The sequence below is a fragment of the Tateyamaria omphalii genome (assembly GCF_014651375.1).
Lineage (GTDB): Bacteria > Pseudomonadota > Alphaproteobacteria > Rhodobacterales > Rhodobacteraceae > Tateyamaria > Tateyamaria omphalii.
Genome location: NZ_BMWT01000007.1, coordinates 1 through 57,671, shown reverse-complemented (window position 1 = coordinate 57,671; position 57,671 = coordinate 1). Strand labels below are relative to the sequence as shown.

Sequence of the window (57,671 nt, the reverse complement as noted above, 5' to 3'; positions counted from 1 at the left end):
TGGATCTGGGTGCCAGGGATAGTGTCACGCAAAGACACCTCAAGAAGGTCAATCCCAACACTTTCACCGTTCAACGCCAGCATCTCCTCACCGACTTGCAAAAACAGCGGCGGCACACTTGCCGGCGCTGCAGCCTGCCCAGTTTCTCCGGCGGTCAACTCGACCTCAGCAAATTTCGAAAAGGTCGATGTGAGCATGAAGAACAGCAGCAGCAGAAAAATCACGTCGATCAGCGACGTCATCGACAACCGCCGCACGCGTCGTGTTCTAGCCATGGGCGGGTATCATGTTCGGGACCGGTTCGGATGCATCAGCGCGATTGGCAGGCGCAAGAGCTGTCAGAACGAAGGTGTCGGCCACCACCCGCTCCGCCTCCATCCGGGCCTCAAACCAGGACAGCAATATGGCGGTCGGCATGGCGACAACCAAGCCAACGGCTGTCGTCAAAAGTGCCACCCATATCCCGCCAGCCAGAATTGACGGGTCCACCTGTGCCCCGGCAGCCTGCAACGACTGGAAGGCCTCGATCATCCCCAGAACAGTACCAAACAACCCCAGCAGTGGGGCCAGTTGTGCCACGGAATCCAGGTATCGAAATCCCCGCTCCAACCGGGAAAAACGCTCTTCCGCCATGGCCAGCAAACGGTCCTTGTCCCGCCTTTCAAATGCCGCAGCCACAACAGGTGCCAGATAGCTCTTTGAGTGTTCAAGGGCGGTCCGCGCGCTTGTCCGATCGCCCGCGTCCCAAGCTGCCACAGCCGTGCGCAACGCGGCATGGTGACCCACATGCGCCACCGAAAACTGCCACAGTTTGTAAAGAACAACGGCAAGGGTGACGACCGACACCCCGATCAGCACCATGACCACGGGACCGCCCAGATCGAACACAGCCATCAATTGTTCAAAGATCGCATCCAACATCAGCCCAGCACCTCGATCTCGACCCGGCTCGACGGCAGCAGGCCTTTGGCGCAGTCCTGCTGCGCCAGACCGTCCGACGCGCAGGTATGCAAACCATTGAACAGCACCCGGCCCAAACCGTCACAGGTCAGGTCCGGCACCGCAAATTGACGGACACGCGGGCGGCCCACCGGCAAGGCTCCAAAGTCAAACAAGGTCAACCGGTCGACACTGCCAGCGGCATCAAACAGCACGGTCTCGTAAACAAGCTTTTCAATATCAACAGGATGGCCGTTGGTGACCATGAAGGTCAGGGTACAGGCCCCCTCCCCGTCTGACACCGTATTCAACTCGACAGCCACCTTTCCGGTCACATCGGTTTCCTGAGCCGCGCCAGCCATGGGCGCAACTATCAAGATCAATGCCAAAAGACGTGCAAACGTCGTCCCCATGTCATGCTCCTTGGTCGAGAGGAAGGGCTGACCTGGCAAGCGGCTGGGGACCCGGGTTACAGTCTTAAAACCACTAATATAGACGCGCTGCAATACCTGATTAAAACACTCGGCGAGCGGGGCGATTACAACCGGTCACGGCGCAGGATGTTCTATCACGCTCTCCACGGATGGAACGGCGGCCAACAGGTTCCGCGTGTAATCTTGCTGCGGTGACGCAAAAACGGCGTTGCGCGTCCCGTATTCAACGATATCACCCATATACATGACCGCCACGTCATCACACATCTGCTGCACAACGCCCAGATCATGGCTGATGAACAGATAGGTCAGATCAAGGTCCCGCTGCAGGTCTTTCAACAGGTCCAGGATCTGGGCCTGTATGATCACATCAAGGGCTGAAACCGCCTCATCACAGATGATCAGGCTGGGATTGGTCGACAGCGCCCGCGCGATGCTGATCCGTTGCCGCTGACCGCCCGAGAACTGATGCGGAAAAAGATGCATCTGTGCCGGTTCCAGCCCCACCTGTTCGAACAACTCCGCCACGCGCGCATCGCGCTGTGCCGCGGGCAGATTGCCTAGGTTGTCCATGGGTTCACGCACAATGGCACCCGCCCGCAGACGCGGGTTCAGCGACGAATAAGGGTCCTGAAAGATCACCTGCACATTTGCGCGCGCCTGCCGCAACGCCTCACCTTCGAGCGTCAGCATATCCGTTCTGTCCAGTGTCACATGCCCAGCCTGCGCCGCCACCAGCCGCGCCACCGCAAGGGCTGCCGTGGTTTTGCCCGACCCACTTTCCCCTACGATGGCCAGCGTCTTGCCCCGCTCCACATCAAAGCTGATGCCATTCACGGCGGTGAACATCTCGCGCTTGCCCCAGCGTTTCTTCACCGGGAACTGCACCGTGAGGTCACGGACACTCAAAAGCGGCTGATCGACCTGCGCCGCGACTTCGCTTTCATCGCGCGTCTCTGGCGTCAGGTGCGGCACGCTCGCGATCAGCGACTTCGTGTAGTCATGCTGCGGGCGATTGATCAGATCGGTCACGGTGCCATCCTCGACCTTTTCACCTTTGAGCATGACAACTACCCGGTCAGCCATTTCTGCAACCACACCCATGTCGTGGGTGATCAGGATCGTCGCAGTCTTGGTTTCCTTCGCCAGCTCGCGCATCAAGTCAAAGATTTCGGCCTGCACCGTCACGTCAAGTGCCGTGGTCGGCTCATCAGCGATCAGGATCTTGGGCCGACACGCCAGGGCCATGGCGATCATCACGCGCTGGCGCTGGCCGCCAGACATCTCGTGCGGATATGTGCCCGCACGGCCCTTGGCGTTGGGAATGCGCACGGCATCCAGCAGATCAACGGCATTGGCCCAGGCCTGCGCGGCACCTTGGTTCTGGTGATGGCGCAACACCTCTGCAATCTGTTCACCCACGGTATAGACGGGGTTGAGAGACGTCATGGGCTCCTGAAAGATCATGCCGATCTGGTTGCCCCGGATGCGACGCAGGGCAGCGTCCTCCATCTGCGTCATGTCCTGTCCTTCGAACATGATCCGACCGGCGGCGACACGACCAATGCGGGGGAGCAGTCCCATAACGGCAAGGGCAGTCATGGATTTGCCACTGCCGGACTCGCCGACGATGCTCAGCGTCTCACCGGGGTTCAGCCATAGCGATAGATCATCAACAACCGGCACCATCCCGCCCCGCGTGGCCAACTCGATACGCAGGTTTTCGACAGAAAGAAGCGGTGCGCTCATCGTTCCCTCAGCTTTGGGTTCAGGGCGTCGTTCAGGCCATCGCCCACAAGGCTGATCGCCAGAACGGTGATGAAGATGGCGATGCCCGGCACGGTAACGGTATAACTGGCGTCGAGGATGTACTGCCGGTTCGACCCGATGATCTGGCCCCAACTGGCCACGTTCGGGTCCGTCAGACCCAGAAAGCTCAAGCCCGCCTCGAACAGAATGGCCGAGCCAACCATGAGGGCCGCCTGCACGATGATAGGTGGCAGCGCGTTGGGCAGGATCACCCGGAACATCAACCCGCCATTGCGCACACCCCCGGCGCGGGCGGCAGTGACATATTCCAGCTCGCGGATACGCAGGAACTCGGCCCGTGTGATCCGCGCCACGGCAGGCCAGCTGACAAGGCCAATGGCAATGGTGATCATCAGCAGCGACGCGCCAAACAGGGCCACGATGACCATCGAAAACAAAAGCGTCGGCAGGACCTGAAAGAACTCGGTCAGGCGCATCAGCACCTCTTCGACCCAGCCACGATAGAACCCGGCAAGCGCACCAATGGTGATGCCGATGGTGACAGTGACAAAGGCCGCCGCCAGACCGACCGTCAGCGACACCCGCGCACCATGGATCAGCAATGACAGCAGGTCCCGGCCCAGATAGTCGGTGCCAAACAGATACCCTTCGGTCCCCGGCGGGGTGAACGGGGCCCAGACCATGTCAAACGGGTTGCCAGAGTACAGCACCGGCCCGAGGATCGCCACAGCAACAATGGCAAGCAGAATGACCAGCCCCGCCACCGCCGCATGATTGCGCCGAAACATCTCGAACGCTTCGGCAAAGGGCGACCGGGCCTTGAGGTGCGTTTGCTCGCTCATGCCTTCCCCCTGACCCGCGGATCAATCAGGCGCAGCACAAGGTCCGTCAGCAGGTTGCCAACAATCACCACAAGCGCGGAGAAAAACAGGATACCCAAAATCGTCGGCGTGTCCCGCGCGAGGATAGAGGTCAATGCAAGTTGCCCCAGCCCCGGCCATGAAAACACCGTTTCGACCAGCACAGCGCCCGAGATCACAGCAGAAAACTGCAAACCAGCCAGCGTCACAACGGGCGGCAGCGCATTCTTCAGCGCATGTTTCATGGTCACGTCACGCGGCGACAGCCCCTTGGCCTTGGCCGTGCGGACATAGTCGGACCCCAGTACCTCAAGCATCGAAGCCCGGCACAGCCGCGAATAAAGCGCGATGAAGATCGACCCAAGCGTCAGCATCGGCAGCACAAGATGGTGCGCAACTGACAAGGCTTGTGGAAGGAAGCCCTCAACCGTCACATCCCGCATCCCGGCGACCGGGAACAAAGGAATTTTCAGAGAAAAGGCGATCAGCAGCAGGATGCCGGTCCAAAACACGGGCGCGGCATAGCCGAACAGCGCAAAGAGCGTGACGATATGGCTGAGGATGCCGTTTGGGCGCTGCGCTGCGAACACCCCCAACAGGATACCCACCACAAGCGCAAAAATCTGCGCTGAAAAGACCAGAAGCAGCGTGGCAGGCAAACGCTCAAAGATCATCTCGGTCACGGGGCGGTTGTAGAAATACGATTGCCCCAGATCGAACTGGAACACCCGCCAGACATAATTGCCCAACTGCACGATGACGGGCTGATCCAACCCGTATTCAGCCCGGATTTGAGCCACCAGTTCGGCGCTGGCCCCGCCCATATCAGCGGCAATGGTGTCCACCACATCGCCCGGCGCCAGATTGATCATGGTGAAATTCAGCACCAGGACAGCCAGCAACAGCAGCAACCCGTAAAGGGTGCGTTGCGCCAGTACGACCAGAAATCCCATGCACCACCACCTCAATAAAAACCTGCCCCGGGGATCGGGGCAGGAAGGTCTTTCTCTGGACAGCTTACTCTTTCAAGAAAACAAGGTCATAGGGAGAGGAGGATGACCAAATGCCCAGAGGCGGGTTACCGACCTTTTTGTTGTAGATCGTGTGATACGGTAGCGTATTGGTCCAGTAGACCGGCAAGTCTTCGGCCAGGATCTCCTGGAACTCTTTGTAAAGGGCCGCGCGTTTGTCGGGGTCAATCTCCTGCCCCGCCTGCGCCATCAACTCATCGATCCGGTTGTTGGCGTATTGCTGCGTGTTGGACCAGATAACGCCTTCCTTGATGTTCTGACTGTCATAGGTGCGATGCACCCCGATCACCGGGTCACCCCAGTTGAACACAGTGTCCCAGGTCATATCGAAATCGTGGTTCGAGATTTTGTTTGCCCAGGTCGGGAAGTCGACGAAAGAGTTCACGGTGACATCAATACCAACCTTGGCCAGCGACGCTTTGGTGAACTCGGCCTGCGGCTTTGTTGTCGGGTTGCCGTGATCGATGGTCAGCGAAAAGCGGATGCCATCGGCGCCCTTTTCGTAACCTGCCTCGTCCAGCAGCGCGTTGGCCTTGTCGATGTCCAGATCATAGCCATTCACATCAGGGTAGTAGAGCGGCGAGCCGGGGTGGATACCCGTCTTCGACTCCTGGCTCAGCCCCAGCATGATGGCGTTCAGGATGAAATTCTTGTCGATGGCATAGGCAATCGCCTGACGCACCCGCTTGTCGGCCAGCGGCCCATCGGACCCGGTGTTGAACGCCAACCAGTTGATCGGACCAATGGCGGCATAGCCTTCGTCCGTGGCGACCAGATCATCATTCTCCGACATCCGCTTGATGTTGCGCACGGTGTTTTCGAACGTCGTCATATGCAGCTCGCCATTCTCCATGCCGATAGCGCGGGCCGACGCATCCTTGATGATGCGGTAGACGATGCGGTCCAGATAGGGACGCCCTTCGATAAAGAAGTCGTCGTTGCGCTCCAGGATCACCTGCTGGTCCGCTGTGAACTCCACGAACTTGAACGGGCCAGAGCCAACCACATCCTGCCCATTGCGCGGGTGCGATTTCGGGTCCTGACCGTCACCATAGATATGCTTGGGAATGATCGGCATCAGTTGCGACGACATGGCAAGCAGCAGTGCCGGGTGCGGTTGCGACAGCTTCAGGATCGCAGTGTGATCATCAGGCGTTTCGACCGTCTCAACCACGCCGAACATGGTCTTGAACGGGTGGTTCGCCTTGATGGTCTCGACCGAGAATGCGACGTCCTCGGACGTGATCGGGTCGCCATCATGGAAGGTGGCACCCTGCACAAGGTTCAGAGTCATCGACAGCCCGTCATCGGACCATGCCCAGCTTTCCGCCAGATAAGGCTGCGGCGTCCAATCCTCGTCATAGCGCAGCGGCGCCGCGAACAGTTGCGCCCCCGGCGCACCCGTCACGATGCCTGATTGCACAGCCGGGTTCAGGTGGCGCGGCGTTTGCGGAAGAGTTGTGATCAGGGTCCCGCCACGCACGGGGTCTTCGGCCTTGGCCGTCGTTCCCAGCAGGGCGGCAACCCCTGCAACAATGGCCAAGTGTCTCAACACGGCGATCTTCATCGGTTCTTCTCCCAGGGTCTCATTTTTTGTTGGGAGAAGGTTAGGCGGCAGCCTTCATTCGAAAAAATAGTTTTAATACGTCTGAAAGCGCTAAAAAATAGGGCTTATAACCAATGTCTACTCAGCACGCACAGCAAGATTTTCGAACACCCCGTCGGCGCGAAGTGCATGGCAACGCTCGATAAACCGCTGCACGGGATAGGGCAGCGTCACCCGTGATTGCGTGACCAGACCAAAGCGGCGCGCCGGGATCGGGTCAGTGATGGGCAAAACGGTGATGCCTCGGCTCTCAAGCGCTGCGCTTACAGGACGGGCATTCAGGATGGAAAAGCCAAATCCTGAGGCAATCAACGTACGGATCATCTCGACCGATGACGTGGCGTGAGCCACGCGCACCGTTAGCCCAGCTTCGGCAAACAGGTCCGAATAATAAGTGCCCGACCGCTGTAATTGCAGGTTGATCATCGGCTGATCCTGCAAATCGGCAAGGCTCACCGACTTGCGCGCAGCCAGCGGGTCCTGCGTGTTGACCATGGCATAATGCGGCAACTCGACCATCAGATCGAAGTCATGATGGGTTCCGATCACTTCATCATAGGTAAACGCGATATCGGCGGCACCGGTGTCCAGATACTCGGCCACATTGTCCATGTCGCCCTCAACCAGCTCGAACTGCACATTGGGAAACTCCGACTGGAACTGCTTGATCGCAGGCGGCAGGAATGTCGCCGCCGCCGTCGCGAAACAGGCCAGCCGGATCGTGCCCGTCACAGACCCGCCAAGCGCATAAAGCTCGGCTTCGAAATCCCTGTAGTTTGCCAGAAAGCGACTGATCAGTTTCAGCGTGTCGGCCCCTCCGGGGGTTTTCTGAATGCCCTTTGCCGGCACACGGGTGAAGATGCCAAAGCCCAGCTCCGCCTCAAGCGCATCAATGGCCGCCGTGATCGAACTTTGTGAAATGCTCAGCGCTTCGGCGGCGGCCGCAATTGACCCCAACCGCCCCGTCGCCTCGACATAGCGCATTTGCTTCAGCGTTAGGCTGCCCGCCATCATTCCCCCATTCAATGATGTTTATGCGGCGATTAAATCCAGTTTTTGGCAAAAAGAAAACCGCCTAGCCTTGCACGACAGACGTTTTCAGCCCCAGGCCTCCACACGTGATCAAAATCCTGTCCGCCCGCAAAATCCTGACGATGAACCCGCAAAAACCGCACGCGACTCATGTGGCCATACGCGATGGCCTCATCCTTGGCGCCGGATCACTGGAAGAGCTTGAAGGTTGGGGGAAGTATGAGCTCGACACCCAATTCGCCGACAAGGTGTTGATGCCCGGCCTCGTCGAAGGTCACTGCCATCTGCAGGAAGGTGCCCTGTGGTCCCACACCTATGTGGGCTTCTTCGATCGCATGTCGCCCGAGGGGGACATGCAGGCGGGATGCAAAAACCTCGACGCCGTCCTGTCCAAGCTGGCCGCGGCAGAGGCCAAGTTGAACGACCCCGATGCCCCCCTGCCCGGATGGTCCCTCGACCCGATCTATTTCGACAACCAGCGCGTGGACCGCGCGCAGCTCGATACGATCTCGACCACCCGCCCCATCGGGATCATGCACGCCTCGGGCCACATCATGAACGTCAATTCCAAAGCGTTGGAACTGGCAGGTCTCATGCGGCCCGGCATCAATCACGAAGGCGTACCGCTGGGCAATGACGGCCTGCCGACAGGCGAGTTGAAGGGCCCTGACGTCATGAGCCCTGTCTCCATCCATGTCGGCTTTGATCGAGACATGCTCTCTTGCGACGAACAAGGCATGTGGCGCTTTGGCAAGCTCTGCGTCCGCGCAGGTGTTACCACGGCCACCGATCTGGCCGCACGTTTGCCGGACGAGGCGGTGACGATGATGCGCCAGGTCACGGGCAACGGTGGCTACCCCGCCCGCATCGTGCCCCTGCGCTTTCACCACGGCGTCAGCCCCGAAGACTTGATCAAGCATGTAGAGGCCTTAGCCCCCCAAAGCACCGACATGCTGCGCCTGGGCCGGATCAAGATCGTGGTCGACGGTTCGATCCAGGGGTTCTCCGCCCGTCTGCGCGCACCCGGCTACTACAATGGCGCGCCCAACGGGCTTTGGTACATCGCACCGGAACAACTGGCCTACATCCTCGAAAACGCGCTTGCCAAGGGCATACAAGTGCATTGCCACACTAATGGGGACGAGGCGACGCAACTGGTCATCGACACCATGCGCAAGGCAATGCGCAAAACCCCATCGACCGACCACCGCTTTACCCTGCAACACTGCCAACTGGCCGACACAGCCCAGTTCCGTCAGATCAAGGAACTGGGCCTGTGCGTGAACCTCTTTGCCAACCACCACCACTACTGGGGCGATCAGCACTATGAACTGACTGTTGGTCCCGAACGCGCGGAACGGATGAACGCCGCAGGCACCGCCGCACGGTTGGGCGTCCCCTTCGGCATTCATTCCGATGCGCCTATCACGCCGCTTGGCCCCCTGTTCACCGGCTGGTGCGCCATGAACCGCAAGACCGCATCGGGCCGAACACTGGGCGACGCGGAAAAGATCACACTCGATCAGGCGCTTAACGCCATCACGCTCGGCGCCGCCTATACCCTCCATATGGATGGAGAGGTCGGATCGATCGAAGCGGGGAAGCGTGCAGATTTCGCCGTGCTCGAAGATGACCCGGAAGAGATGGGGACCGAACGGCTGAAAGACACACGGGTGTGGGGCACCGTCCTTGGCGGCAAACCCTTCGCAGCCGCCCATGTCTGACACCCTGCCCATGACGATCATCGCCGGCTATCTGGGGGCCGGCAAAACGACCCTGATCAACCAGATCCTGCGCAATGCGAACGGGCAGCGGCTGGCCGTACTGGTCAACGAATTCGGCGCGCTGCCCATCGATGCCGATCTGATCGAAGCACAGGACGACGACCTGATTGCCCTCGCTGGGGGCTGCGTCTGCTGCTCGTACGGCGATGATCTCATGCTGGCGCTCACCAAAATGCGCGAAATGGACCCCAAGCCCGACCACGTGATTCTGGAGGCATCGGGTGTGGCCTTGCCGGGCAAGATTGCAGCCTCGGTCAGTCTCTTTGGCAACGATATTCAGGTGCTGGGCATTGTCGTGCTCGCAGACGCCGAATGCCTGCCCGACCATCTCGCCGACACCTATCTGGCGGACACAGTTATCCGGCAGCTTGAGGCCGCTGATCTGGTCGTTCTGACAAAAACCGATCTTGCGACTGAGCCGCAAATGCAAAACAGCCGTGACGCCATCGACAGATACGCGCCAAAGGCAACACGGATCGACAACGGTACAGACGCCTTGCATCAGGTCCTTTCGGCAGACGCTTCGGCACACGACCTGATCCTGGGCAATGACGCCCCACATCATATCGCGATGACCACCCGCACAGTCGCCCCCACCGAACCCGTCAACGCCAATGAGCTCGCCCAGTCCCTCGCCGACAACGACGCGGTCGTGCGCGCCAAGGGGCACCTCATGGCAGCGCCAGACAACACGATGGTCACGTTACAACTGGTCGGCAAACGCTACGCACTGACACCGGCTGACGCATCGGCAACGCCCGGCATCGTGATCATAGAAAAAAACGCACACACCGCATCGCATCGGACCTGACACCCGTCACAAGGCGGCAATCTTCGCTTCGATCTGCGCCAGCAGCGACGTGTATTCCGGCGTGCCATCCGCCGCATAGTGGAAGTTCTTGAACAGGCCGGTGATCTCGGTGAACCAGCTGCGGATGGCTCCCTTGTCTTCCAGCGTCATCGTGGCATCCACGACCCGCTGCATCAGTCCGAAAACGCGCTGCTGCCGATCCAGCGGCGCACAACTGTCCACCGCGTCAAACGCATCCTGCTGAAGAAAGATCATGTCGACAAACAGCGCCTTCTGGAAGGTCACGTAGTCGCCAAGGGTCACACCCTCTTCACCCGTCACCATCATCATCTGGCTGATCTGCTCGCCCTGCTCCAGCAGGGCCTGCAGCGCCTTCACCCTGCCTGTCCAGCCCGGTTCGATATGGCGGTCATACCAGTCCGACATCTGATCCAGGTAACGCGACCACGACAAGAGCGGGTCCACCGCCGGATAGAAGCGTTTGTAGGCACGCTCGGACGACAGGCCGAGGAAACACTTCACCGTCGACAGCGTCGCTTGCGTCACCGGCTCGTCAAAGTTGCCGCCCGCCGGTGACACGGTGCCAATCATCGTCAGGCTGCCCGTCGCCCCATCGGCCGCCTCGATCACCCCGGCCCGCTCATAAAGCCCCTTGATCGAGCTTTCGAGGTAAGCGGGAAACCCCTCCTCCCCCGGGATCTCCTCCAGCCGCCCGCTCGTTTCGCGCATCGCCTGCGCCCAGCGGGACGTACTGTCGGCGATCAGCAGCACATCAAGACCCATCTGACGGTAATACTCACCCAAGGTGATCCCAGTGAAAATCGACGCCTCGCGCGCGGCCACAGGCATGGACGATGTGTTGCAGATGATGATTGTGCGGTCCATCAGGCTCCCGCCCGAGGTGGGGTCGATCATCTCGGGATACTCGGTGATGGTCTCGACCACTTCGCCCGCGCGTTCGCCACACGCCACGATGATCACCACATCGACCTGCGCATTGCGCGCAATCAGGTTCTGCAACACGGTTTTGCCTGCCCCAAAGGGGCCGGGAATACAGGCCGTGCCCCCCCGCGCGATGGGAAAGAACGTGTCGATCAGCCGCTGCGAGGTCAGGACCGGCGTATCGGGAAACTTGCGCTGCACGGCCCCGGATTTCAGCAGGTCCCCCGCCATGGGCCGCCGCACCGGCCAGCGCTGCGACAGCGGGATCACATGCTCCTGCCCGCCGTCCGAGGTCAGGCGCGCGACAGGATCATTGACGGTCACCGCCCCCTTCTGCACCCAGTTGACGGTATAGGTGCCCGTCCAGTTGAACGGCAGCATGATCTTGTGGGTAAAGCGCCCCTCGGGCACCGTCCCGATGGTCTGTCCGGCGGTCACGGTATCCCCCAGCTTCACCGATGGCGTGAACGACCACTTGGCCGCCCGATCCAGCGGGTCCACATCGGCCCCGCGCGGCAGGAAAATGCCATAAGCATTGGCCACTTGCTTCAAAGGTGCCTGCAACCCGTCATAGACCTGCCCCAACAATCCCGGCCCCAGCGCCACCGACAAAAGCTGCCCGCTTTGCACCACCGGATCGCCCACGGCCACGCCCTGCGTGCTTTCATAAACCTGCGCGTCAGCGGTGTTGCCCCGCACGCGCAATATCTCGGCCTTCAGCCGCTCCTGCCGACCGCCCGCAGCCAAACGACTGGGCAGGATGTAAACCATCTCGTTCTTGACCAAGGCCCCCGGCGTTCCATCAGGGTTGTCCATGGATTCGATCCGCACCAGCCCCTCCTGCACGGCAACGATGCGGGCCGTGGCCGTTTCGGTCTCGGGGTGTTGAACCTTTTTTGCGGCGGCGGTCATGCTGTGGCTCCTTCCGCTTGCAGGTGGGGGAAATTCTTCAGCGCATCTTCGGACAGCTCGGTAAAGCGCTGCGCGGCGGCCACACTGTCGGCCTTGGCCCAGCGGTCAAAGATGTTCCACTTCAGTACGTAGATCACGACCGCTTCGAAATCGAAGTGATGGCGGCCTGCATGACGCTGCAACTGACGAAAGGTGACATCCAGCAAGTGGCGTTGAAGCCCCAGCGGGTCGCCACGCTCCAGCAACTGCCCCGCCTGCCGCAACCATGGCAGTGACCGCTCAAGGCCAAAGGCCGGCTCACCCCAATTGGCCGCGATCTGAGACGTCCAGACGCCATAGCCCCAATCCGTTTCGGGGGGCTTTGCTCCGCCATGCCGCATGCGCAGCGCGGCCACGGCGGTACGTAACTCCATCCGTTCATCCACGATGCGACGCAACGTGCGATACGGCAAATCGGCCATCAGCTCCTTTGCCCGACCAACCAACGTGCCCAGGTCCGACCCCGGATCATAGGCCGACCAACTCAGCAAATGTTCAATCCGCGCAAGCGTCCGCGCATGTGTTTCGGTCAACGCCGATAGGCGCCTGTCGAGCCGCAAGCGTGACAACGGGGGCCGCTTGGCCACAAACAGCCGCTCTGAACTCGGCAAGCTGGACACCAGCGCGACATAGGCATCGGGATCAGACATGGTTACTTGATCACCCCCTCAAGTACGGCGCGGAAGCGGGGCTGCAAATGCTGCATGAGCAGTGCGGCGATGGCCTGATCTGACAGGTCCAGCGCCACACCTCCCGCACCCGCCTGCACCCGGATGCCCGCATGCAAATCACTCGCGGCATACAGCGTGACACCCTCTTTCAACTTGTCCTGCACCAGGCCCAGAACGAATTGAGTCAGCGCACCAGACTGGATGTCATTGGCATTGGCCGTGATTGCGTCTGTACCAACCACCTCGGCGGGCAGGATCACACTTGCCCCCTCGCCCACCGACGCCGCATGACGCGCACGGCCAACCAATTCCAACACCATCTGGCGCAACATCGTAGGGTCCGACATCTCGGTACTGACCATGCGCTGCACGTCCTGTTCGAACTGTGCCATCATGGTCGACTTCATCGTCAGCACCGCATCGCGCATCGCGGTGTTCAGGGCCTCTTCGCCCGCGCGGGTGTACCGATCTGCGGCCTTCTTGGCATCGACCTTGGTCTTTTCCGCCACGGTCTCAGCCTCGGTCACGATCCGCACGGCCTCGGCCTGCGCATCCGAGACCAACCGCTCGGCTTCCGCTGTGCCAGCCGCCACGCCATCATCACGCAACCGGGCAATCAGGGCATCAACCCCTCTGGCCGTCTCCTGTTCCACCGCCATCACGCAATCCCCGCGCTGATGACCAGGGCAAAGACAAAGGCAAAAACACCAAAGCCCTCGATGATAGCCGCCGGTGCAAGGGCCAGACCAAAGATCTGCGGCTTTTCTTTCGACGCATTGATTGCCGCGGCACAGGCCCGCCCCTGCCAGATGCCCGAATACAGCAGCGCAATGCCCGACAGCAGACCGACCCCGAACAGGCCGCCCGCATTCTCAAGCGTCACCTCGCGATTGAGCGTGAACATGATGACAATGCCATAGATCACAAAGGTTGACGGAAAGGCCGAGATGCCGACGAACCGGCCATAGCCGCCCTCGGTCTCCAGCATGGCACCGATACTCGCCTGCCCGGCAATCGAACATCCGATGGAACTGGCGACAGCACCAAGCGCCATGGGGGCAAAAATCCCCACCCAGCCCAATGCGATAACGAACTCAGTCATTCCTGAACCTCCTTGCGGGCAAAGGCCCGGAAGACGATGCCTTCCTCGGGCAGGCCCCATTTGTAAAACTCGATGAAATTAAGCCGCAGGCCGTGCACCACACCGCTCATCATCGCGAGCGCGAAGTTCAGCACGTGACCGATGACAAAGATCAGCAGCCCGCCCAACACGGCCAAGCCAGAGCCGGATGCCATCACATCCGCCGCCAGATCGTTGAAGGTGATCGCCAGCGAGGCCGAGGCGAGGCCAAGCGCGAACAGGCGCATATAGGACAGCACGTCGCCAAACATGCCCATCAAGCCAGCAGCGCCCTTGAGGCCATCAAACCCGCGCCACAGCCAGTCCTTGGGCTGCCGCAAAGGTCGGTCGCTGGCATAGAACATGACCAGAAGCAGACCCACGCCCATCAGCGCCGCGCCAACGTCGCGGGATGGCCCTTCCAGACCGCCGATCCACAGCACAACCCCGCCCACCAGCAGGGCTATCCAGCCCAGGTTGGCATATCGGCTACGTGTGGTCTTGGCCTGAAACGCCATCGCGTTGGCAAAGCAGATGTGCAGCACGCCGATCAGGATCGACAGCGTCATCATTGTGTCGAAGTCATTGAGATCAAGGAACGCAAGGCCGCCCAGCACACCCCGCTCCGGCGGCGCAAAGCCAAAATAGCTGCCCACGATCACGCCAAAACCCACCGCCGCCGCCGCCAGATACAGACCCATCCGCCGCCACGCCCGCATATGCGCGCTGACGCTCAATCGCCGCCAAAAGGTCAGAACAAGCAGGCCCACCACGATGCCATAGCCCGCATCCGCCACGATCATGGCAAAGAACAGGGCAAAGGACAGCATCAGCATCCGCGTCGGGTCCCACGCGCGGTAATGGGGCGGCTGATAGAACGTCGCCAGATCGACCCCGGCGCCCGCCTCATCGGGTTGCTCCAGCAAGGTGGGCGGTGTGTCCTCGGGTCCCGGCGCTTCGATCAGCACGGCCAATCCCAGATCGGCACAGGTCCCCTCGACCTCCAGCACCCGCGCCTCTGGCACCCAACCCTGCACCGCAAAAAGATCCGGATCACGCAAGGTCTGACTGTCGGCAAAGGCGCGTTCAGCCAGTGTTTCTACCTCTGACAGCTTGCCCCGCAGCAAGGTCAGATAGCGGGTCAACGCCATCCGCTCGCCCAGCAAGGTTTCAATCTCTATCTCGGCTGTTTCCAGGTCCGCCTCAAGCACACGGCCGGGTTTCGCCCCCAAATGCACCCGCGGTATGGGCAACAGGTCACTCGGTGGCTCGTCCGGGCTCAGAACCACAACAAAGAGATACCGCGCATCTTGACCGACAATCTCCCACGGCAGGTCCACCGATTGCAGCGCCGCGCGATGCTTGACCGGCAATTGCCAGAACCACAGGCGCTGACCGGCCAAGCTCTCAAGCGGCGGGAACTCGAAATCCCCCCATGGCTGCATATGCGCGAGCCGATTGGCCAGCGCATCACGACGGTCCCGCGCAGCGCGCAACCGATCCTTCAGCGCGAGCGCATCCGCGACAAAGCTCTGCACATCAAAATCAGGATCGCTGCGCACCTGCCGTCGCGGGCCTGGCACAACAGCCAGAAAGCGCAGCGCCTTAAAGGCTTCCTCTGCCTCCCGGCTGACCCGCTTTTCCACTTGGGCCTCAACGGGAACCAACGGCAGGATATGCATCACACCCATATCCTGAAGCCGGGTCAGGGCCGCGTCCTGCGCCTCCACAGGCCCTACAAGGCTCAGTTTCTTCAAGGGCGCAATGCTCATGCCACCCCCCGCTTGCGCTTGGCAATCTTCGACCGGGTCACGGCGCTGGTCTGCTCGTCACTCAGGTAGATGCGGATTTTCTTGATGTTGGCGCGGGCATTGGGGATCAGCACCTTGTCAAACAGGTTCAGCCGCTGGGTCACGGTCTGGACGGCCCGGTCCAGCACCTCGACGCGCTGGCGCGCCACCTGCACGCGCAACCGGGCGGTCAGCATATCATGCAACAGATGAGTCACATGATCGACCCAATGGGGCAGCACCATGGGCGAATATGGGCGCACCGTCACCTCGATCCGGTCGAGCACGGGCAGGCGCGTGCCCACCACGTTTTCCTCAGCCAGATGATAGTCGGTCAGCTCCACCAACCCGCTCAGATCAATGTCGCGATTGCTCAGCATCGGCACATCGCGCCCGACCTCCGCCGCCAGCCGGTCGACCTCCTCCTGCAAGGCCGCAACCTCGGCCACAGCCTTGGCCCGTTCCGCCATCAGTTGCTGACGCTTCAGGTCCAGCGACGGCAGGAACCGCTCATAGGACCGCAACTGCGCCGCCTCGCGGGCGAGTGAGGACTTATTCAGCTGCAAGCGCGCCATCAGCCACCTTGGGGAAAAATGTGTCGATCAGCGTTTGCTTCATCAGCAACTGTTCGGCGGTAAAGCACTCGGCCAACGTCTGCCAACACAGGTCCAGCGCCTCTTCCAGCGGCATGGACACGTTGATGTCCATGAAGCGGTCGCGGAACAGGTCGCCAAACTTCAGCACTTGGTGGTCATAGTCCGACAGCTCAAACGCCATCGCCTGTTTCTGGGCCGCATCGCGCGCCTCGGAATAGAAACGGATCATCGTGTTCATGATCTGGCTGTGGTCCTCGCGCGTGGTCTTACCCACCACGTTCTGTTTGAGGCGCGACAGGCTGCCGAACGGGTCAATCACGCCAGAATGCAGATAAAACTGCCCTTCGGTGATGTAGCCGGTGTTATCCGGAACCGGATGGGTCACGTCATTGCCGGGCATGGTCGTGACGGCCAGAATGGTGACGGACCCGCCCTTGGCATAGTCGCACGCCTTCTCGTACCGCCGCGCCAACTCGCTATAGAGGTCGCCCATATAGCCGCGCTGCGACGGCACCCGCTCCTGGCTGATGCCAACCTCTTTCATCGCGTCGGCATAGGCGGTCATGTCGGTCAGCAGAACCAGCACGCGCTTGCCCTCCTCCACCGCGAATTTCTCGGCCACGGCCAACGCCATGTCTGGCACCAGCAGGCGCTCCACCAGCGGATCAGACGCCTGATTGACGAACATGACGGTGCGCGAAAACACCCCCGCATCCTCGAACGACTGCCGGAAGGTGTGGAAGTCATCAAAGATCAGGCCCATGCCGCCAAAGACAACAATATCCGCGTCCGCCTGAATGCCGATACGGGCCAGAAACGGATTGTAGGGCTCACCCGACACCGAAAAGATCGGAATCTTCTGGCTTTCGACCAGCGTGTTGAACACGTCGATCATCGGCACGTCGGTGCGGATCATGCGCTTGGGCACGATCCGCTCTGCCGGGTTCACTGACGGCCCGCCAATGTCGTATCGCGGCTCACCGCTCAGGTCCGGCCCGCCATCCACCGGCGCCCCCGCCCCGTCAAAGACGCGGCCCAGGATGTTGCCGGAATAAGGGGCCTGCATCGGGTGACCCAGAAAGGTCGCCGTTGCCCCGGTCGAAATCCCCTTGGTCCCGGAAAAGACCTGCAACGAGACAATATCGCGCTCGATCCGAATGACCTGCGCCAGCGATGTCGCGCCATCCACGCTTTTGACCACCGCCAGATCGCCATAGCGCACCACGCTATCCGCCTCGGCCCTCTCCGGCACATGGACCTTGAGCGTATCGCCCACAATTTCCAGAACCTGCGAATAGCGGATCAGTTCACGCACCATGGCGCACCTCCTTTTCAACCGCCGCACCCTCATCCAGGGATGGGTCGTGGAATGTGATGCCTGTCGCAGCGGCTGAGATCAGCGTGCCGCGCTCACCTGCAACCATCGCATCCAGATCGGCGAGCCGCCCAATGGCCGCTGTCTTGCCGGTCTTACGGGCGAACTGGCAGGCTGCGGCGACCTTCGGTCCCATGGACCCGGCGGCAAAGCTGTGTTTCTCCAGCGCCTCAGGTGACGCCAGCTTGATCACGCGCTGATCGGGCGTGCCCCAGTCCAGAAACACCCCTTCGGTGTCCGTCGCGGCAATGAACAGGTCCGCGCCAATGTCGCGCGCCAAGAGTTCCGAGGCGAAATCCTTGTCGATCACCGCCTCGATGCCTTCCAGATCGCCATCTGCGCTGTAGGCGGTCGGAATACCGCCACCGCCCGCGCAGATCACCACGGTGCCCTGCTCGACCAGCCACTTGATCGGGCGCAGTTGAAAAATGCGCTGCGGCAGCGGCGAGGGGACAACGCGCCGCCACTTGTCGCCATCGGCCCGCATCTGCCAGCCCTTTTCAGTGGCAATCCGGTCCGCCTCGGGTTTGTCATAAACGGGGCCCACGAATTTCGTCGGATCGGCAAAGGCGGGATCGTCCCGGTCCACCTCGATCATGGTAAGCAAAGTCGCCAGCGGCTTTTCGAACGGCAGCCGGTTGCCCAGCTCCTGTTCGATCATGTAGCCGATCATGCCGTCCGTCTGCGCGCCCAGCACATCCAGCGGATAGGCTTCGTCCGGTTTGTACGCATGGCCCTGCAACGCCAGCAGCCCGACCTGCGGGCCGTTGCCATGGGTGATGATCAGCTCGTGATCCATGGCGATCGGCGCCAGTGCCTCCGCCGCAATCGCGGTGTTCGCCCGCTGGTTCTCCGCCGTCAGCGCTTGGCCGCGCCGCAACAGGGCATTGCCACCAAGGGCCGTGACAATCCGCATGATCAGCGCCCCAAGGTGGCCACGAGCACGGCCTTGATCGTGTGCATCCGGTTCTCGGCCTGCTCAAACTGAATGCCTGCCGGGCTTTCGAACACGTCTTCGGTCACCTCCATTTCCGAGATGCCGAATTTTTCGAAAATCTCCTGTCCCACCTTGGTCTCGGTGTTGTGGAAGGCGGGCAGGCAATGCATGAACCGCGTGCTGGATTTGCCGCTGGCAGCCATCAAATCGGCGTTGACCTGGTAAGGGGTCAACTGCTTGATGCGCTGCTCCCAGACATCGTCGGCCTCCCCCATCGACACCCAAACATCGGTATGGATGAAATCAACACCCTTCACCGCCTCGGCCGGGTCATCGGTGATGGTCAGGGTCGCACCATACTTGGCCGCAGCCGCCTCGGCTGGACCGCGGAACTCATCCGTCGGCCACAAGTCCTTGGGCGAAGCGATGCGCACATCCATGCCCATCAGGCAGCCCGCGATCATCAGCGAATGGCCCATGTTCGACCGGCCATCGCCCACATAGGCATAGCTGATGTCATGCAGCGGCTTCTCCGCATATTCCTGCATCGTCAGCAGATCGGCCAGCATCTGGGTCGGGTGAAACTCGTCGGTCAGCCCGTTGAAGACCGGCACACCCGCGTGCTCTGCCAAGGTCTCGACCAGATCCTGACCAAAGCCGCGATACTCGATCCCGTCATACATGCGGCCCAGCACACGGGCCGTGTCCTTCATGCTTTCCTTGTGCCCGATCTGCGACCCCGACGGACCAAGGTAGGTCACACCAGCCCCCTGATCCATCGCCGCGACTTCAAAGGCGCACATGGTCCGGGTCGAGGTTTTCTCGAAGATCAGGCAGATGTTCTTGCCCCGCAGGTGCTGCTGCTCGGTCCCCGAATACTTCGCGCGCTTCAGATCACGCGACAGGTCCAGCAAATAGCGCAGCTCGCGCTGATCGAAATCCAGCAGCTTCAGGAAGCTGCGCCCCTTGAGATTGAATGCCATGGGCCTCGTCCTTTCGATTGATCAGTAATCCACCGGGTCACGCCAGATCGGGCAGGTCATGCAATGCCCCCCGCCCCTGCCCCGGCCCAGCTCGGATCCGGCAATGGTGATGACCTCGACCCCCGCCTTACGCAGCAGCGTGTTGGTGTAGGTGTTGCGGTCGTAGGCCACGACGACACCGGGTTCGATGGCGACAACATTGTTGCCGTCATCCCATTGCTCACGCTCCTGGTTGAACGCGTCACCCCCGGTCTGCACGATGTTCAGGGCCTTGATGCCCAGACATTCAGCGGCCACATCGAACAGGTGCTTGTCCTCGTGATGAAAATCGATGCTGCCTTCACGGTTGCCGGGGCGCAGGCTGACGCATTTGATCTCGTTGCAGACCTCGACAAAGGCGGTCGCGGTCTCCCGGTCGCAATGGCTGAACACCGTGTCCAGATGCATGGCCGCCCGGCTGCGCGGCATCTGACAGGCCACCACCCGCTCTGCCGCCTCCTTGGCAAACAGCGCCTTGGCCACCTGCCCCACGGCCTGCGGCGTCGTGCGCTCACCCATGCCAATCAGGACAGTGCCCTTGCCCCACGGCATGACATCGCCGCCTTCAACCGTGGCTGGGCCGTAATCTGTGTCCGGATCACCCCACCAGATGTCGAAATCGCCCCCTTTGAAATCCGGGTGGAACTTGTAGATCGCCGTGACCAGAAGCGTCTCGGGCTTGCGCGCGGGCCAATACATCGGGTTGACGGTGACGCCACCATAGATCCAGCAACTGTTGTCACGGGTGAACTGCGTGTTGGGCAGCGGCGGAATGACAAAGCCCAACGTGCCCAAATAGCTGCCGAACATGCCCGATGGGGTAAATGGCAGGTCCTGCACCGCAATCCCGCCAATCAGGAACTTGGCAAGATCCTTGGCGGCCATCTCGTCCAGCCAGCTCCGCAGCTCGCCCAACATACCGACACCCACCTGGTTTTGGGTGATGCGCCGGTCCAACACCCACTTGCGCGCCTCCGTGTCCTTCAATGTGGTCGCAAGCAGGGCCTGAAACTCTAGCACCTCGACACCGCGCTCCTCCATCTTCATGCGGAAATCGGCGTGATCCCGGCGCGCCTTGTTGACCCACAAAACGTCATCGTACAGCAGTTCCGCCGCGTTGCCCGGGGTCAGCCGCGCATGGGCCAGACCCGGTTCGCAGACCATGACTTTGCGCAGCTTGCCGATCTCTGAATGCGCACCAAATCCAGACATCAAATTGATCCTTCCTGTGTGAAATCAGTTCTCTTCATCCAGCATTGCCAGACGTAAACAGGCACCCCCGCCATCAGCAGCAGGAAGCCGTAGAACACGACCTCCGCCCCCGATCCAAAGATCGCCCAGACGGAGTAGATGAAGCCCAAGGCCGCCAGCAGAATGACCTTGCTCATGTCCTCGGACGCGGACCCGACCGCCCCACGTGCACGCAGCGCCAGTTCCGCCAGCGCGCACAACAGGTAGGGAAACAACGTCGACAGAGTCGCCAACAGGACAATGAACTCGAATTGCTGGGCAAGGTTTTCGCTGAAGCTCATCAGGATCAGACCGCTCGCCAGCACGTTCGAGACAACCAGACCAAAGGCTGGCGTTCCCGTGGCACTCAGGCGGGCAAAGGCTTTGGGGAATACGCCATCTTGCGCTGCACCGAGCGGAATCTGCCCGGTCAGCAAGGTGAACCCGTTCAACGTGCCAAAGGTCGACACGCAGGCGCCCAACGCAATGAACATGGCCCCGCCCGCACCCCAGATCGCCCCGGCCACAAGGGCCAGCGGTGCGTTCGATCCCACCAATTCGGCGGATGGGATGACGCCCAAGGCCACGACGGTGACACCGATATAGACAAGGGCGGTCAGGGCCGTGCCCACGATGGTCGCCAGCGGAATGTTGCGTTCAGGGTTCGCCACATCACCCGCAGGCACGGTGGCCGATTCAAGACCAAGGAAGGCCCAAAGGGTCAGCGCCGCACAGGCGGATATGGCCGACAGCGCGCCGACCTCACTGGTGTTCACAGGCGTGAAATTCCCCGGATCAATATAGGTTACGCCCAACACGATCAGCGCCAGCAAAGGAAACAGCTTCATGCCGGTGGTCAGGATCTGGACGATACCCGCCTCTTTCACACCGCGGATGTTCAGCCATGTCAGCAACCAGATCGCCCCAAGCGCGGCTGCCATGCTGGCAAGCGGGCTCGCCCCGATTTCCGGCAACAGAAAACCAAGGTAACCGGCAAAGGCCACGGCAATGGCGGCATTGCCGGACCATAGCGCAATCCAGTAGCCCCAAGCCACGAGGAACCCGGCAAAGTCGCCAAACCCATCCCGTGCGTAAGCGTATGGCCCGCCCGTGCGCGGCGCGATGCGCGCCAGCCGCCCAAAGATCAGCGCCAGCACCAGCGCGCCCGCCGCCGTAACCAACCAGCCGGCCAACGAGATCGACCCGTAGGCCGCCAACGATGACGGCAACAGGAAGATGCCCGACCCGATCATATTGCCCACGACCAGCGCGGTGCAGGCAATCAGGCCAAGCCCGGCCCCCTGCCCTGCCCCACGGGCGGAAATATCCGGCGCAGCACTCACCACTCAGCCCAGGCTCGCAATGCTAAGACCCACCATGATGATCGCGCTCAGAATGATCAGCAGCGGCACCATGAACCGGATCCAGCGGTCGTAGGGCACCCGCCCCAGCGCCAGCCCGCCCATCACCACGGCCGAGGTCGGGGTTATCAGGTTCACCAGCCCGCTCGCCGATTGGTAGGCGGTCACGACCAATGACCGTTCAACGTCCGAAAAGTCGCCAAGCGGCGCCATGATCGGCATGGTCAGCACGGCAAGGCCGGACGACGACGGCACCAGAAAGGACAGGCCCGCCTGCAAGCCAAACATGGTGTTGATGAACGCAACCTCGCCCAGCCCATCCACGGCGCCTTCGGCCCAGAACAGGACAGTGTCGGTCATGTTGCCCGCGTCCATGACCACAACGATGCCGCGCGCGATCCCAATGATCAGCGCCACGCCCAAAAGGTCCCGCGCGCCATCGACAAAGGTGGTGACAAACGCCTCCTCCCCCATCCAGTCGATCACACCAATGATCAATGCAGCGACCAGGAACAGCGCCGACATCTCGGCCATCCACCAGCCACCCGCAGCCACGCCCCAGATCATCACGCCAAAGCTCGCGGCAAAGACCACGAGGATGATCTTGTGACGCCCGGTGAACACGACCTCGTCCCCACCGGAGGCCTTGAGGAAATGCGCTTTGTTTGTTTCTTCGAGGTCAGCAACAACAGATCGCCCGGGCTCCGCACGCACCCGCGCGGCATAGCGCATGACATACGCCACGCAGGCGAGCCAACAGGCGCCCAACAGCGCCAGCCGCAGGTTGATGCCGTCAGTGAACGGCACGCCAGCTGCGTCAGATGCAATGACCGTGGCAAAGGGGTTGATGGTGGACCCCAACGTGCCCACGCCTGCCCCCAGCATGATGATGGCCACACCGGTCAGCGCATCGTATCCGGCAGCAATCATCACTGGGATGATCAGGGTGTAAAAGGCCAGCGACTCCTCAGCCATGCCATAGATCGTGCCCCCGGCGGCAAACAGCGCCATCATGATCGGGATCATCCACTTCTCGCGGCCCTTCAAGCGACGCATCGCGGTCCCGATCCCTGCATCAATGGCGCCGGTCTTGGTCACAACGGCCAGAAACCCGCCAATCACCAGCACAAACAGCGACACGTCAATCGCCTGTGCCTCATAGCTGCCGGGGTCATAGAACCCGGCAATCGGCGCAAGGAAGACGTCGATGATCCCCTGCGGGTTCGACTCCACGGTCTCATAGGTTCCGGGCACCGGCACATCCCGCCCCAGCGCCTCATTGGTGACACGCTCATACGCACCGGCAGGCACAAACCACGTTGCAATGGCAACAAGGGCAATCAGGGCAAAAAGGATGGTGTAGGCGGTCGGAAACTTCAGCTTCATGGCGCGATGACTTCCCCGGAGTTGTGGCAGAGCTTCAAAGACGGATTGGAACACTGACCGCAGCCTAGGCGGCCAAAACAAGGCCGCGTTGATTTGCGTCAACAACGTCTTCGATTGTGCGATACACGGCGAAAAACTGCGGGCAGCGCAAAAGAGCACCGCCCACAATTTAGCGTTTTCAGAGGGTTAGAATTTCCACAACGCGCCCAAAACGATGGTCGAATTGTCCTGGAAATCGCCCGTGCTGTCCGAGTAGTCATATTCCTGGTAGGTCAGGTACAGATCAGTGTTCAGCCTTTCGACCCTCTGCACCACGCCGATGCCCCAGACATCCGAATCCGACCCATCGACGTTGAAATCGGCACCATCCCAGTAGTGCAGCCCGATGCCGGTCTTGCCCATCGGCAGCCAATCGGCCTCGTAACTTACTTTGGCATAGTAGTAGCGCGGATCGCTGGCGCCGCCAGCATCATCATCACGATCGCCGGCAGCTACAGTAAAGCCCAGCCCGCTTTGCAGCAGAACCGACGCGGACGCGACAACGTCAGACCGATCACTGTCGACCCCGTTGCGCTCCTGGTACGCCAGTCCGGCTGACAGCTCTGCACCACCTCCGATGGACGCGTTGTAGAAAACGGCCACGTCGTAATATTCATTCTCGTCATCCTGATCGAGAATGTTCTCCCCAGCTGCCGCACTGAACGAGAACCCGGAGAATTCCGGGGAATCGTAGCGGATACGCCCGCGACGCGAGCCATCGAAGTTGTCGGTAGTGTCGCCAATGGCCGGGCCACTCAGCACGTCGAACCCATCCCGAAACAAAAAGCTCGGATTGGCATCAGCGGTAAAGGAATAAAGCGCCGTTCCCACATAAGACAGATCAACCTCGGCAACACCATCGGCCGCCATGCTGCCCTGCCCGACCGACACCTGACCCCAGCTGCCCTCAAGCGAAAAGTCGAAATGGCGGATGTCATCGCGGGTAAAGCGGCTGTAATCCGACCCGGCCTGACTCACCTCGGACGAATTTGGCAACCCAAGTCCTGTCTCCAGCCGAAACCGGAACGTGTTATTGCCAAAAGGCGTCGCATACCGCAGGCCAATCCGGCTGTTCGACAGATCATTGTCCAGCAGGTTGGTTTCGCTGTCCCGCCCATCATCGACCGAGATGATGGCGGGGTTCAATTGACCATAAAAGGTCAGGGTCGCACCGGACCCCAAGTTGTATTCCAAATCTGCCAAAACAGGCGTCGCCAACACGGTCAGCCCGGCGGCGGCTGGTATAAATGCCGTCTTCATCTGAACCCTCATGTTTGTCCGTTGCGCACCTCCATCTTGGCACCGCACCGGTGGGCCAAACCAAAAAGATTAACGCTGGGTCAACAACCCCAACGTGTGACGAAAGCGCACAAAATATCGTTCTTTTCCAAAGATATAGCGGCAACATACAGATGAAATGGCATCTTCGGACAGATGCTTGATAATTCCGGCCAAATACATACCTGCCGGATATGAGAAAGCTGTCCAACATGCGCACTGCGACAGGCATCCGGGCGGTGTGTGACGTTGCGCAGGACATCGGCATTGATCCGACAGAAGTGTTGAAAAACACCGGCTTGCAGCACTCAGATCTGACCGGCACAGACAGTCACGTCACGTGGCTGCAAGAAATCCAGACCATCAGAAACATCGTTAGAAGCGCCCCGCATGACATCGGGTTGGGAGCCAAAGCGGGCCGCAAACTCCACCCCTTCGCCCACGGAATGTACGGGTTTGCCTTGCTGACCGCGCCAACGCTGCGGGTCTCGGCTCAGCTCTCACTTGACTACATGAAGCTTTCCACCGGTCTGACCTCCTACACCGTCGACGACAACGGTGATCGCATCCACATCAGGCTGGATATGACAGAACTGCCGCCCGAGGCGCACACCTTCGCGATCGGGGCACAGTCGGTCATCACCATGGATTTCATTCGCGAGATGCTGGACGCCCCCGACTTCAGCGACATGGTCGTCGAAACGCCCTACACCGACGCGCGCTATGTGCAGGACATCGCCAGCGCAATCGGTGTTACGGTCCAAGGGTCAATGCCCGGTTTTGCCCTATCCTTCTCCTCTGCCCTGTTTGACGAACCGCTTCCGAAATCGGACCCGGCAACGTTCCAATACTGCGTCGACCAATGCCAAATCCTTCTGGAACAACAGGATGCCAAGGCGGACCTCTGGTCGCAAAAGGTCAGACACACGATCCTCGACAACATCGAGGACGAACTGAACATCCAGACCGTCGCCCGGATGCTTGCCACAACGGAACGCACCTTGCGCCGCCGATTGTCGGAGGAAAAAACCAGCTTCCGCGAGCTGTATCTCGACGCAAGGCTGTCCCGGGCCCATCACCTGCTTGAGATTTCCGGTCTGCACGTGGACACGGTGTCGTGGCGCGTCGGCTATGCCGAACCGGCCAGTTTCACACGGGCTTTCACCAAAAGGTTCGGCATGTCGCCCGGACAGGTGCGGCCCCAAAAGACACCTATTGAGTCAAGCTGAGCATACGCGATAACGGGCGCCTTGTGCCAAAATCCACCGCTACAACAACATCTTGAAAATATCGGTACATCGGGAACATAAAACTCGGTATAACGGGAACACGCGAGATTCGGTACATCGGGAACGGACGTGTCAGACAAACAGGTAGACCTCTTCTTGGACCAACTCGCCGACGCGCCCGTCAAGGACGAGCGCGCGTTGATGGAGTTTCCGTTCTTTTCCCTGCAAAAGCGCCCGCGCATGACCCCCTTCGTTTTCGACGACGGCACGGTCAAGATCGAGATCCAGCCGGGCCACAAGGGCATCGCCACGATCTGGGACAAGGACATCCTCATCTACCTGACATCGCTGGTGAATGAACGGATCGAAAGCGGCCGCTTCGACGCCGACGCCTCGAACAGCATCCAGGATCGCACAATTACCTTCTCCGCTTATGACTTCCTGAAGGTCACGGGCCGCAGTTCCGGCAAACGCGCCTACGAGCTGTTCCTCGACGCGCTCGACCGGCTCCGCTCGACCAACATCCTCACGAACATCACCGCAGGCGACGAACGCGAACGCCGCGGTTTCGGCTGGATCGAAGACTGGCGCGTGATCGAACGCACCAACCGGCGTGGGCAAAAAGTCATGGGCGCCGTCGAAGTCACCATGAACCGCTGGATGTTCAACGCCATCGTCAAGGACCGGCGCGTTCTGACGATCAACCGCGATTACTTCCGCCTGTCCAAAGGGTTGGAGCGTCGCCTCTACGAACTCGCCCGCAAGCATGTGGGCCGCCAGCCCGAGTGGTACATTGGCATCAAACGTCTGGCGGAAAAATGCGGCTCCATCGATACCGAGCGGAAATTCAAGTTCCGTATCAACGAGATTTGCGAGGCCGGCACCATCCCCGACTACCATGTCGAGATCGTGGACCCCGCCTCCGTCTCCACCCCGTTCAAGCCCAAGGGCAAGCAGGCGCTTGTCCGATTCCAGCCGAAATTCGACGACCTAACTGTTCCCGAAGTACCGACAGCGCTCAATCTCGATGTGGCCCACTCCGTCCTGACAGAGGTCAAGCACGCAAACCCGGAATATGACGTCCAATACATCCTCAATGCGTGGCGGGAATGGGCTTCAAAAAAGGATGAACCGGTCAAAAATGCCAATGCGGCGTTCCGGGCCTTTGCGAAAAAGTACATCGAGGCCAACCCGATCTGGTGACTCGGTACATCGGGAACATCTCTTCGGTACATCAGGAACACACGACTCGGTACATCAGGAACGGCTCTTCGGTACATCGGGAACACATGTTCGGTACATCGGGAACGCATCCAAGACACAAGGACATGAATTCCCTGAGTCTTTTCAATCGCCTAACATCGTAACAAACCTAACCCAATTTCTAACAGAAATAACCAACCAGGCTGCAAACAGGCATCGTCAACACCTGCCATAAACGTCCTTTTTCCTTAGAAAACGCGGCCCAGAGGCAAACTCAGGTGTTCCTGATGTACCGATAACGCCCGAATGCAGTCGAACACCCCATCTCAGGGCATGCTACCCACAGAAAATGACAAAACCCTGTGCATCTACTGTTCCGCCTGAACGCCAAAACGGCATAGAAACCCACCGGCATATTCCCGCTTACAGGTTCGGCAATTGCACGCTTGTGATGTCAGTAATCCATTCTTACCTGCGAGCATGATCCACAACCGCAGGTGTGCAAGATGAAAGACTTCAACAGCCAACCATCCAAGCCCGCAACGGACCACACTCTCCGTCAATCCATCGCCACAATGACCCATGGGACGTCACCTGTTTCAACGATCAACATGTGGAACGACTGGGCCCTGCATCTTGCCACATCACCGGACAAGCAACTGTCCCTGACCCAAAAAGCATGGGAAAACTGGACAAACTGGCTGCTATTTGTTGCCAAAGGATGCCCACCCGAACCGGAAAACTGGCCTGCAAAACCGAAAGTTGGGGACCGCAGGTTTTCGAACCCGGGTTGGACAAAGGCACCTTACTCCGCCTGGGCGCAAGCGTTCCTTCTGGCCGAAGATTTCATCGATACGGCAACATCAAATGTACCCGGATTGAATCCGGCAAATGATGCGGCAATGACATTCATGGCCCGACAGGTAATGGACACCCTGTCGCCCAGCAACTTTCTGGCCACCAACCCCGAAGCCATCGCGCGCACGGTCGAAACGAGCGGTCAAAACCTCATCGACGGCGCCGCCAATGCCGTTGCCGACGCACAGAAAGCGTTGAATGGAGAACGCAAACGGCCCACGAAAACAGTTGGACGGGACGTGGCCACTACCGAAGGCAAAGTCGTCTTTCGCACCCATCTGATGGAGTTGATCCAATACGCCCCGCGCACCGACACGGTACATCAGGAACCGATCCTGATAGTGCCCGCCTGGATCATGAAATACTACATCCTCGACCTCAGCCCCGACAACTCGATGATCCGCTACCTGACGGAACAAGGGTTCACTGTTTTTGCGATCTCATGGCGCAATCCGGGCGCCGAAGACGCCAATCTCGGCATGCTCGCTTACCTGCATCAGGGGCCCATGGCCGCGCTTGACTACATCGGTGACGCAACCGGCGCGCAAAAGGTGCACGGCACGGGCTACTGCCTTGGCGGCACACTTCTGTCGATCGCTGCGGCCAGCATGGCCCGGGACAAAGACACCCGGCTGGCCAGCCTCACCCTGCTCGCGGCCCAGACCGATTTCAGCGAGGCCGGTGAACTGATGCTGTTCATCAACGAAAGCAAGGTGTCCTTCCTCGAAGATGTCATGGCCGAACAGGGCTATCTCGAAGCCGACCAGATGATGAGCGCGTTCCAGATGCTGCGGTCGAACGATCTGATCTGGTCGCAGATGGTCCGCAAATACCTTCTGGGCGAAGGCGAACCACCGATGAATGACCTCATGTCGTGGAATGCCGACAGCACCCGGATGCCAGCGCGAATGCATGCGGAATACCTGCGGCAGATGTTCCTGAACAACGACCTCGCGGCCGGGCGCTATCACGTGGACGGACGTGCGGTTTCGCTGCGTGATATCCGAGTGCCCATCTTCGGCGTCGGCACGGAAACTGACCACATCGCGCCGTGGAAATCCGTGTTCAAGATCCACGATCTGGGACATGCTGACGTCACCTTTGCCCTTACCAATGGCGGGCACAATGCCGGCGTCGTTTCCAAACCCGGCCACCCGCGCCGTCATTTCCGCCTGCACACCATCCGCGATGATGAAAACACGCTCAGCCCCGAGGATTGGTGCGACGTGGCCGAGCTGCACCAAGGCAGCTGGTGGCCCACCTGGACGCAATGGCTGTCCGACCGGTCTGGCAAAATGGTCAACCCCCCGAAGATCAAGAATGCGCTGGCGGATGCGCCAGGAACCTATGTCAAAATGGAGTAAGATATGCTGCCCAAAACCGACTTTCTGGCCGGTAAGAAGGGACTTGTCGTTGGTGTCGCCAACGAAGATTCAATTGCGGCAGGCTGCGCCCGGGCCTTTCGCGCCTCACAAGCCGATCTGGCGCTGACATATCAGACCGAAAAATCCCGTAAATTCGTGGACCCCGTCGCGCAGGCGGTCGGTGCGGACATTTTCATGCCGCTGGACGTCACCGACGATAACCAGATGGATGCCCTGTATGACGCCATTCGCACCCGCTGGGGTCGGTTGGATTTCCTTGTCCATTCTATCGCCTTCTGCCCCCGCGAAGACCTTCATGGGCGGGTTGTCGATTGTTCAAAGGACGGGTTCGGGCTGGCCATGGACATTTCGGTTCATTCCCTGATCCGTCTCGCCAAGCGTGCCGAACCCCTGATGACAGATGGCGGTACGATCCTGACGGTGTCCTATCACGGCGCTGAAAAGGTCGTGGACAACTACAACATCATGGGTCCGGTCAAGGCCGCGCTCGAGGCTACAACACGCTATCTTGCCGCCGAGTTAGGGTCAAAAAACATCCGCGTGAACGCCATGTCCCCTGGCCCGCTGCACACCCGTGCAGCCTCTGGCATCGACCATTTCGATGCCCTGATTGACGACGCAAAGGCACGCGCACCGCTCAACCAATTGACCACCATCGAAGAGGTGGGCGCGATGGCCGCCTGCCTTGTCTCGGACTTCGCCCGCTCGGTCACCGGCAACACCGCTTACATCGACGGAGGGCACCATGTCGTCTGACATCACCCCCAGCATGGGCTACATTGAAAACCGCCCTTTCGAAGACATCGCGGTGGGTGACAGCGCCGATCTGGTCCGCACCCTGACCGCACAGGATATCGATGCCTTTGCCGTGGTGTCGGGCGATGTGAACCCCGCCCACGTGGATCAGGAATTCGCCCAGGAAGAGGCCTTTCACAAAGTCATCGCCCATGGCATGTGGGGTGGCGCTTTGATCTCCAACGTGTTGGGCACACAACTACCCGGTCCGGGCACGATTTACCTTGATCAGACACTGAAATTCCTCAAACCGGTTGGGATTGGCGACACCGTGACGGTACGTGTCACAGTCACCGCAAAGGACCCTGAAAAGAAGCGCCTGACGCTGGATTGCGTGTGCACCAATGGCGATGGAAAACCAGTCATCACCGGGCAGGCTGTTGTCCTCGCCCCCACCCACAAGATAAGGCGTCCACGCGTGGTCATGCCGGACCTCGTCATGCACCGCCGGGGCGCGGGGCATGACCGTCTGCTTGAGGCCGCGCGCAAGCACCCTGCCCTGCCCACGGCTGTCGTGCACCCCTGTGACACCACGTCTTTGGAGGCTGCTTTGGAGACCTCTGATCTGGGTCTGATCCACCCCCTCCTCGTCGGTCCCGAGGCCCGCATCTGGGCGGTCGCAGAGACGGCAGAGCTGGACATCAGCGCGCTTGAGATCATCGATACCCCGCACAGCCACGCCTCCGCCGAGCGCGCGGTTGCTCTGATCCGTGAGGGTCGTGCCCGCGCCCTGATGAAAGGCGCTCTGCACACGGATGAAGTCATGTCTGCCGTCGTGTCCAAGGCGAATGGTCTGCGCAGCGAACGGCGGATGAGCCATGTCTATGTGATGGACGTCCCCACCTACCCCAAACCGCTGCTGATCACCGATGCCGCGATCAACATCGCGCCCGACCTGCAGACCAAGGCGGACATCGTCCAGAACGCCATCGACCTGGCCCACGCCATTGGGATCGATGCACCCAAGGTTGCCCTGCTTTCTGCCGTGGAAACCATCACCCCGCGCCTGCAATCAACGGTCGAGGCTGGTGCCCTGTGCAAGATGGCCGACCGGGGTCAGATCAAGGGCGGCGTGCTGGATGGTCCGCTCGCTTTTGACAACGCGATTTCGATGCGGGCGGTGGCCAGCAAAGGGATCACCTCGCCCGTCGCAGGTCAGGCCGATATCCTTGTGGCACCCGACCTTGAAGCGGGCAACATGATCGCCAAACAGCTCATGTATCTAGCGGGTGCGGAGGCCGCTGGGATCGTGCTGGGCGCGCAGGTTCCGATCATCCTGACCAGCCGCGCTGACGATCGCCGAACACGTGTCGCCTCCGCCGCGATTGCATCACTGTTCAGCGGGGCCCTGGATCGATGAACGCTGCTATCCTGACGCTGAACACCGGGTCTTCTTCGCTGAAATTCGGGCTCTACCGAGACGCATCCGAACCCGAGATGCTGCTGACCGGACAGGTGGATGGGCTGGGCGCGGATGCCCGGTTGGTCCTGGAACGGGCAGGGGAGAAAACCGTCCAAACCCTCAGCGCCGCGACGCACGCTGCGGCCCTCGGCCACGTTATCGAGACGTTGAAGCCGCACATGGAGGGTCTTGCCATCACCGGCATCGGACATCGCATCGTGCACGGCGGCCCACAATTTGCCGAACCCATGGTGCTGACCCCGGATGTTCTGACGGCACTGGCGGAGTTCTCGCCCCTAGCTCCGCTGCATCAGCCGCACAACCTGGCGGGTGTTGAGGCGGCCCGTGCTGCCTTTCCGGACGCGGTGCAAGTCGGGTGTTTCGATACGGCCTTTCACCGTGGCCACCCGTGGGTCAACGATACCTTCGCACTGCCCCGCAACTTCTATGACGAGGGGGTGCGGCGGTACGGGTTTCACGGGCTGAGCTATGATTACATCACCGGCGTCATCGCCTGTGATGAACCGGAGCTGCACAAGAAACGGATGGTGATTGCCCATCTTGGAAACGGGGCATCGATGTGCGCTGTGCGCGAGGGGAAAAGCGTCGGTTCCACCATGGGGTTTTCTGCCCTTGATGGCCTGCCGATGGGCACCCGCTGCGGTCAGATCGATCCGGGGGTGGTGCTGTATCTGATCCAGCAAAGGGGCATCGCACCAGACGATGTGATGAAGATGCTGTACCACCAAAGCGGCTTGCTTGGGCTGTCGGCCGAGACGAGCGACATGCGTGATCTTCTGGCTTCGGATCGACCAGAAGCAGGGCAGGCGATTGACTACTACGTGTTTCGTGCCCGTCGCGAGATCGGGGCTTTGACAGCCGTGCTGGGCGGGATTGACGGCTTGGTATTCTGTGGTGGGATCGGGGAGAATGCGGCCCTGATCCGGCGGCGCATTGTTGAGGGGTTAGACTATCTCGGGATCTCCATCGATCCGACTCTCAACCAACAGAACGCGCGTGACATCAACAGCGGTCCAACGCGGGTCATGGTCATTCCCACAGACGAGGAACGCATCATCGCCCGCGCGGTCAACAGTGCCATGTGGCAGCGCGCGCAGAGGGCATCCTGAGCCGCGTTTCCCGGTTTTGGGTGTTCGATTGGACTTTTCATGGCCTTTGGCGGGGTGCGATTCAGGTTTTGACAGCCGTGCAAATCCGAAAATCGTAATTAAAACAGCTGGATAAACGAAATTCTCTGTTTGGCTAATCCTCGCCACCACAGCCCCTTGCCCCATCACGGGTTGAAAAAATCGTTGTGGATAAGTCGGTTCCGCGTTAAGCACAGTTTAACGGTAGAAATCGCGCAAAAAGCGATATTACACGAGGCGGCAGCATGGGAAATCCCCAATTAGAGCCTATTGTGGGCGATATGTCCTTTGATGAAATCATCCTTCGGCAAGGGGAATTGATTTCTGACAGGCTGAACATTCTGCGTCAGGAGCAGTATCCTCCAAACGCCCAGAAGGGCCTGCGGCAGTTTCCACTGGCCGAGGTCGCCTATTTCCTTGGGGTCACGCAATCCACGATCAAGAAGCTGCACCTTGAGGGCAAAGGCCCTGAGCCCGAGACATCACCGTCAGGGCGGCGGTCCTATTCGGCTGAACAGATGCTGGAGCTGCGCGCCTATCTGGACGCCCACGGGCGCCCCGGCAAGCGTCAGTACCTGCCGCACCGGGCTGAGGGTGAAGAGCTGCACGTCATCTGGCGCATCTGGCGCAGCATCTGGCGCTCAAGGGGCATCGGGTGCTGGCCATTGATCTTGACCCGCAGGCCTCACTGACCGCGTTGCACGGGATTCAGCCCGAGTTAGACTCTGTTTCGTCGCTTTACGAGACGTTGCGCTATGACGAGGAACGCCAGCCGATCAGCACGGTGATCCGGCCCACGAACTTCCCGAACCTTGATATTGTTCCGGCCAGCGTGGCTCTCACCAGCCGCGACCCTTCTGAAGGGCGCGCGTTCTTTACCCGCATCTCGAAAGCGCTCGAGGAGGTTGAGGACCAGTATGACATCGTGGTCATCGATTGCCCGCCGCAGCTTGGGTATCTGACCCTAACGGCCCTGACAGCGTCGAGTTCCGTGCTGATCACTGTGCACCCCCAGATGCTGGACGTCATGTCGATGAGCCAGTTCCTGTTGATGCTGGGTGGCATCCTGCAAACCATCCGCGAGGCCGGTGCAGAGATGCGGCTGAAATGGTTCCGCTATCTGGTCACCCGGTTCGAGCCAACCGATGGGCCGCAGAAGCAGATGGTCGGCTTTCTTCAGGCCATGTTCCCCGAGCAGATGCTGGAAGCGCAGATGGTGAAGTCGACCGCGATTTCGGACGCGGGCATTACGGGCGCAATTCGTGCGGTCCACCTATGACCGGGCGATGGGGTCGCTGAATGCTGTGAATGACGAGATTGCGGGCCTTGTCCACCAGGCTTGGGGCCGGGATGTGCCATGAGTTTTGACAGCCGTGCAGATTGGATTTTTGAGCGTGCGAAAGGGAGGATGACATGGCCAGAAAAGACCTGTTGAAATCCGTGATTGGGCAGCCAACCGACACGCCAAGCGGGGCAGGGCGGTCGAGCTATGCCATGCGTGGGGCGTCGAAATCGATGAAAGTGTCGATCGACAGTCTGGCCGAGCATTCCAAGCGGCTGATGGAAGGCGAAACCATTGTCGAGATCGATCCCGATCTGATCGATGTCTCCTTCGTCAATGACCGTCTGACGGGGGACGACGAGGCCTATGATGAGCTTAAGGCGTCGATCAAGGCCAGCGGTCAGGACACGCCTGTGCTGCTGCGCCCGCATCCCGAGGCGGCGGATCGGTACATGGTGGTCTTCGGGCATCGCCGTGTGCGGGTGGCGCGGGATCTGGGCTGTCCGGTGCGCGCGGTCGTCAAGGAGATGGACGACGAGGCTCATGTGCTGGCGCAGGGTCAGGAGAACACGGCGCGGGCGGACCTGTCCTTTATCGAGAAGGCGCTGTTTGCGCGGAACCTGTTCGATCTGGGGCAGGGCAAGGATGTCATTCAGCGAGCGCTGACCATTGATGGGACGTTGCTGTCACGGATGCTGGCCGTAGCACAGACGGTGCCGGAGCAGATTGTGACGGCCATTGGACCCGCCAAGCAGATCGGGCGGGACCGCTGGGAGGGGTTCAAGAAACTGATGGCGGACGAGGCCAATCAGGGTATCGCGTATCGCATCCTCAAGACCGAGGGGTTTGACCAGCTCGACAGCGATACGAAGTTCGAGATCATGCACAGCAAGGTCGAAGAAGCGGGGAAGGGGCCGAAACGCCGTCGTGCCAAGGCGGCGCCCCCCAAGCGGACCTGGACCGCTGGCGAGGGGCGGATCAAGGGTGTGATCGGGCGGGCCGGGCGGGCCTATAGCATCTCGCTGACTTCGAAGGATTCCTCCGCTTTTGGCGAGTATCTGGCCGAGAACCTTGACCGACTTTATGCGGATTTCCTTGAGGCCCCGGACCGAACATCCTGATCTGATACCAACATGCCCTTACGCAGCGAGTGGCCGGAATAGAGGGCAAGGCGTTCGGCCTCTGGCAGGTCTGCGCGGATACCGGAGTTCAGCACGGTGGACTTGATGAGTCGGGCGACATGTTTGCTGTTGAGGCGCTGGTCGAGCGCCTGCTTCCCGTCCCGGGACGTGCGCACAAAGATGGGGCCGTGGTCGATCTTGGCAAAGTGCAGCCATTGTTCCACAGCGTGCACCGGGCAGGTTTGGTCCGTTGATCCCCGACCAATTTCAACCTTCCGCCACCCTGTTCGCGTTTTCAGCGTCAATACCGCGCCGTCATCCAGAATCTCGATCTGGCCGCTGGAACCCGGTATGGTGGAGTGTCCGATGTCGAGGCTTACGATCTCTGACCGTCCGAGAGCGCACGCGTGGCCCAGCAGCAGGATTGCGCGGTCCCGGAGCCCGCGCAAATCGAATGGCAAAGTGGCGGCCATGGCGAGGATGTCGTCCAAGCGGATTGCTTGTTTCTGAACCGGTGGGCGCGTGTGTGTCCGTTTGATCCGGGTCAAGACTGTGGTGATGTGACTGTCCTGTCGGTCGAGGGATGTCCCGCGCTGCGCGTAGTTCCAGACAAGTCCGGACAGGCGGCGGTCAATCGTGCTGGCGGAAAGGGCAGGGGAGGTGTCTGGTGGAGAGGCCAGATTGGCAAGATAGAGCCCTACCAATTCAGGTGATGGCGGTAAGGGACTGGCGCCTTGCAAGCGGCACCAACGGGTGAAGTGCTTCCAGTCGGCTGTGTAGGCCAGTTGGGTGCTTTGGGCCGCCGGACGTGATGTAGACGGGGGCTTGGGCCGGTGCGCTGGATCGTCATTCATGGTTTTGAGCTTAGGATCATCATGTCCGATCAGGCAATATTATTGGACATAAGTGGCGCCGAAAAGGTGAGGCGCTTATGATATCATTCTGGGGGCAAAAGCGCCGCCATACCATGGCGATGTCGCGCAGCTGGCCGTTGAAACAGGGACGGAGCCGACCTCAACATTTTATCGAAGCAGCGCGTCTGCGTCACTTCTGTTTCTGCCAAACGTCCAGTGTTTGTTGCATTTTGGCCTAAGATATCAAACGCGATGCGTGACAAGTTTTATTTTCGATAAGGTTGATCATGCGACCTTGAAACTGTTTCCCGGCGGGCAGCGTCAGCGATCGTCGACCTCACCTGCAATGTTGCTGATGCTTGGGATTAAGCGGCCTGATCCCGCGCCAAGATTCAGCTTCCTAGTGTTGTTGGCGGCTAAATCAGACTATTGGAAACAGCCAGGCTCACGGCTTGGGTTTTGGAGACCACTTTCAGTTTTCCACATGTGTTCTTGACGTGGAATTCTACAGTCCGCTGGGAGATCCCGAGGATTTGTCCGGTTTCCCATGCGCTTTTTCCTTTGGCAGCCCAGGTCAACACTTCCCTTTCCCTTCGGGTCAGCTCGGGTTTCGACCGGTGCCGTTGAGAGTTGTACAAGATGCATGTGGCATATGTGACGTCAGCCGCGATCTGTTCCATGCGCCGCCCCCAACACCCTGCCGAGTCGTCCGCGGTCAATGATAACAAGGCGCGGCTGCCGGAAGGTGTGTGTAGGGCCACGGTGATACCGGCGCTGCCAACGCCGTGGGCGCGGGCGTCGCATAGAAAATCGAATTCTTCGGGAGTCTCTGGTTTGACGTCGCACCAGTTGATCGGCAATACGGATTTCGTACTTTGTCGAATTATTGGATCGACTTCAAAGTAATCGCTCTCCAAATACTTGTTGATCCATTTCTGCGGGTAGGTTGTGACCAGCTGTTCATTGGGACCGCCGTCCGTTTGTTCGAGCATTAGGAATGTTGCATTGAGGAAATCGAATTGTTTGCAAATCAAGTGAAGGGAGGGATCAAGATTGGTTGAATCCGTATCTTCCAACGTTTGTGAGATAAGCTCGGATATCGGGCACGATGCAGACAGGGCGGAACTCTCGGTAATCGTCGGAAATATCAATTTGGTAGCATTACGCCGACTCGGAACGCATGCAAGCTATACGGGTATCGAGTGGCGAATATCCGCGCTTTTAAGCTGTTTTGAAGCCTGATTGATGGTGTTCTGGGCAGGGTTGACTGCGAATTCCGCACAATTTTTCATAGTCATTTTGACTTTCATAACCCGCATTTCCGCTTGGTTCGTTCCCTTTGGCGTGCGTTGGTTTCAAGGTTTGAGCGTGTCCAACGTGACGGTTCAACCTTGGTGGCACCGGTCGATCAATGCGCATGTCCTATGTCGAACCGGACCTCGTTGAGGCAGAGCTAAGGCCACAGATTAATAGAACTTTCTTGACGCTTTGTCCGGCAAGTTTAAATAGGCAATTCGAAGGCGCAAAGACTGCGGGTTCTTCTTTTCCTTGTTGATACGAAATGCCACCTGTGGCCTGAGTCTGTGCCCGTGGTTTGATTGGATTGTCTGTCGCATAAACCTCGTAATTTTACGAGGCGACCCCCAAAAGAGACTTTCTAATGCTTGTTGGTAGCCCGTAAGCCAGCAGGACGTTTCAATGATTGAAGCCTTTAGAGCCTCCCAAATTTCCGCACATATCCCACTGGCTAAACAGATGTTCGCGCTGCGAGCACGGCAGTTCAAACATCGACGCAATTGGAGCCTGACCGTCGTCGACAACGCAGAGAAGGACCGGTTTGACGACTTGGACCCTCTGTATATTTGTGTCACCGATCAGGGCCGACTTCTTGCTTCGTTGCGGTTGCTGCCGACAACCGGCCCAAACATGTTGCGAGACGTGTTTCCAGAAGTTGGTGCGCCATCAGGCCCTGTCCGGGATCCGTTGATCCATGAAAGTTCGCGGTTCTGTGTCGATACGGAAGCAGTGCGGAACTATGGCCTTGACGGCATCAACCATGTGACCCGCGAGCTGTTGACCGGTCTGTTCACGCACGCTTTGGACACGGGGCTGATCAATATCGTGTCGGTCTATGATCTGTATCTAGAGCGCATTCTGCGGCGCGCAGGCTGCCGGTTTGAGCGGCTTGGTGCGGTGCACAGATACGATGGCCTTGCGACCGTGGCGGGCCTTTTCGAAGTGTCGCAAGAGGTGATTGACGAGCTGCGCCCCGAGCCGCTCGTCAATCCCGCCGAGCTTTCGCCAACGCTGGGCGTCGATCTCGCCAATCATGCCATCACCGCTGCGCGCGCCCTGTAACCCTGAACACTAGGAAGGTCTTCATGAAGGTTGCCCTGATCCGAAACTTTGACGAATGCCTGAACTCACGACAGGTGAAATTCATGCAGCGACGGGCGGGCGTTTTGCCCCATCTCGGCCTTTGCTACATCGAAGCTGCGCTGGAGCGTGCAGGCCATGAATGCACCACCGTTGACGCGCAGGCGGAAGGCCTGACATCGGAAGAACTGCATGCCCGACTGTCGCACCTGAACCCTGCTTTGGTGGGCATTACAACAACCACGCCCGGCGTTCCCGGCGCGATCGAGGCCGCCAAGATTGCAAAATCCATTGGGGCCAAGGTGATTTTGGGGGGACCGCACACCGAGGTCTTCGCGGCAGAGAACCTTTGGCATGATTGCATCGACTATGTGGGTGTCGGTGAGGGCGTTTCGATCATGACCGAGCTTGCCGACGCGCTTGAGGCCGATGAGCCCATTGACCAAATCCGTGGGCTGGTTGGCCGGGGCTTTAGCAACATGGCGGCCCCCATGCTGAACCTTGAAGCGATGGGGTGGCCTTCGCGCAAGTCCACCGATTTGCGCCTGTTCCATTCGATTATGGCCAAAAGCCCCTTTGCGACCATGATCTCCAGTCGTGGGTGCCCGTTCCAATGCAGTTTCTGTTTCAAGCAGGCCGTCGACAAGAAATCCATGTACCGCTCGGCCGAGGATGTGGTGGGCGAGATGACGAAGCTTGTCCAGGACCATGGCGTGCGCGAGATCATGTTCTACGACGACGTGTTTACGATGAAGAAGAAACGCGTCTACGAGATTTGTGACTTGATCCGCAAAACCGGTCTCAAGGTCCGATGGGAGGCCCCCACGCGGGTTGATCTGGTTGATCCCAAGATGCTGGAAGCCATGGCATCCGCCGGATGCATCCGCCTGCGGTTTGGTGTCGAGTCAGGAGACGAGGACATCCTGCGGCGCATGCGGAAGCGCGCCGACCTGGACGAGATACGGGATGCGATTGTCGCGACCAAGGCAGCGGGTATTCAGACATTTGCCTACTTTATTGTCGGCTGGTTGGGCGAGAGCGAAGAACAGTACCTCAAGACCCTCGATATGGCATGCAGTTTGCCCATCGATTACGCGAGCTTTTACACGGCGACCCCATTGCCCGGCACGCAGCTGCACCGCGAGGCGGTTGAAGAGGGCAAGATCGATGGCGAGTACTGGCAACGCTACATTCGCGGTGAGCCGGTAGACCGGATTGATCCGCTTGTCGCCGGTGCCGAGGCCCGGTCGCAACTTGCCTACAAGAAATTCTATCTGCGCATGCGCAAAACGCCTCTTCTTATGCGCCATCTGGTCAATCCAAAGACCTTCCGGAGTGTCGCGTCTGGGCTTGCCATCCTGCTGAAAGCAAACAGCAACTTCGTTCGAGACATTTGATGATCCGCCACCTCAACTAGACCGCAAGGAGTATCGCAATGCTCACTTTGGGACTACATTCGCTTGGCCATGATACAGGCGTTTGCCTGTGGGATGAGGGCGAGCTTGTCTTCACAATGGAGACGGAGCGGCTGACGCGTGTGCGCTATGAAACCCGCGTCGATGCTGCTCTCAAGGCCGTGCGCGCGCATCCGTCCTTTGATCCGAACCGGATTGGGCGCATTGCATCAAGCAGTCATTTTCGCAGGAACATCCTTGATGTTCCACAACCGGACCTGGCTGAGCGTGCGCTGATTTCGGAGCGAAAGCTTCACTACAACACGGTCAGTTCCATGTTCGGGCGGGATATTCCCTGCACAATCGTCTCACATGAAGTGTCCCATGCTGTTCTGGGCCTGCACGAGGCGGGGTGGCGTGATCGCACATTGATCCTTGTGAACGAGGGCAGGGGGGTCTTCTCGCGCAACGCTTTGTACTTCTATGCGGACGGGCGTTTGCAGCTTGTGGATTGGAACCTGATGCCGTGGTTTGGCACAGGCTTCGGGTGGAGTTCGGTCGGGTACCTTGTTGGCTTGGGGCGTCATCCGGGCGTTGCCGGGAAAGCAATGGCGCTTGGTGGTTTTCAGGGGCCTGGTGCCCGCGAAAGTGCGGCTTTGCGCGATGTTGACCCCTGCATTGCCGATTTGTCCGAACCCGACCAGACGCAACAGGCGGACCGGTTGCTGGGTGAGCTTGGCGGTTCACTTGATTTCGATGGCAAGTGCCGCCTTGTGGCGAGCCTTCAGGATTTGTTCGTCAGTGCGATCATCGGGCGCGTCACCGAGGCGGTGGGTGAACACAATGCGCAGGCCGTGGCCCTGTCCGGTGGTTGCGCCCTGAACATTGTGGCCAATTCGGCGTTGCGCAATGCGCTGAGCGTGCCGCTGTTCGTACCGTCAGCCTGCAACGATGCGGGGCAGGCACTGGGTGCGGCCTTGTATGCACAGATGTTTGTCGACGGGGTGCAACCCGGTGCGTTTGCCCTGTGCGCGCTTGGCGATCCGGTGACGCCTGAGACAGCGGCGCGATTTCTTGCGCAACGCGGGATGTCCTCTGTGGACGCGTCCCCGCAGCGGGTGGGCCGCATGTTGGCCGAGGGCAAGGTGATTGCAGTTGCGCAGGGCCAGTCCGAAATCGGGCCGCGGGCCCTTGGCAATCGGTCGATACTGGCCGACCCGAATGTGCCAGGGGTCAAGGAACGGGTGAGTGAGCGTCTGAAGGGGCGCGAAAGTTTCCGTCCGCTTGCCCCGATCATGCGGGAAGAGACGTTTGCCCGTATTCTACCCGGTCGGCCGGAGTCCCCGGCGATGCTGTTTAATTTCGATGTCACGGGACTTGGCTTTGGTGCGGCGGCGCATGTCGACAACACGGCGCGCATTCAGACCGTTTCCCAAAGCCAGAACCCCTTTGTGCACGCGGTGCTTGGTGAGTTCGAGCCGTTGTCGGGATCGCCGGCGCTGATCAACACGTCGCTGAACTCTGGCGGTCGGCCCATTTGCCTGACCGAAAGCGATGTTTTCGACGATTTCCCGTCCGGCACTGTCGATGCCTACGTCCTTGCCGACCGGCTTGTGGTGGCATCCTAGGGGGATCGCAGTAGATGTGTGGGATCATCGGACACTGGGCGACGAACGCACTGGATCAAACCGATCCGGATTGGTGCGAACGCGAGCTTGGGCGTCTCGCACATCGTGGTCCGGAAGGGCAGCGGGTGCTGAAGGGCAAGAATTTTGTTCTGGGGCACGCGTTGTTGTCATTTCACGACGATGCCAGCGCTGCCCAACCGTACCAAAGTGACGATGGCAATATTGTCGTTGTGTTCAACGGAGAGATCTACAACTACCACGTGCTGCGTGATGCATGGTGTTCTGCGGGCGGGGTTCTGAAAACAACATCCGAATGCGAATTGATCGCAGCGCTGTGGCGGCGCGATGGTGAGGGCGCGCTCCGGCTGTTGCGGGGCATGTTTGCGCTGGCCATCGTGGACCAATCACGTGGTGCCTTGATCCTTGCGCGCGACTACATTGGAAAAAAGCCGCTCTACTTCACTCATGACCAGTCTGGGGTCCATTTCGCGTCCGAAGCTGGCCCGCTTCAGGCGGCGCAAACGCGCGGATCCCTGAATGTCGATGCGCTGCGTGATTACTTCTTGCTGAATGCTGTGCCTGCCAACTGCGCGTTGGCGCGCGACATAGACAAGGTTTCACCCGGCGAGGTGGTGGTCATTTCCGACAATGGTCTGACCCGAGCGCGGTACTGGCAGCCTGCTTCGGACAAGGCACCCGTGACCGAGCGTGGGTGTTTGGACGGCAGTGCAGCGCACCTGGAAACGTTGTTGCGCCGGTCGGTGTCGCAGCGTCTTCGGTTTCAGGACAACCGAAAGGCCATTCTGTTAAGTGGCGGGCTCGACTCGAGCCTAATCGCGGCTCTGGCCGTGCAGGAACAGGCGCGTGATCATCAAATCACGTGTTACACGGCGACGTTCGACAACGACGACAGCGGTGATCTTGAGCATGCTGCACTGACCGCGCGGCAGCTCGGATTGTCCCATGTTCCCGTGCATCTCGGGAGCGAAGATCTCAATGCGGGCATTGATCGTTTTCTTGCGCCTTTGGACGAACCGATTGCTGATCCTTCGTACCTAGCCATTGCCGCGATCACCGGTCAGGCGCAGGGTCATGTAAAGGCGTTTTTGACGGGCGATGGCGCCGACGACCTGTTCATGGGTTATGCGATGTATCGCGCCTTGGGCACCCTGAGGTCGGTCGAGAAATTCGACCCATCGGGGCAGTTGTCGCGGCGGTTGCTTAGGGCTTTGCCGTTTGGACGGTCCGGGCGTGACATGGGCCCCGGACATGTTGCGCAGATGCTGGTGCGTGCGCTGGGGGTGCCGGATGGCCTGAAATTTCGCGCAGCCGCGTCTGCGTTTGACCCGGTTGAGCTGTCGAACATTCTGCTGCCTGACATCGCATTTGCACAGGCTGATCAGCCTGGTGGCGACGGGCCCGAAGCACTGCGCCGCGTGATGCTTGGCGATTTCCTGCAATCGCGGATTCTGCCCAAGTTGGACCGGGGCAGTATGATTAACGGGATCGAGTTTCGCTCGCCCTACCTGGATCAGGACGTGGTTGAATTCGCCTTTGCATTGCCGCTTGAGCATTTGCTGAAGCGCGGCAAGGGCAAGCAGATTCTGCGGCGCATTGCCGAGGCGCATCTCGATCCAAAGTTGTTGAAACGCAAGAAACGCGGCTTCCGGCTGCCGATGGGTCGGCTTTTGCGCTCGAGCTTGCGCGAGCGGATTTGTGACACGCTGAGCCCTGCCACCGTGCAACGGGGTGGCCTGTTCCGGCCCGAGGCCGTGTCGAGCTTGCTGTCACGGCACATGCGGGGCGAAGCCGATTTGTCGAAACAGATCTGGTCGTTGTTTTGCCTGCAGCTTTGGCAGGACACATGGGGGATACGTCATGTCGCTTGATGCAGGTACAGCGCGTCGGTCGCGCGTATTGATCTTTTCGTCCCGTAGCTGGGGTGAGCTGGGAAATCGTTTGTCGGCGAAACGGTTGCAATCGGCCCTGGATCAGTCCGGGCTGTTTGACGAAATCGAGCATGAGAGTTTCGAGGACTTCTGCCCCTATTTCGCAGAAATCGGACAGCGGATACGCGGGCTTTCGCAGTCGGCCGACAGCCCACAAACACGGCGGGCTCAATATGACGCTCTGATTGCTGAGGTTCACAGTTCAGTTGAAAGCGGGAAACTGTCCAGCGACGAGTTGGGTTTCGGAAAGGTGCGGGACCGGATCAGTGCCGGTGCCCCGGACGTTGTCATTGGAACGAAGGGGCTGATTTCACGCCTTGTGTGCGACGCGCTTGGTCCGGCGCGTGTGCGAGGTCCGCAGGTGGTGAATTATGTCACCAATGATGGGCTTTTGACCCTGCCGGTGCATGTGAGTGCCGCGCCTGATCTGCAGATTGTTCAGACAGAGGCGGGTGCGCGGCGTCTGCTGGCGGCGCTGCCGGAGTTGGATCCGGACAGGGTCAGTGTGATGGGTCCGATGATCTCTGCCCCATCGTTCGGGATGCAGGTGCCTCTTAACCTGGGTTTGTTCATCAATCGTGGTGGGGACGAGTATTGGCCGCTGATCGAACGTTTGGCAGATGCAGGTCGCGGGCTTGAGTTGCAGATCATTTGCAGCGGCAATGACCGTTTGCTTGACCTTATTGTTCGGTTTGCGCGGTCCAGAGGGCTTGCGTGGCGCATCGATGGCGCATTGCCCGTAGATGAATATCTGTCCCGGCTTGATGATCTTGCCCAGCTGGAGCGCAGGGCCTTTATTTGCAAGTCCGCGCCATCGACGGTGTTCGAGGCGTTGGCGCGCGGTATCCCGGTTCTGGCTATGGATTCCGGGCTGCCGATGGAAACCTGGGTGGGCGAGCTGGTTGCCGACACAGGTCTTGGTGGATTTTTCCGTGACATGCCGGCGTTGGTGACGGCGACAGAGCGCTTGGTGAACGGTGACGACACGCTTGTCACGACGGCGAAGGCGGAAGTGCCCGGTTTCATTCGCGACGTGCTTGGCGCGTTCCGGACTGGTCCGCGGGTGTCGCGACTGATCTCTCAAATGCCTTTCAAACCTCTACAGGAGATTGCCCAACCATGACCGTTGTCTACGTATCCGATGTATTGGAAAGAGTGCTGGACGCGGGAAAGACGCGCGCAGCCGTGCGCAACCATTGCAAGGTCATACTGCGTGGTGTGCCGCAATTGCCGGAAACCGAGCTGGAGGATTGCCTGCATTACATCGCGGGCAAGTGCATGGGCTATCCTGCGATTTGGCTGGTCGAACAGGCTCTGGACCTGAATGAAGAGGACATTGGGTCGGTGATTGATCGGGCGTCGGGGCCGTTGTTCATCAGCCTCACGACATCCGTTACGGATGATTTCCTGGACGGGGACGAACGGATGTCTCCCGGTCACATGATGCTGGTTTACCTGCTGATCTTCGAGGCGCTGCGCCGCCCGCAATGGTTCTTTGGCCGGCAGGAAGATGTCTTTCTGCGTGAAGTGTATCCTCTCATTCCCGGTTTCGTGAACGAGGGCAAACCGCAGCCGGAACCGCAGACCCTGGCCCGCCTGAAGCGCATGGCGCAAGCGGGTGAACGCCGCATCGGCGCGTTCCACGAAACCATTGCCCACGCGATGACATGTGACAGGCTATCGCCGGAACGGTGCAACGATCTGGTCCGTTTGGCCGGGAAGTTTGGCGATTGGTGTGCACAGCTTGACGACATTTTTGATATCGAGGTGGACATCGAAGCGGGCGCAAACACGACCCGACCGATCGCTCTCTTGCAAGGGCGGCACGCGCGGCTGGCCCGTGCCATTGCCGCCCGCGATGTTTCCGCCTGTGGCACGGCCATCCAAGCGGAGGATTTTCAATCAGAACTGATCGCTGCGGCGCGTGAGCGTCTGTTGGATTTGCGGGATCAGTCGGAGCAGGCCGGGTACAAGCGGCTTTCAGACCGTCTGACGGCGGCGTCGGAGCGTGTTGAAGGAGCGATCCGTGCGACCCGTAGAAAGATCGAGGCAACGCGTTTCGTGCCCGAAATGGCCCAGCCCATGACGGTTTGAGTGACATCGATGGCCGCACCAGGAAAACTGACCCGCCACGGGTTAAGCACGCTGATCGCGATTTCCATGATTGGAACGTTGGTCAGCTTTGCGTTTCCCCTGGCGCTTGGTGCGACTGTTGATCGTGTCATTCCCCACAAGGCGTTTTCCACGTTGTCCGTCATCGTCATGGTGCTGGTGATTGCAGGGATATTCGAAGCCATCATTACGATGCTGCGTGGTCAGATCGTGGCATTCAAGGCTGCCGAGATGGCGGCATCCTACGGTGACGCGCTTGTAGACACGACGTTCCTATTGCCGAACTCCGACTTATTGGGCGAGTCCGGGCGCCAAATCTGTGCCCAGGTCATTTCCCTGAATTTGTATCGAAACCACCTCAAGGAACTGATCACCTTCCTGGTGAACATGGTCTTTTCATCGACCTTATTCGCGGTGGCTCTTTTCGTGGTGAATGGGACGCTTTTTGCGGCCGTACTGGTTGGGTTCGCGATCCACTTCCTTATCTACGCGGCCTTTCGACCATTCGTTAAGCCGGTGGTGCGCGCGTCTCTCAAGGAATACGACAAGTTCGTCAGTGACCTGCAAAGCAAGGTCCAGGCGATCGAGACGCTGCGTGCCTTTGGGCTATCTCGTCGTGCGGCAGACGGATTGCGGGAAAGTTCGGAACAGGCCCTGCGGCAGGGTATGGACGCGTCGCGTGCAACAATGGCAGCGGCAGGTGCATCGAAGATGGTTTCGCGTGCTGTCGAAACGGTTGTGATCTTCATTGGCGCGTCAGCCGTGATGCAAGAAACCATGTCGCTTGGCGAACTCATTGCGTTTCAGATGTTTGCGTCCCGCCTGTTCGAGCCATTGTCGCGTTTGCCGAATGCCTGGGAGCACTACCAGCGCATTTCAGAATACACCGAACGCTGGTCAAACATCCTTGCGCGGCGCACCCGTCCGGCATCGGCGCGCATGCTGGAGTGCGAGCCCGGCACGTCCCCGGCCCTTGCGTTGACGGATGTCGAATTCCGATATGATGGTCGTCCGCCCATCCTGGAGAAATTCTCGCTTCGGATCGAACAAGGTGAAGTTGTCTTTGTTCTGGGGCCATCGGGCAGTGGCAAGAGCACGCTCGTGCGGTTGTTGACCGGATTGCTGGAACCCAATGCTGGCCGCATCGAGATTATGGGCCAGACGTTGGACGAAATCGACGAGAGTGTCCGGAAGCGTTTTGTTGCCTGTGCCCTACAGGAACCCGTTCTGCTGACAGGGACAATTTCCGAGAACATCACGGCATTTGATTCCGGGATCAGCCAGGCGGCGATCCAGTCGGCGGCGCGTTGCGCGGGTGCGGAAGCATTCATTGAACGCCTTCCGGATGGATATGACACCAGCATTGGTGCGCATGGTATCGAGCTTTCGGGTGGAGAGCGGCAACGGCTTTGCCTTGCGCGGATGCTCGCGGCCCAGAGTGGGCTGATGATCCTTGATGAGGCGACCACCGGTCTGGACCGCAATTTGGAGATCAGGACCCTCAAGGCGATCATCGATGGCCGCAAGCCGCATCAGGCGTTGCTGATTATCACGCATCGGGAAGACCTCGCTGAACTTGGGACGCGCGTTTTGCGGCTCGATGGCGGGCATATCGTGTCTGATCTGGCGCCCAGCAACCGGGTGCAGGTCGGACTGGTTTGAAACTGCAGGAGAGTATGACGTGACGGAGAACGTAATTTTGGTCGATGAGAACGATGTCGAGATCGGGACCTTTGGCAAACGCGCGGCGCATCTGGGCGACGGAAAACTGCATCGCGCCTTTTCCGTACATCTCGTGGACAGTCAGGGGCGGCACCTTGTTCAAAAGCGCGCGGCGCAAAAGATGCTGTGGCCCGGATATTGGTCCAATGCATGCTGCAGCCATCCTGCGCCGGGTGAGCAGATTGAAGATGCGGCCTTTCGTCGGCTCGGTGAAGAGCTTGGTCTGCGCGCGCGCAGCCGTCGTCTGTACAGTTTCGAATACCACGCCCGTTTTGGATCGGTCGGATCCGAGCATGAGCTTTGCCACGTTTTGATTGCCCGGTCCGATGACACGCCAGTGCTGGTGGCAGAAGAGGTCGAGGACGTCGCTTGGATGCCGCGTCAGGAGCTTGCGGAGTGGATGTCGCGGGCCCCCGAGCAGTTCACGCCCTGGTTCCGGATGGAGTGGGACCGCCTGTTGGCCGATTTCCCGGATTTCGATGAACCGCTTGCAAAGCAAAGGATACCCGCATGCTGATTGCCCACCTGACCGACTTTCATTGCATGCCGGACGGCGCGCTTCTTGGAGGAAAACTTGATTCAAGAGCATTGGCAGCGGATGCGGTGCGCACCGTTACCGGCCCCGAATTCTCGCCAGATGCTCTGGTTGTGACGGGGGATTTGACCCATGACGGGTCGCTGTCGGCGATGCGTGCGGCGCGCGCGGCGACTGATTTGTCGGACATCCCGGTGTTCGTCGTGCCGGGCGGGCATGATGATTACGAGACCTTCGCCAAGGTGTTCCCCGAGCATGTGATGATGGGAAATGACACCCGTCCCGTGCTGCGTGCAGAAACCGTCGGAACGCATCGTTTTGTTTGCATCAACACGCTTGGTGAGGGGGAGCTGCCCAATTGGACGGAAGCAATGTCCGAAGAGTTGGACACCGTTCTGTCGGAAGAGCCCGATATGCCGACGGTTGTGGTGCTGCACCACCCACCGTTCCAGTGCCAGATTCCGGTGTCCGCCTATTGTCAGGACCCCACGGTGACCTGGGCAAGACCGCTTCACGCCACAATCGCGCGCCATCCGCAGGTAAAGCTCATACCCTGCGGCCACGTCCACCGTGTGTTCCAGCGGATTTGGGCGGGTGCCCTTGTCAGTTCAGGGTCAAGCACAGTGGTGCAGGTTGATCCGAATTTCAGCGATTTCTGGACCTCTGCGGCAGAGGACAGGCGCAACTTCTCTCTTATTCTCGAGCCGCCGAATTTCCTTCTTTACCATTGGGACGGCTCTGAATTCACCGTCTTTAACCTACCACTCAAGCGCGATTTCCCGCGCGTCGCCTGAACGGAGTTCTGGGATGAAACAGACATCAACTGACATCGAAAACGCCATCCATCTTTTTGATACCGAAAGCCGCAGCGCGCTGGACCTGATGATGTACGAGGCCAATGACGTGATGGAGAGAATGGGTGTGTCGCAGGAGCTGGTCACCTATGTCGGAAAGCGCCGCGGCACGACGCGCAAACTCTATCCAGCGGCAGCTTGGTTGCGAGACCCGAAACTGCGTCTGCAGCTTGGCACGGCGAGTTGCCTGCATTGCCTTGGTATCAAGATCCTCGATGATATCATCGATGCGGATACGCCCTATGCCAATCGCGAACTGATGGTGGGGACGGAACTTTGCGGGCGCGCCTACGAGATGATGGCGTCGCATGATGTTCTGCAGAAATTCTTTCTGGATTACAGCGACCGATGGATGCCGCTGTGGCGGCACGTGACCAAGGAACCTGTTACGGACATTGTTGATCTGGCGGCGTGGGAGCGTTCGACCAATGCCAAGGCGGGCGATATCATCGCGTTCTATGCGCATTTTGCCCTGGCCGTGGATGGGCGTTTGGACTTGTTCGAAAATGTGCGTCCGGCGTTGCGGGGCCTTGGTGTCATGTTCACGGTGGTGAACGACTACACGGGTCGGAACAAGCCAACCGAGGCGCATTCAAACCTGTTTGCACTAATGGCGGCGGGCCGTATCGACCCCGATGATGTGGTCGAGCTCATGGAAGAGTACTATCGCCGCTTCGAAGAGGGGATAGCGGCGACACCGCCTGAGCTGAATTTCTACCAACCGATCACCGAAACCTTCCATAGGTTCCGGACGATGCTGGCCAAGGGACAGCTGGAAGAGACGGTCGGATGACCGCAACCGCTGTGCCATTGAACTGGATGCAGCGCAGTCTGGCGCGGGGGTTCCGATGTACGCCGCCGCCCGCTGAGGCCGTGGTCTGGAACAGCGCACATTATGCGACCGGTGCAGAGGCGGTTACTGGCGGTTTTGCCGTGTTTTTGCCGACGCTTGGCAGGCGGTTGGATGCATCGACCTGCGACCGTATCGCGGCAAATGTCGGAGCAGAGGTGACTGAACTGCAGCGCCTCGGTTTTGACGTCTCGCTTTACGTCATTGTTCAGTATCTGGCGAATGAAACGAGGTCCGGGGCCGAGGCGGCGCGCCGCCGCCTTGTTGACCGGTTTGCCAAGCTGTTGACCGAGACTGGTGCGTCCGTCGACTTGCATTCGGCAGTGATGCGCGGGCCGGGCAAAGTTCAATCTCTGAACGCCATGATCGAACATGCGCAGGGCACCCTGCCGGAAGCGGCGATTTTGCTTGATGACGATGTTGACATGGAGCCGGGCTGTCTGGCCGCACTTGTTGATCGCTATGGGCAGATGGATGCGCCAGTTGCGATTGGGGCCACAAAGATTGGCAATCCGGCCGATGACCGTGGGTCGCGGCTCCTCCATTGGGCCAAGAGCCACACAGCCCCGGCGACACAGTACCCGCATGCATGCTGCATGATTGTTACGATGTGCGTGATTGCAGATGGGTTTCCGCCCGATCTTAGCAGTGATGACGGGTTCATCTGTTTTGAATTGCTTGATCCGGCTGCGCCCAATCCGCTGGCCCGTCTGCAGCTAGATCCGCGCGCCCGTGTTCATCACGTGGTTGGTGGTGAGCGTGGCGACATCATTCGGCGCATTCGCAGGATGCTTCTTAATCACTACCAGTTCTTGTGCAGCTACAGCTGGGACAAAGGGCAGTTTTATTGTCGGGACCTTTTGTTTTTCGGGTTCTGGCCTGTCGGCAAGCGGTTGTCAGAGGGTACGTATCTGGCCCGGACGCTGCGCTGGTGGCTCAAGCTTCTGTATTTCACGTGGTTCGTATCCATTGGCATGGAACTGGCGTTGCGCGCGCTGATCAGGCGCCCGATCCGAATGATCCGCTGGGGTGCGGGAACGGAAGACAAACAGAAATTTGGTGAATTGGGAGGAGTGACATGGAAGACCTGAGCGTCTCTGGCATGCTGGATATGATTGAACTTCCAAGCGGTCTTCGAGAATTGGATGAAGAAGATCTGTCGCGTGTCGCGGAAGAGTTGCGCGCTGAAACCATCGCGGTTGTCGAGCGCGTTGGTGGGCATCTTGGCTCCGGGCTTGGCGTCGTTGAACTGACCGTTGTTCTGCATGCGGTTTTCGATACTCCGCGAGACAAGTTGATCTGGGATGTTGGTCATCAGGTCTATCCCCACAAAATGCTGACCGGGCGACGGGACCGGATGCCGACACTGCGGCAGAAGGGCGGACTGTCCGGCTTTACGAAACGGGCGGAAAGCCCTTTTGACCCATTCGGAGCAGCCCATGCCGCAACCTCCATTTCGGCTGGCCTTGGGTTTGCGATGGCGCGGGACCTTTTGGAAGATAAAGGTTCTGAAAAGCCAATCGGCGATGTCGTCTGTGTGATTGGCGACGGGGCACTTGGCGGTGGTATGGCACTGGAAGCCTTGAATCACACTGGAGATCTTGGCGCCCGGTTAATCGTCGTGCTGAACGACAATGGTATGTCGATTGCCCCAACAACCGGTGCGTTGGCCGGACATCTCAAACGGGTCCGCGCAGGCGAGGTCGCGCCGTTGTTCGAGGAACTGGGGTTCCGCTCGGTTGGGCCTGTTGACGGGCACGACATTGGCGATCTGCATCGGTCATTCAGCGAAATACGCGACGATGCCTCACCGGGACCCGTTCTTGTGCATGTGGTGACCGAAAAAGGAAAGGGCCACGCGACCGCAAGCGACCCAGATTGCGGTCACGCCTGCAAGCCGCAGCCGTCTCGTCCCCGGACCGTGGCAGCAGTGCCCCAATGTGCCAAAATGCACCGGCAGCCCTATACCGAAGTGTTTCGCAATACGCTTGTCGACCTTGCTGCCACTGATCCGCACATTTGTGCAATCACTGCGGCCATGCCCGGCGGAACCGGCCTGGACCGTTTTGCCGACGCCTATCCGGATCGTTTTTTTGACACCGGGATTGCGGAACAGCATGCTGTCACGTTCGCGGCAGGGTTGGCTGCTGGTGGTATGAAACCGTTTTGCGCAATCTATTCGACATTCCTGCAGCGGGGGTATGACCAGATTGTTCACGATGTAGCGCTGCAGTCGCTGCCGGTGCGCTTTGCGATTGATCGTGCCGGTTTGGTGGGCGCGGATGGTCCGACACATGCCGGCGCGTTCGATCTGGTTTACCTGTGCGCGTTGCCCGGTTTCACGGTTATGGCGCCGTCGGATGGTGACGAACTGCGACGCATGGTCGTGACCGCGTCCGCGATGGATGATGGCCCGAGCGCTGTGCGTTACCCGCGCGACACGACAACTGTAAGCGAAACGCGATCAGCACCGCTTGCGATTGGTCGAGGCCGGCTTTGCCGGAATGGTGGGGATGTGGCCATCTTGAGCCTCGGCACATGTCTTGCCAACTGTCTTGCCGCTGCCGACGCGCTGTCCCTGCTTGGTATCGAGGCAACCGTGGCGGACGCACGGTTTGCACGGCCGATTGATGTCGACCTTGTGGCGCAGCTTATGCGCCACCACCAGCTGGTCTTGACGGTTGAAGAGGGCGCCCGTGGTGGGTTCGGTGCACAAGTTGCCCATCTGGTACAGGCGAACAGCCTGGACAGGTACGGGGCCGTGCTGCGCAGTCTTACGTTGCCCGATCGTTTCATTGACCATGGACCGATCAAGGAAATGCAGGCGGATGCAGGCATCGACAGCGAGGCGATTTCGGCGGCTGTGGCAATGCATTTCTCCGACAAACGCAACGGAAGTTCACATGCCAGTCGCCGGTTTTCTGAAGGAATCACACTATGAAAAAACCTGTGCGCCGCGCCACTCTGACGCTCGCGCTTTTGGCTTTGACCGGTTTGGTTGCGTTTCAGGGCTGGCGTGTTTGGGTCGCACATGATCGGCTGGATGTGGCATTTGCGCCGTATCGCGCGGACAGTGTTGATCTGCTCCGGTGGGGGGACCTGACGGAATGGCAGCAAGATGCCCTGATTTTGATCGAAGACCCGGCGTTCTTTGAGCATTCCGGGGTCGACATGGCCACCCCAGGTGCAGGCCTGACATCCATTCCGCAAGCCATTACCAAAAAGCTGTTCTTTGAAGATTTTCAGACCGGCTTTGCCAAGATCGAACAGAGCCTGATTGCACATTTCGTCGTGGCGCCAAACGTGTCGAAAGAAGATCAACTGACGGCATTTCTGAATGTGGTCTACCTTGGCCGACGAGATGGGCAGGCCGTGTACGGGTTCAGGAATGCGGCTGATGTTTTCTTTGGTAAATCTGTCGCCGACCTTGAACCGGACGAGTTCCTGCGTCTGACAGGTGCCTTGGTGGCGCCGCGTACTTATGCACCTGTTGCCGGAAATTCTGCGAGCGACGAGCGTCTTGCGCGGCTCCAACGCTATGTCGCGGGTGATTGCGCGCCGGACTCAAACAGCGATGTGTTGCTTGAGGCGTGCCAATGACTGATGGGCGTGTAACAGTTTTAATGACCCATTATGGGTCTGGTGAATATCTGGCGGACGCATTGCGGTCACTGCTGGAACGGCAGACCTGCCCGGACTTTCACTTGATCCTGGTGGATGATGCGAGCCCCGGACATGACTGGCACGCCGCCATAGCGCCGTGGCGCAGTGATCCGCGTTTGCGGCTGTATCGCAGTGATCGAAATGTTGGAACGTACCGGCTGCTCAACCGATGCCTCGCTATGGTCGAAACCGAGTTCGTAAGCATACACGATGCGGACGATGTCAGCGCGCCTGAGCGCCTGGAGCGGCAATTGGCGTATCTTGATCGCCACCAGAGTGTGGGTGTTGTGGGTTGCAGTTATTACGAGATCAACGCCACAGGCTTTCTGGGGCGCCGCGTAAACATGCCGCGAAACGTCAATCTTGCAGAACGGCTGGGCAAGAAGTTCACCATTCTGCATCCGACTGTAATGGCACGGCGTAGCGTCTACGAGGCGTTGGGCGGCTACGATGGCACGCGCCGCTGCGCAGCCGATCAGGATTTTTTCATGCGCGCCATCCGCTACGGGCCGGTGCGCAATCTTGCCGAGCCGATGTTTTTCTACCGGCGCCACGAGGCCGCGATGACAAGCAGTCCGACCATTGGCCTTGGGTCCGAAACACGCCGAACCTATGCCGAGGACATAGCGCGCCGCCGGGTTTTGGCACGCCAAGGCACGCAGCAGACAGCTGCGTTGCGCGCCCCCCAAAACGATATCGACTTCGCGTTCTTACCGCTTTGATGGAGAGAAGAGACATGATCGAAAAAACTGCGCAGGCTGACTTCGAGAGAGACGGATTTATCAATGTCCACGAGGTGTTCCAGCCATCCGAGATCGTAGATGCCCGCAATGAGCTGGAGCGGCTGTACCGAGATTTCCCTGTCGGGACCGCTGCGCGGTTGGTGCCCTATCATCCCGATGGGATCGACGCTGGACAAGCGCGTATTGATCACCCGCATCTTGTCAGCCCGTTGATTGACTCGTTGCTGCGTGCGCCAACCTTCTGCGATGCGGTGCGTTCGATTCTGGGGGTGAAAACGGTTCAGGTCTGGTATTGTCACGCCTTGCGCAAACCGGGTGCGACGGACAGTGCAAACCATGTTGGATGGCATCAGGACGGGCAATATGCATCTTTCCTGACCGGCAGTTTCATAACGGCCTGGATTCCGCTGGTCGATATCGCGGCGGACTCATCGCCATTGATCTACGTCTCGGGATCGCATCGCCAAGGTGCGCTAAACGGCAGTGGGTTCTCGCACAAGGCCACCCTGGAAGAGCTTAAGTCGTCGATCCTCAGCCACAACCGGGTCGAATGGCGCGAAACAATTGCAACAGGTCCTGCGGGGTTCGTTTCGTTTCACCATTCCGATGTCCTTCATGGCAGCGCTGGCAACGAGGGTGGCGGCGTTCGCTATTCCATAGCGTGTCATCTGCGCACCGAACGGAACCGCTTGCTTCCAGAAAACGACTACAAGGATGCTGTATCACAGATCAGGGATACCGAACTGTCTCCGGTGGTCTGCGGCAGTGTTGATGCGCTCGACTTCGGCGGAGTGACGGCATGACGGCATCAGTTTTTGACGTCTGGGCTGACAAGCTGTTGACGCGGCTATCGGAACGCAACGTTGAACATACCGACCGGGCGCGGCAATTGCTTGTCATGGCGATGGAGGCGCAGACGGTGGACGGTCCGGGTGCAAGCCCCGAGCGGATCGTTGCGTGGCTGGATCGCTTTCCGCTCGACGACATCGCGACACTGTATGTCACCAAGTACAATGCGCGGCGCCTGACCTTTAATCGCTGTGTGCGTTTGCTGGCTGATCTGCACGAGTTGTGGATCGACGCACGCATGCCCGAACCGGTGGTGTAACGGTGTTCAGCGCTTCGGATATCTCGCGTCAAGTTGCAGTGTCGCGTGCGATGTACTGCCTGTTCGGTCTTGCCGCCGGAGCGCTGCTGTTCACCAAGGTCGAAGTCGTCGTGACGGCCCATGGACGCTTGTCATCGGACAACATCCAATACTTCGTCGACAGCCCAAGGGACGGTCAGGTCGAACAGGTGCTTGTGCGCAGCGGTGCGCGTGTCAAACGCGGCACGCCACTATTGCGCTATGACTGTGCATTCGAAGAGCGTGTTGCAGAACTCAACATACTTGAACGGCTCGAGATTGGTCAGCAGCTGCGCAAGGAGTTGGACAAGGCTGCGCTTATGCTGCCAACCTCTCAGGCGCAATCGCTCGAAGACCGATTGAGTCAGCGCTCCGAAGCCTTGACAGCTTCGCTGCGCGATGAGGTTGCACGGTTTCGCGACAGGGTCGAAGATATGCAGACCCGAACCCGTCTTGATGATCGAAAATATGCAGTTGCCGAAGAGATGGCCCGCCTGGAACGAGACAGGGCGGAACGCATGCTTGCGCAGCTTCGCCGCGAACGCGCGCGATTGAGTGAGTTGGCCGAACGAGGTTCTGCGGCACAGGTGGCACTGGAGAATGCGACGGATGCCGTTGCGGATGCCGAGGTCATCCTTGTCACCCGAGCATTGCAGATTGAAAACACGGAAATCGAACGGCACCGGACCCGGCAGGAACACCGAGAGACCTGGATAGAAATGCAGGCGGATATCGTCTCTCGGCTGACGGAACTTGATCAAAGGTACACAGCGCTGGAACAAATCCAGGCAGAGCAGGATTCTCAACGGCAGTTGTGCAGTGTCATTGCACCCACGGACGGAGAAGTCTTTTGGCTGAAGGACATGTCCCCGAACAGTTTCGTCGAATCTGGAGAACAGTTGGGTAAGTTGGTGCGGACCGACGTGCCGATCGTGGCCGAAGCCGTATTGCCCGAGAACAACATCGCGTTTGTTGCCGCGGACCAGCGCGCCAACTTGCGCATCAACGGGTTGCCATTTGTGCGCTATGGCATCCTGACGGGACGGGTGACATTCGTGTCGCCGGATCGTGCGGAAAGCGACAGGTCGTCAGGCTACACGATCAACCTTGCAGTTGATGACAGTCCTGAATGGTTGATTGAATCGGGCGCACGGCTGGTTCCGGGTATGGCAATCGAAGCGGATATCGTCGTGGGCGAACGCCGGGTAATTGAGTACCTGACCGAGCCACTTCAGCAAGCTTTCCAAACCGCTTTCCGCGAAATCTGAGGGGAGAGTCGAATGCCAAGGTTTTTGTCTCGAACCAATGACCTGGTCATTTCAACCTCTTACAAGGTCATGTATTCGACCCTCGTTGCCAGCCCGGACCTCTGCCAGATTGCCGAGCGTGAGGCGCGGCGTCTTTTGCGGCGCGCAACACCCCCGCGCCATGTTGTGCTGGCACGCAACCCGTATGACAGATTGCGTTCCTTTTATCGCGACAAGCTTTTTCAGGATTTGAACGGACGGGAAAAGGCCCCTTTCCAGTGGTGCCAGAGGGCGATCCTGCGCAGGCTGGGTCTTTGGCCTTTTGGGAGCTACGACCGCAAGCTGGCAGCGCTGAAGTCGCTGACGTTCAAGGACTTCCTCGGCTTATTGCCAAGCGTGGTTGGCAACGGGCATTTGCGTCCGCAAGTGTCCCTGTTGACCAGTGGGCGACAACCGCTTCCGCCCCCCGACGTCGTGCACCGCATAGAAGACGGTTTGGACGTTTTGATCGAAATGGCGCCGTTGTTTGCAAATTTGGGTCGGGCCAACGTGACCCATGATCGCGTTATGTCTTTGCCGATAGAAGGCAGAGCTTTGATCAACGTCAACCGACTGTATGCACAGGATTTCTGGCGGTTTGGGTATCTGCCGCAACCGGATCGGACCAGAATAACGCGTGCGCGGGACAATGCCACGGATGAGGGAAGCCCATGCGCGTTGCATTGGTAACCAGTTGTTTCTCTCCGATGGTTGGAGGCATCGAGCGGTTGGTGCAGGATATGGCTGCTGAAATCGCCAAAAGTGATGACGTGTTGGTCGTCACGCGCAAAGATCAGCGCCCGTCTGCTCCGGTTCGATATGCGCACACCGGGTTGGAGGGTCTGGTGTCTTGCCAGACCGTTCAAGAGGTCGCCGAAACAGGCTGTCGCCTGCGGCAGCGATTGAGCGATTTTGGACCGGATATCGTGCTGTTTTGCGACGCTCTGCCCCTTGTTCATGCAGAAGCGATTGCCGGAATTGCGCCGACAGCGGCGATTGTTCATGGAAATGATCTGACGTCACCGTGGGCGCTTTGGCCAGAGGACCCACGACCTGCCATCGAAGCCGGACTGAAAAGCTGTGGCATGGCATGTGTGCTGTCCAGCCATGTGGGTCGCCTTGTGTCCGGCGTTGCGCCGCACCTTAGGGTGCAGCAAATCCCGGCTGGCTGTGACCGCTCACGTTTTTTTT

At 59.5% G+C, this 57,671-nt stretch carries 51 protein-coding genes and 1 pseudogene (1 of these 52 running past the window's edge); 29 read left to right on the top strand and 23 right to left on the bottom strand.

Annotation, left to right across the window (positions count from 1 at the left end; translation table 11 throughout):
- The 8 genes from IE087_RS19960 to IE087_RS19925 form a co-directional block, all read right to left on the bottom strand.
- Positions 1-275 carry the 5' portion of an ExbD/TolR family protein gene (locus IE087_RS19960; protein WP_229801487.1) on the bottom strand. It extends 112 nt beyond the left edge of the window, so 275 of the gene's 387 nt are visible here — the first part of the coding sequence; it begins with the start codon at positions 273-275; its stop codon lies off the left edge, out of view.
- Entirely contained in the window at positions 268-921 is a 654-nt protein-coding gene (locus tag IE087_RS19955; protein WP_189371157.1) for a MotA/TolQ/ExbB proton channel family protein, read from the bottom strand. Before IE087_RS19955 ends, IE087_RS19960 begins: the two co-directional genes overlap by 8 nt.
- Positions 921-1,352 (bottom strand): hypothetical protein, encoded by a 432-nt coding sequence (locus IE087_RS19950; RefSeq protein ID WP_189371156.1) that lies wholly within the window; start codon positions 1,350-1,352, stop codon positions 921-923. Before IE087_RS19950 ends, IE087_RS19955 begins: the two co-directional genes overlap by 1 nt.
- Positions 1,353-1,487: 135 nt before the next feature.
- Positions 1,488-3,122, bottom strand: coding sequence for an ABC transporter ATP-binding protein (locus tag IE087_RS19945; protein ID WP_189371155.1), 1,635 nt, complete (start codon positions 3,120-3,122; stop codon positions 1,488-1,490).
- On the bottom strand, positions 3,119-3,985 hold the full coding sequence (locus IE087_RS19940; RefSeq protein ID WP_189371154.1) for an ABC transporter permease: 867 nt from the start codon (positions 3,983-3,985) through the stop codon (positions 3,119-3,121). Before IE087_RS19940 ends, IE087_RS19945 begins: the two co-directional genes overlap by 4 nt.
- Positions 3,982-4,956 carry an ABC transporter permease gene (locus IE087_RS19935; protein WP_189371153.1) on the bottom strand — a complete coding sequence of 325 codons (975 nt, stop codon included), beginning with the start codon at positions 4,954-4,956 and terminating at the stop codon, positions 3,982-3,984. The genes IE087_RS19940 and IE087_RS19935 overlap by 4 nt, the downstream gene beginning before the upstream one ends.
- A gap of 64 nt (positions 4,957-5,020) precedes the next feature.
- Positions 5,021-6,601, bottom strand: coding sequence for an ABC transporter substrate-binding protein (locus IE087_RS19930; RefSeq protein WP_189371152.1), 1,581 nt, complete (start codon positions 6,599-6,601; stop codon positions 5,021-5,023).
- 117 nt (positions 6,602-6,718) lie between these two features.
- A complete protein-coding gene (locus IE087_RS19925) occupies positions 6,719-7,666 on the bottom strand; it encodes a LysR family transcriptional regulator (RefSeq protein WP_189371151.1) in 948 nt (315 codons plus the stop codon).
- Positions 7,667-7,758: 92 nt separating this feature from the next.
- On the opposite strand from IE087_RS19925, the gene IE087_RS19920 reads away from it, so the two are divergent.
- Together IE087_RS19920 and IE087_RS19915 are read left to right on the top strand one after the other, a co-directional pair.
- On the top strand, positions 7,759-9,396 hold the full coding sequence (locus IE087_RS19920; protein ID WP_229801486.1) for an amidohydrolase: 1,638 nt from the start codon (positions 7,759-7,761) through the stop codon (positions 9,394-9,396).
- Entirely contained in the window at positions 9,389-10,267 is an 879-nt protein-coding gene (locus tag IE087_RS19915) for a CobW family GTP-binding protein (protein ID WP_189371150.1), read from the top strand. The genes IE087_RS19920 and IE087_RS19915 overlap by 8 nt, the downstream gene beginning before the upstream one ends.
- 6 nt (positions 10,268-10,273) lie before the next feature.
- Here IE087_RS19915 and IE087_RS19910 read toward each other — a convergent pair whose 3' ends face one another.
- The 13 genes from IE087_RS19910 to IE087_RS19850 form a co-directional block, all read right to left on the bottom strand.
- A complete protein-coding gene (locus IE087_RS19910) occupies positions 10,274-12,121 on the bottom strand; it encodes a V-type ATP synthase subunit A (RefSeq protein WP_189371149.1) in 1,848 nt (615 codons plus the stop codon).
- Positions 12,118-12,810: a hypothetical protein gene (locus tag IE087_RS19905; RefSeq protein ID WP_189371148.1), complete on the bottom strand. Its 693-nt coding sequence runs from the start codon at positions 12,808-12,810 to the stop codon at positions 12,118-12,120. Before IE087_RS19905 ends, IE087_RS19910 begins: the two co-directional genes overlap by 4 nt.
- A gap of 2 nt (positions 12,811-12,812) precedes the next feature.
- Positions 12,813-13,490: a hypothetical protein gene (locus IE087_RS19900; RefSeq protein ID WP_189371147.1), complete on the bottom strand. Its 678-nt coding sequence runs from the start codon at positions 13,488-13,490 to the stop codon at positions 12,813-12,815.
- The gene (locus IE087_RS19895) at positions 13,490-13,933 is read right to left on the bottom strand and encodes an ATP synthase subunit C (protein ID WP_189371146.1); all 444 of its coding nucleotides are present in this window, start codon (positions 13,931-13,933) and stop codon (positions 13,490-13,492) included. Before IE087_RS19895 ends, IE087_RS19900 begins: the two co-directional genes overlap by 1 nt.
- On the bottom strand, positions 13,930-15,723 hold the full coding sequence (locus IE087_RS19890) for a V-type ATP synthase subunit I (protein ID WP_189371145.1): 1,794 nt from the start codon (positions 15,721-15,723) through the stop codon (positions 13,930-13,932). The genes IE087_RS19895 and IE087_RS19890 overlap by 4 nt, the downstream gene beginning before the upstream one ends.
- Complete coding sequence (locus IE087_RS19885; RefSeq protein ID WP_189371144.1) at positions 15,720-16,316, bottom strand: V-type ATP synthase subunit D; 597 nt, start codon at positions 16,314-16,316, stop codon at positions 15,720-15,722. Before IE087_RS19885 ends, IE087_RS19890 begins: the two co-directional genes overlap by 4 nt.
- Positions 16,294-17,655 carry a V-type ATP synthase subunit B gene (locus IE087_RS19880; RefSeq protein ID WP_189371143.1) on the bottom strand — a complete coding sequence of 454 codons (1,362 nt, stop codon included), beginning with the start codon at positions 17,653-17,655 and terminating at the stop codon, positions 16,294-16,296. Before IE087_RS19880 ends, IE087_RS19885 begins: the two co-directional genes overlap by 23 nt.
- Positions 17,645-18,628 (bottom strand): carbamate kinase, encoded by a 984-nt coding sequence (arcC, locus tag IE087_RS19875; protein ID WP_189371142.1) that lies wholly within the window; start codon positions 18,626-18,628, stop codon positions 17,645-17,647. The genes IE087_RS19880 and arcC overlap by 11 nt, the downstream gene beginning before the upstream one ends.
- A 2-nt stretch (positions 18,629-18,630) precedes the next feature.
- Entirely contained in the window at positions 18,631-19,632 is a 1,002-nt protein-coding gene (argF, locus tag IE087_RS19870) for an ornithine carbamoyltransferase (protein ID WP_189371141.1), read from the bottom strand.
- Positions 19,633-19,653: 21 nt separating this feature from the next.
- Positions 19,654-20,883: an arginine deiminase gene (locus IE087_RS19865; RefSeq protein WP_189371140.1), complete on the bottom strand. Its 1,230-nt coding sequence runs from the start codon at positions 20,881-20,883 to the stop codon at positions 19,654-19,656.
- Positions 20,883-22,244: an amino acid permease gene (locus IE087_RS19860; protein ID WP_229801485.1), complete on the bottom strand. Its 1,362-nt coding sequence runs from the start codon at positions 22,242-22,244 to the stop codon at positions 20,883-20,885. Before IE087_RS19860 ends, IE087_RS19865 begins: the two co-directional genes overlap by 1 nt.
- A 3-nt stretch (positions 22,245-22,247) precedes the next feature.
- On the bottom strand, positions 22,248-23,648 hold the full coding sequence (locus tag IE087_RS19855) for a YfcC family protein (RefSeq protein ID WP_189371139.1): 1,401 nt from the start codon (positions 23,646-23,648) through the stop codon (positions 22,248-22,250).
- 186 nt (positions 23,649-23,834) lie between these two features.
- Positions 23,835-24,947: a porin gene (locus IE087_RS19850; protein ID WP_229801484.1), complete on the bottom strand. Its 1,113-nt coding sequence runs from the start codon at positions 24,945-24,947 to the stop codon at positions 23,835-23,837.
- A 230-nt stretch (positions 24,948-25,177) separates the two neighbouring features.
- Here IE087_RS19850 and IE087_RS19845 point away from each other — a divergent pair, with 230 nt between their 5' ends.
- The 8 genes and pseudogenes from IE087_RS19845 to repB all read left to right on the top strand — a co-directional run bounded on the left by IE087_RS19845 (position 25,178) and on the right by repB (position 35,388).
- Entirely contained in the window at positions 25,178-26,194 is a 1,017-nt protein-coding gene (locus IE087_RS19845; RefSeq protein ID WP_229801483.1) for an AraC family transcriptional regulator, read from the top strand.
- 129 nt (positions 26,195-26,323) lie between these two features.
- Positions 26,324-27,397 (top strand): replication initiator protein A, encoded by a 1,074-nt coding sequence (locus IE087_RS19840; protein ID WP_189371136.1) that lies wholly within the window; start codon positions 26,324-26,326, stop codon positions 27,395-27,397.
- 506 nt (positions 27,398-27,903) lie between these two features.
- Complete coding sequence (locus IE087_RS19835; protein ID WP_189371135.1) at positions 27,904-29,619, top strand: PHA/PHB synthase family protein; 1,716 nt, start codon at positions 27,904-27,906, stop codon at positions 29,617-29,619.
- Between the two features lie 3 nt (positions 29,620-29,622).
- Positions 29,623-30,396 carry an enoyl-ACP reductase FabI gene (fabI, locus tag IE087_RS19830; RefSeq protein ID WP_189371134.1) on the top strand — a complete coding sequence of 258 codons (774 nt, stop codon included), beginning with the start codon at positions 29,623-29,625 and terminating at the stop codon, positions 30,394-30,396.
- On the top strand, positions 30,386-31,795 hold the full coding sequence (locus IE087_RS19825) for a bifunctional enoyl-CoA hydratase/phosphate acetyltransferase (RefSeq protein WP_229801482.1): 1,410 nt from the start codon (positions 30,386-30,388) through the stop codon (positions 31,793-31,795). The genes fabI and IE087_RS19825 overlap by 11 nt, the downstream gene beginning before the upstream one ends.
- Positions 31,792-32,967: an acetate/propionate family kinase gene (locus IE087_RS19820; RefSeq protein WP_189371133.1), complete on the top strand. Its 1,176-nt coding sequence runs from the start codon at positions 31,792-31,794 to the stop codon at positions 32,965-32,967. Before IE087_RS19825 ends, IE087_RS19820 begins: the two co-directional genes overlap by 4 nt.
- Positions 32,968-33,230: 263 nt before the next feature.
- Positions 33,231-34,346 (top strand): annotated as a pseudogene (gene repA / locus IE087_RS19815) (plasmid partitioning protein RepA).
- A gap of 52 nt (positions 34,347-34,398) precedes the next feature.
- Positions 34,399-35,388 (top strand): plasmid partitioning protein RepB, encoded by a 990-nt coding sequence (gene repB / locus IE087_RS19810; RefSeq protein ID WP_189371132.1) that lies wholly within the window; start codon positions 34,399-34,401, stop codon positions 35,386-35,388.
- On the opposite strand, the gene IE087_RS19805 is transcribed toward repB, so the two are convergent.
- Positions 35,349-36,242: a site-specific integrase gene (locus IE087_RS19805; protein WP_229801481.1), complete on the bottom strand. Its 894-nt coding sequence runs from the start codon at positions 36,240-36,242 to the stop codon at positions 35,349-35,351. The genes repB and IE087_RS19805 overlap by 40 nt on opposite strands.
- Before the next feature lie 416 nt (positions 36,243-36,658).
- Positions 36,659-37,276: a helix-turn-helix transcriptional regulator gene (locus IE087_RS19800; RefSeq protein ID WP_189371131.1), complete on the bottom strand. Its 618-nt coding sequence runs from the start codon at positions 37,274-37,276 to the stop codon at positions 36,659-36,661.
- A gap of 721 nt (positions 37,277-37,997) precedes the next feature.
- Between IE087_RS19800 and IE087_RS19795 the strand changes: the two genes are divergently transcribed.
- From IE087_RS19795 to IE087_RS19705, 19 genes are all read left to right on the top strand, one after another.
- Positions 37,998-38,600, top strand: a complete 603-nt coding sequence (locus tag IE087_RS19795) for an acyl-homoserine-lactone synthase (protein WP_229801479.1) — start codon at positions 37,998-38,000, stop codon at positions 38,598-38,600.
- 23 nt (positions 38,601-38,623) lie between these two features.
- The gene (locus IE087_RS19790) at positions 38,624-40,015 is read left to right on the top strand and encodes a B12-binding domain-containing radical SAM protein (protein WP_189371129.1); all 1,392 of its coding nucleotides are present in this window, start codon (positions 38,624-38,626) and stop codon (positions 40,013-40,015) included.
- 38 nt (positions 40,016-40,053) lie between these two features.
- Entirely contained in the window at positions 40,054-41,640 is a 1,587-nt protein-coding gene (locus tag IE087_RS19785; protein WP_189371128.1) for a carbamoyltransferase C-terminal domain-containing protein, read from the top strand.
- A 14-nt stretch (positions 41,641-41,654) separates the two neighbouring features.
- Entirely contained in the window at positions 41,655-43,529 is a 1,875-nt protein-coding gene (asnB, locus tag IE087_RS19780) for an asparagine synthase (glutamine-hydrolyzing) (protein WP_189371127.1), read from the top strand.
- Entirely contained in the window at positions 43,519-44,712 is a 1,194-nt protein-coding gene (locus IE087_RS19775) for a glycosyltransferase family protein (protein WP_189371126.1), read from the top strand. The genes asnB and IE087_RS19775 overlap by 11 nt, the downstream gene beginning before the upstream one ends.
- On the top strand, positions 44,709-45,683 hold the full coding sequence (locus tag IE087_RS19770) for a hypothetical protein (RefSeq protein ID WP_189371125.1): 975 nt from the start codon (positions 44,709-44,711) through the stop codon (positions 45,681-45,683). The genes IE087_RS19775 and IE087_RS19770 overlap by 4 nt, the downstream gene beginning before the upstream one ends.
- A gap of 9 nt (positions 45,684-45,692) precedes the next feature.
- Positions 45,693-47,363, top strand: coding sequence for a peptidase domain-containing ABC transporter (locus tag IE087_RS19765; protein WP_189371124.1), 1,671 nt, complete (start codon positions 45,693-45,695; stop codon positions 47,361-47,363).
- 19 nt (positions 47,364-47,382) lie between these two features.
- Positions 47,383-47,940 carry an isopentenyl-diphosphate Delta-isomerase gene (gene idi, locus IE087_RS19760; protein WP_189371123.1) on the top strand — a complete coding sequence of 186 codons (558 nt, stop codon included), beginning with the start codon at positions 47,383-47,385 and terminating at the stop codon, positions 47,938-47,940.
- Positions 47,934-48,752 carry a metallophosphoesterase gene (locus tag IE087_RS19755; protein ID WP_189371122.1) on the top strand — a complete coding sequence of 273 codons (819 nt, stop codon included), beginning with the start codon at positions 47,934-47,936 and terminating at the stop codon, positions 48,750-48,752. Before idi ends, IE087_RS19755 begins: the two co-directional genes overlap by 7 nt.
- A 13-nt stretch (positions 48,753-48,765) precedes the next feature.
- Entirely contained in the window at positions 48,766-49,605 is an 840-nt protein-coding gene (locus tag IE087_RS19750; protein ID WP_189371121.1) for a hypothetical protein, read from the top strand.
- Positions 49,602-50,753, top strand: a complete 1,152-nt coding sequence (locus IE087_RS19745) for a glycosyltransferase family protein (RefSeq protein WP_189371120.1) — start codon at positions 49,602-49,604, stop codon at positions 50,751-50,753. The genes IE087_RS19750 and IE087_RS19745 overlap by 4 nt, the downstream gene beginning before the upstream one ends.
- Positions 50,741-52,603 (top strand): 1-deoxy-D-xylulose-5-phosphate synthase, encoded by a 1,863-nt coding sequence (locus tag IE087_RS19740; protein ID WP_189371119.1) that lies wholly within the window; start codon positions 50,741-50,743, stop codon positions 52,601-52,603. The genes IE087_RS19745 and IE087_RS19740 overlap by 13 nt, the downstream gene beginning before the upstream one ends.
- On the top strand, positions 52,600-53,262 hold the full coding sequence (locus tag IE087_RS19735) for a transglycosylase domain-containing protein (protein WP_189371118.1): 663 nt from the start codon (positions 52,600-52,602) through the stop codon (positions 53,260-53,262). The genes IE087_RS19740 and IE087_RS19735 overlap by 4 nt, the downstream gene beginning before the upstream one ends.
- Positions 53,259-54,047: a glycosyltransferase family 2 protein gene (locus IE087_RS19730; protein ID WP_229801478.1), complete on the top strand. Its 789-nt coding sequence runs from the start codon at positions 53,259-53,261 to the stop codon at positions 54,045-54,047. The genes IE087_RS19735 and IE087_RS19730 overlap by 4 nt, the downstream gene beginning before the upstream one ends.
- A 14-nt stretch (positions 54,048-54,061) precedes the next feature.
- The gene (locus IE087_RS19725; protein ID WP_189371116.1) at positions 54,062-54,871 is read left to right on the top strand and encodes a phytanoyl-CoA dioxygenase family protein; all 810 of its coding nucleotides are present in this window, start codon (positions 54,062-54,064) and stop codon (positions 54,869-54,871) included.
- Positions 54,868-55,176, top strand: a complete 309-nt coding sequence (locus IE087_RS19720) for a hypothetical protein (RefSeq protein WP_189371115.1) — start codon at positions 54,868-54,870, stop codon at positions 55,174-55,176. The genes IE087_RS19725 and IE087_RS19720 overlap by 4 nt, the downstream gene beginning before the upstream one ends.
- On the top strand, positions 55,140-56,462 hold the full coding sequence (locus IE087_RS19715) for a beta-barrel domain-containing protein (protein ID WP_189371114.1): 1,323 nt from the start codon (positions 55,140-55,142) through the stop codon (positions 56,460-56,462). The genes IE087_RS19720 and IE087_RS19715 overlap by 37 nt, the downstream gene beginning before the upstream one ends.
- Before the next feature lie 12 nt (positions 56,463-56,474).
- Positions 56,475-57,170: a sulfotransferase family 2 domain-containing protein gene (locus IE087_RS19710; RefSeq protein WP_189371113.1), complete on the top strand. Its 696-nt coding sequence runs from the start codon at positions 56,475-56,477 to the stop codon at positions 57,168-57,170.
- On the top strand, positions 57,152-57,671 hold a 520-nt coding region (locus tag IE087_RS19705; protein WP_189371112.1), incomplete at its 3' end, for a glycosyltransferase. The genes IE087_RS19710 and IE087_RS19705, both read left to right, overlap by 19 nt.

Excerpts from the sequence above, each read along its gene's own strand:
- IE087_RS19955 (WP_189371157.1), bottom strand. The coding sequence starts at position 921 with ATGTTGGATGCGATCTTTGAACAATTGATGGCTGTGTTCGATCTGGGC.
- IE087_RS19950 (WP_189371156.1), bottom strand. The coding sequence starts at position 1,352 with ATGGGGACGACGTTTGCACGTCTTTTGGCATTGATCTTGATAGTTGCG.
- IE087_RS19945 (WP_189371155.1), bottom strand. The coding sequence starts at position 3,122 with ATGAGCGCACCGCTTCTTTCTGTCGAAAACCTGCGTATCGAGTTGGCC.
- IE087_RS19940 (WP_189371154.1), bottom strand. The coding sequence starts at position 3,985 with ATGAGCGAGCAAACGCACCTCAAGGCCCGGTCGCCCTTTGCCGAAGCG.
- IE087_RS19935 (WP_189371153.1), bottom strand. The coding sequence starts at position 4,956 with ATGGGATTTCTGGTCGTACTGGCGCAACGCACCCTTTACGGGTTGCTG.
- IE087_RS19930 (WP_189371152.1), bottom strand. The coding sequence starts at position 6,601 with ATGAAGATCGCCGTGTTGAGACACTTGGCCATTGTTGCAGGGGTTGCC.
- IE087_RS19915 (WP_189371150.1), top strand. The coding sequence starts at position 9,389 with ATGTCTGACACCCTGCCCATGACGATCATCGCCGGCTATCTGGGGGCC.
- IE087_RS19910 (WP_189371149.1), bottom strand. The coding sequence starts at position 12,121 with ATGACCGCCGCCGCAAAAAAGGTTCAACACCCCGAGACCGAAACGGCC.
- IE087_RS19905 (WP_189371148.1), bottom strand. The coding sequence starts at position 12,810 with ATGTCTGATCCCGATGCCTATGTCGCGCTGGTGTCCAGCTTGCCGAGT.
- IE087_RS19900 (WP_189371147.1), bottom strand. The coding sequence starts at position 13,490 with ATGGCGGTGGAACAGGAGACGGCCAGAGGGGTTGATGCCCTGATTGCC.
- IE087_RS19895 (WP_189371146.1), bottom strand. The coding sequence starts at position 13,933 with ATGACTGAGTTCGTTATCGCATTGGGCTGGGTGGGGATTTTTGCCCCC.
- IE087_RS19890 (WP_189371145.1), bottom strand. The coding sequence starts at position 15,723 with ATGAGCATTGCGCCCTTGAAGAAACTGAGCCTTGTAGGGCCTGTGGAG.
- IE087_RS19885 (WP_189371144.1), bottom strand. The coding sequence starts at position 16,316 with ATGGCGCGCTTGCAGCTGAATAAGTCCTCACTCGCCCGCGAGGCGGCG.
- IE087_RS19880 (WP_189371143.1), bottom strand. The coding sequence starts at position 17,655 with ATGGTGCGTGAACTGATCCGCTATTCGCAGGTTCTGGAAATTGTGGGC.
- arcC (WP_189371142.1), bottom strand. The coding sequence starts at position 18,628 with ATGCGGATTGTCACGGCCCTTGGTGGCAATGCCCTGTTGCGGCGCGGC.
- argF (WP_189371141.1), bottom strand. The coding sequence starts at position 19,632 with ATGGCATTCAATCTCAAGGGGCGCAGCTTCCTGAAGCTGCTGGATTTC.
- IE087_RS19865 (WP_189371140.1), bottom strand. The coding sequence starts at position 20,883 with ATGTCTGGATTTGGTGCGCATTCAGAGATCGGCAAGCTGCGCAAAGTC.
- IE087_RS19855 (WP_189371139.1), bottom strand. The coding sequence starts at position 23,648 with ATGAAGCTGAAGTTTCCGACCGCCTACACCATCCTTTTTGCCCTGATT.
- IE087_RS19850 (WP_229801484.1), bottom strand. The coding sequence starts at position 24,947 with ATGAAGACGGCATTTATACCAGCCGCCGCCGGGCTGACCGTGTTGGCG.
- IE087_RS19845 (WP_229801483.1), top strand. The coding sequence starts at position 25,178 with ATGCGCACTGCGACAGGCATCCGGGCGGTGTGTGACGTTGCGCAGGAC.
- IE087_RS19835 (WP_189371135.1), top strand. The coding sequence starts at position 27,904 with ATGAAAGACTTCAACAGCCAACCATCCAAGCCCGCAACGGACCACACT.
- fabI (WP_189371134.1), top strand. The coding sequence starts at position 29,623 with ATGCTGCCCAAAACCGACTTTCTGGCCGGTAAGAAGGGACTTGTCGTT.
- IE087_RS19825 (WP_229801482.1), top strand. The coding sequence starts at position 30,386 with ATGTCGTCTGACATCACCCCCAGCATGGGCTACATTGAAAACCGCCCT.
- IE087_RS19820 (WP_189371133.1), top strand. The coding sequence starts at position 31,792 with ATGAACGCTGCTATCCTGACGCTGAACACCGGGTCTTCTTCGCTGAAA.
- repB (WP_189371132.1), top strand. The coding sequence starts at position 34,399 with ATGGCCAGAAAAGACCTGTTGAAATCCGTGATTGGGCAGCCAACCGAC.
- IE087_RS19805 (WP_229801481.1), bottom strand. The coding sequence starts at position 36,242 with ATGAATGACGATCCAGCGCACCGGCCCAAGCCCCCGTCTACATCACGT.
- IE087_RS19795 (WP_229801479.1), top strand. The coding sequence starts at position 37,998 with ATGTTCGCGCTGCGAGCACGGCAGTTCAAACATCGACGCAATTGGAGC.
- IE087_RS19790 (WP_189371129.1), top strand. The coding sequence starts at position 38,624 with ATGAAGGTTGCCCTGATCCGAAACTTTGACGAATGCCTGAACTCACGA.
- IE087_RS19785 (WP_189371128.1), top strand. The coding sequence starts at position 40,054 with ATGCTCACTTTGGGACTACATTCGCTTGGCCATGATACAGGCGTTTGC.
- asnB (WP_189371127.1), top strand. The coding sequence starts at position 41,655 with ATGTGTGGGATCATCGGACACTGGGCGACGAACGCACTGGATCAAACC.
- IE087_RS19775 (WP_189371126.1), top strand. The coding sequence starts at position 43,519 with ATGTCGCTTGATGCAGGTACAGCGCGTCGGTCGCGCGTATTGATCTTT.
- IE087_RS19770 (WP_189371125.1), top strand. The coding sequence starts at position 44,709 with ATGACCGTTGTCTACGTATCCGATGTATTGGAAAGAGTGCTGGACGCG.
- IE087_RS19765 (WP_189371124.1), top strand. The coding sequence starts at position 45,693 with ATGGCCGCACCAGGAAAACTGACCCGCCACGGGTTAAGCACGCTGATC.
- IE087_RS19755 (WP_189371122.1), top strand. The coding sequence starts at position 47,934 with ATGCTGATTGCCCACCTGACCGACTTTCATTGCATGCCGGACGGCGCG.
- IE087_RS19750 (WP_189371121.1), top strand. The coding sequence starts at position 48,766 with ATGAAACAGACATCAACTGACATCGAAAACGCCATCCATCTTTTTGAT.
- IE087_RS19745 (WP_189371120.1), top strand. The coding sequence starts at position 49,602 with ATGACCGCAACCGCTGTGCCATTGAACTGGATGCAGCGCAGTCTGGCG.
- IE087_RS19740 (WP_189371119.1), top strand. The coding sequence starts at position 50,741 with ATGGAAGACCTGAGCGTCTCTGGCATGCTGGATATGATTGAACTTCCA.
- IE087_RS19735 (WP_189371118.1), top strand. The coding sequence starts at position 52,600 with ATGAAAAAACCTGTGCGCCGCGCCACTCTGACGCTCGCGCTTTTGGCT.
- IE087_RS19730 (WP_229801478.1), top strand. The coding sequence starts at position 53,259 with ATGACTGATGGGCGTGTAACAGTTTTAATGACCCATTATGGGTCTGGT.
- IE087_RS19725 (WP_189371116.1), top strand. The coding sequence starts at position 54,062 with ATGATCGAAAAAACTGCGCAGGCTGACTTCGAGAGAGACGGATTTATC.
- IE087_RS19720 (WP_189371115.1), top strand. The coding sequence starts at position 54,868 with ATGACGGCATCAGTTTTTGACGTCTGGGCTGACAAGCTGTTGACGCGG.
- IE087_RS19710 (WP_189371113.1), top strand. The coding sequence starts at position 56,475 with ATGCCAAGGTTTTTGTCTCGAACCAATGACCTGGTCATTTCAACCTCT.